43 protein-coding genes (2 of these 43 cut by a window edge) are annotated in these 57,671 nt (G+C 65.0%); 12 read left to right on the plus strand and 31 right to left on the minus strand.

What is annotated here, in order from left to right:
• From IFT60_RS06810 to IFT60_RS06845, 8 genes are all read right to left on the minus strand, one after another.
• Positions 1 to 329, minus strand: partial view of a motility hub landmark protein FimV gene (locus tag IFT60_RS06810; protein ID WP_524537862.1) — the 5' end (the start) only. The gene continues 2,725 nt to the left of window position 1, outside the view; only the first 329 of its 3,054 coding nucleotides appear in the window; it begins with the start codon at positions 327 to 329; the stop codon falls past the left edge of the window.
• 496 nt (positions 330 to 825) lie between these two features.
• Positions 826 to 1,953, minus strand: a complete 1,128-nt coding sequence (gene asd / locus IFT60_RS06815; RefSeq protein WP_192050893.1) for an aspartate-semialdehyde dehydrogenase — start codon at positions 1,951 to 1,953, stop codon at positions 826 to 828.
• A 26-nt stretch (positions 1,954 to 1,979) separates the two neighbouring features.
• A complete protein-coding gene (gene leuB, locus IFT60_RS06820; RefSeq protein ID WP_192050895.1) occupies positions 1,980 to 3,050 on the minus strand; it encodes a 3-isopropylmalate dehydrogenase in 1,071 nt (356 codons plus the stop codon).
• Between the two features lie 12 nt (positions 3,051 to 3,062).
• Complete coding sequence (gene leuD / locus IFT60_RS06825; RefSeq protein ID WP_192050897.1) at positions 3,063 to 3,710, minus strand: 3-isopropylmalate dehydratase small subunit; 648 nt, start codon at positions 3,708 to 3,710, stop codon at positions 3,063 to 3,065.
• Positions 3,711 to 3,737: 27 nt separating this feature from the next.
• A complete protein-coding gene (locus tag IFT60_RS06830; protein ID WP_136219803.1) occupies positions 3,738 to 3,860 on the minus strand; it encodes a lipoprotein in 123 nt (40 codons plus the stop codon).
• A 32-nt stretch (positions 3,861 to 3,892) separates the two neighbouring features.
• A complete protein-coding gene (gene leuC / locus IFT60_RS06835; RefSeq protein WP_192050900.1) occupies positions 3,893 to 5,293 on the minus strand; it encodes a 3-isopropylmalate dehydratase large subunit in 1,401 nt (466 codons plus the stop codon).
• A gap of 240 nt (positions 5,294 to 5,533) precedes the next feature.
• The gene (locus IFT60_RS06840; RefSeq protein ID WP_192050902.1) at positions 5,534 to 7,429 is read right to left on the minus strand and encodes a chemotaxis protein CheA; all 1,896 of its coding nucleotides are present in this window, start codon (positions 7,427 to 7,429) and stop codon (positions 5,534 to 5,536) included.
• Complete coding sequence (locus IFT60_RS06845) at positions 7,429 to 8,286, minus strand: protein phosphatase CheZ (RefSeq protein ID WP_192050904.1); 858 nt, start codon at positions 8,284 to 8,286, stop codon at positions 7,429 to 7,431. The genes IFT60_RS06840 and IFT60_RS06845 overlap by 1 nt, the downstream gene beginning before the upstream one ends.
• Positions 8,287 to 8,666: 380 nt before the next feature.
• Here IFT60_RS06845 and IFT60_RS06850 point away from each other — a divergent pair, with 380 nt between their 5' ends.
• From IFT60_RS06850 to IFT60_RS06860, 3 genes are all read left to right on the plus strand, one after another.
• The gene (locus IFT60_RS06850) at positions 8,667 to 9,134 is read left to right on the plus strand and encodes a universal stress protein (RefSeq protein WP_192050906.1); all 468 of its coding nucleotides are present in this window, start codon (positions 8,667 to 8,669) and stop codon (positions 9,132 to 9,134) included.
• Between the two features lie 73 nt (positions 9,135 to 9,207).
• Positions 9,208 to 9,852, plus strand: a complete 645-nt coding sequence (locus IFT60_RS06855; protein ID WP_056332929.1) for a response regulator — start codon at positions 9,208 to 9,210, stop codon at positions 9,850 to 9,852.
• 410 nt (positions 9,853 to 10,262) lie between these two features.
• Positions 10,263 to 11,060, plus strand: a complete 798-nt coding sequence (locus tag IFT60_RS06860) for a Crp/Fnr family transcriptional regulator (RefSeq protein WP_192051134.1) — start codon at positions 10,263 to 10,265, stop codon at positions 11,058 to 11,060.
• A gap of 315 nt (positions 11,061 to 11,375) precedes the next feature.
• Here IFT60_RS06860 and IFT60_RS26915 read toward each other — a convergent pair whose 3' ends face one another.
• The 6 genes from IFT60_RS26915 to IFT60_RS06890 form a co-directional block, all read right to left on the minus strand.
• Complete coding sequence (locus IFT60_RS26915; RefSeq protein WP_307729669.1) at positions 11,376 to 12,488, minus strand: glycine zipper 2TM domain-containing protein; 1,113 nt, start codon at positions 12,486 to 12,488, stop codon at positions 11,376 to 11,378.
• 73 nt (positions 12,489 to 12,561) lie between these two features.
• Positions 12,562 to 13,212, minus strand: coding sequence for a ligase-associated DNA damage response endonuclease PdeM (pdeM, locus tag IFT60_RS06870; RefSeq protein ID WP_192050909.1), 651 nt, complete (start codon positions 13,210 to 13,212; stop codon positions 12,562 to 12,564).
• Positions 13,209 to 15,677 carry a ligase-associated DNA damage response DEXH box helicase gene (locus IFT60_RS06875; protein WP_192050912.1) on the minus strand — a complete coding sequence of 823 codons (2,469 nt, stop codon included), beginning with the start codon at positions 15,675 to 15,677 and terminating at the stop codon, positions 13,209 to 13,211. Before IFT60_RS06875 ends, pdeM begins: the two co-directional genes overlap by 4 nt.
• Positions 15,674 to 17,311 carry an ATP-dependent DNA ligase gene (locus IFT60_RS06880; RefSeq protein WP_192050915.1) on the minus strand — a complete coding sequence of 546 codons (1,638 nt, stop codon included), beginning with the start codon at positions 17,309 to 17,311 and terminating at the stop codon, positions 15,674 to 15,676. Before IFT60_RS06880 ends, IFT60_RS06875 begins: the two co-directional genes overlap by 4 nt.
• Positions 17,304 to 18,350 carry a ligase-associated DNA damage response exonuclease gene (locus IFT60_RS06885; RefSeq protein WP_192050917.1) on the minus strand — a complete coding sequence of 349 codons (1,047 nt, stop codon included), beginning with the start codon at positions 18,348 to 18,350 and terminating at the stop codon, positions 17,304 to 17,306. Before IFT60_RS06885 ends, IFT60_RS06880 begins: the two co-directional genes overlap by 8 nt.
• 17 nt (positions 18,351 to 18,367) lie before the next feature.
• Positions 18,368 to 20,074, minus strand: coding sequence for a RecQ family ATP-dependent DNA helicase (locus IFT60_RS06890; protein ID WP_192050920.1), 1,707 nt, complete (start codon positions 20,072 to 20,074; stop codon positions 18,368 to 18,370).
• Positions 20,075 to 20,839: 765 nt separating this feature from the next.
• On the opposite strand from IFT60_RS06890, the gene IFT60_RS06895 reads away from it, so the two are divergent.
• Positions 20,840 to 21,793 carry a 3'-5' exonuclease gene (locus IFT60_RS06895; protein ID WP_192050922.1) on the plus strand — a complete coding sequence of 318 codons (954 nt, stop codon included), beginning with the start codon at positions 20,840 to 20,842 and terminating at the stop codon, positions 21,791 to 21,793.
• A 400-nt stretch (positions 21,794 to 22,193) separates the two neighbouring features.
• Here IFT60_RS06895 and ahpF read toward each other — a convergent pair whose 3' ends face one another.
• The 7 genes from ahpF to uvrA form a co-directional block, all read right to left on the minus strand.
• The gene (gene ahpF / locus IFT60_RS06900; RefSeq protein WP_192050924.1) at positions 22,194 to 23,786 is read right to left on the minus strand and encodes an alkyl hydroperoxide reductase subunit F; all 1,593 of its coding nucleotides are present in this window, start codon (positions 23,784 to 23,786) and stop codon (positions 22,194 to 22,196) included.
• 94 nt (positions 23,787 to 23,880) lie between these two features.
• Positions 23,881 to 24,444: an alkyl hydroperoxide reductase subunit C gene (ahpC, locus tag IFT60_RS06905; protein ID WP_192050927.1), complete on the minus strand. Its 564-nt coding sequence runs from the start codon at positions 24,442 to 24,444 to the stop codon at positions 23,881 to 23,883.
• 231 nt (positions 24,445 to 24,675) lie between these two features.
• Positions 24,676 to 25,896 (minus strand): hybrid sensor histidine kinase/response regulator, encoded by a 1,221-nt coding sequence (locus tag IFT60_RS06910; RefSeq protein ID WP_192050929.1) that lies wholly within the window; start codon positions 25,894 to 25,896, stop codon positions 24,676 to 24,678.
• A complete protein-coding gene (locus IFT60_RS06915; protein WP_229510720.1) occupies positions 25,893 to 26,528 on the minus strand; it encodes a chemotaxis protein CheB in 636 nt (211 codons plus the stop codon). Before IFT60_RS06915 ends, IFT60_RS06910 begins: the two co-directional genes overlap by 4 nt.
• Positions 26,525 to 27,355 (minus strand): CheR family methyltransferase, encoded by an 831-nt coding sequence (locus IFT60_RS06920; protein WP_192050931.1) that lies wholly within the window; start codon positions 27,353 to 27,355, stop codon positions 26,525 to 26,527. Before IFT60_RS06920 ends, IFT60_RS06915 begins: the two co-directional genes overlap by 4 nt.
• 7 nt (positions 27,356 to 27,362) lie before the next feature.
• The gene (locus IFT60_RS06925; RefSeq protein ID WP_192050933.1) at positions 27,363 to 30,842 is read right to left on the minus strand and encodes a response regulator; all 3,480 of its coding nucleotides are present in this window, start codon (positions 30,840 to 30,842) and stop codon (positions 27,363 to 27,365) included.
• 111 nt (positions 30,843 to 30,953) lie between these two features.
• Positions 30,954 to 33,521, minus strand: a complete 2,568-nt coding sequence (uvrA, locus tag IFT60_RS06930; RefSeq protein ID WP_192050935.1) for an excinuclease ABC subunit UvrA — start codon at positions 33,519 to 33,521, stop codon at positions 30,954 to 30,956.
• Positions 33,522 to 33,776: 255 nt separating this feature from the next.
• Here uvrA and IFT60_RS06935 point away from each other — a divergent pair, with 255 nt between their 5' ends.
• Both IFT60_RS06935 and IFT60_RS06940 read left to right on the plus strand, forming a co-directional pair.
• Complete coding sequence (locus tag IFT60_RS06935; RefSeq protein ID WP_192050937.1) at positions 33,777 to 34,262, plus strand: MarR family winged helix-turn-helix transcriptional regulator; 486 nt, start codon at positions 33,777 to 33,779, stop codon at positions 34,260 to 34,262.
• Positions 34,259 to 35,098, plus strand: a complete 840-nt coding sequence (locus IFT60_RS06940) for a CPBP family intramembrane glutamic endopeptidase (protein ID WP_192050939.1) — start codon at positions 34,259 to 34,261, stop codon at positions 35,096 to 35,098. The genes IFT60_RS06935 and IFT60_RS06940 overlap by 4 nt, the downstream gene beginning before the upstream one ends.
• 5 nt (positions 35,099 to 35,103) lie before the next feature.
• On the opposite strand, the gene IFT60_RS06945 is transcribed toward IFT60_RS06940, so the two are convergent.
• From IFT60_RS06945 to IFT60_RS06975, 7 genes are all read right to left on the minus strand, one after another.
• Complete coding sequence (locus IFT60_RS06945) at positions 35,104 to 36,402, minus strand: glycosyltransferase (RefSeq protein ID WP_192050941.1); 1,299 nt, start codon at positions 36,400 to 36,402, stop codon at positions 35,104 to 35,106.
• A 25-nt stretch (positions 36,403 to 36,427) separates the two neighbouring features.
• Positions 36,428 to 37,495, minus strand: a complete 1,068-nt coding sequence (locus IFT60_RS06950; protein WP_192050944.1) for an SDR family oxidoreductase — start codon at positions 37,493 to 37,495, stop codon at positions 36,428 to 36,430.
• 75 nt (positions 37,496 to 37,570) lie between these two features.
• On the minus strand, positions 37,571 to 37,963 hold the full coding sequence (locus IFT60_RS06955; RefSeq protein WP_192050947.1) for a VOC family protein: 393 nt from the start codon (positions 37,961 to 37,963) through the stop codon (positions 37,571 to 37,573).
• A 22-nt stretch (positions 37,964 to 37,985) separates the two neighbouring features.
• The gene (locus IFT60_RS06960; protein ID WP_192050949.1) at positions 37,986 to 38,522 is read right to left on the minus strand and encodes a pyridoxamine 5'-phosphate oxidase family protein; all 537 of its coding nucleotides are present in this window, start codon (positions 38,520 to 38,522) and stop codon (positions 37,986 to 37,988) included.
• Between the two features lie 117 nt (positions 38,523 to 38,639).
• A complete protein-coding gene (locus IFT60_RS06965) occupies positions 38,640 to 39,044 on the minus strand; it encodes a GFA family protein (protein WP_192050951.1) in 405 nt (134 codons plus the stop codon).
• A gap of 299 nt (positions 39,045 to 39,343) precedes the next feature.
• Positions 39,344 to 39,808 (minus strand): cyanophycin metabolism-associated DUF1854 family protein, encoded by a 465-nt coding sequence (locus IFT60_RS06970; RefSeq protein WP_192050953.1) that lies wholly within the window; start codon positions 39,806 to 39,808, stop codon positions 39,344 to 39,346.
• Between the two features lies 1 nt (position 39,809).
• Positions 39,810 to 42,089 carry a cyanophycin metabolism-associated ABC transporter gene (locus IFT60_RS06975; protein ID WP_192050955.1) on the minus strand — a complete coding sequence of 760 codons (2,280 nt, stop codon included), beginning with the start codon at positions 42,087 to 42,089 and terminating at the stop codon, positions 39,810 to 39,812.
• Positions 42,090 to 42,389: 300 nt separating this feature from the next.
• Between IFT60_RS06975 and IFT60_RS06980 the strand changes: the two genes are divergently transcribed.
• The 3 genes from IFT60_RS06980 (at position 42,390) to IFT60_RS06990 (ending at position 47,977) form a co-directional block, all read left to right on the plus strand.
• Positions 42,390 to 44,558, plus strand: coding sequence for a cyanophycin synthetase (locus IFT60_RS06980; protein ID WP_192050958.1), 2,169 nt, complete (start codon positions 42,390 to 42,392; stop codon positions 44,556 to 44,558).
• A gap of 80 nt (positions 44,559 to 44,638) precedes the next feature.
• Entirely contained in the window at positions 44,639 to 47,224 is a 2,586-nt protein-coding gene (gene cphA / locus IFT60_RS06985; protein WP_192050961.1) for a cyanophycin synthetase, read from the plus strand.
• 129 nt (positions 47,225 to 47,353) lie between these two features.
• Positions 47,354 to 47,977, plus strand: coding sequence for a LysE family translocator (locus IFT60_RS06990; RefSeq protein ID WP_192050963.1), 624 nt, complete (start codon positions 47,354 to 47,356; stop codon positions 47,975 to 47,977).
• Positions 47,978 to 47,992: 15 nt separating this feature from the next.
• Here IFT60_RS06990 and IFT60_RS06995 read toward each other — a convergent pair whose 3' ends face one another.
• Complete coding sequence (locus IFT60_RS06995; RefSeq protein ID WP_229510721.1) at positions 47,993 to 52,123, minus strand: CheR family methyltransferase; 4,131 nt, start codon at positions 52,121 to 52,123, stop codon at positions 47,993 to 47,995.
• 159 nt (positions 52,124 to 52,282) lie between these two features.
• Positions 52,283 to 52,663, minus strand: coding sequence for a DNA-binding transcriptional response regulator (locus IFT60_RS07000; RefSeq protein ID WP_192050968.1), 381 nt, complete (start codon positions 52,661 to 52,663; stop codon positions 52,283 to 52,285).
• A 158-nt stretch (positions 52,664 to 52,821) separates the two neighbouring features.
• Here IFT60_RS07000 and IFT60_RS07005 point away from each other — a divergent pair, with 158 nt between their 5' ends.
• The 3 genes from IFT60_RS07005 (at position 52,822) to IFT60_RS07015 (ending at position 56,981) form a co-directional block, all read left to right on the plus strand.
• Positions 52,822 to 53,274: a response regulator gene (locus IFT60_RS07005; RefSeq protein ID WP_374000826.1), complete on the plus strand. Its 453-nt coding sequence runs from the start codon at positions 52,822 to 52,824 to the stop codon at positions 53,272 to 53,274.
• 69 nt (positions 53,275 to 53,343) lie between these two features.
• Positions 53,344 to 56,013 carry a DNA mismatch repair protein MutS gene (gene mutS, locus IFT60_RS07010; RefSeq protein ID WP_192050971.1) on the plus strand — a complete coding sequence of 890 codons (2,670 nt, stop codon included), beginning with the start codon at positions 53,344 to 53,346 and terminating at the stop codon, positions 56,011 to 56,013.
• Complete coding sequence (locus tag IFT60_RS07015; RefSeq protein WP_192050973.1) at positions 56,013 to 56,981, plus strand: hypothetical protein; 969 nt, start codon at positions 56,013 to 56,015, stop codon at positions 56,979 to 56,981. The genes mutS and IFT60_RS07015 overlap by 1 nt, the downstream gene beginning before the upstream one ends.
• Before the next feature lie 227 nt (positions 56,982 to 57,208).
• Here IFT60_RS07015 and IFT60_RS07020 read toward each other — a convergent pair whose 3' ends face one another.
• Positions 57,209 to 57,671 carry the 3' portion of an FKBP-type peptidyl-prolyl cis-trans isomerase gene (locus IFT60_RS07020; RefSeq protein WP_192050976.1) on the minus strand. 80 nt of this gene lie beyond the right edge of the window, so the window shows 463 of its 543 coding nt (coding positions 81-543); the start codon falls outside the window, past its right edge; it ends in the stop codon at positions 57,209 to 57,211.

Below are 57,671 nucleotides of genomic sequence, written 5' to 3' on the forward strand. Positions count from 1 at the left end.
GTGTATTCGCGCACCAGGCGGCCGCCGTCCCAGGACAGCTCCAGCAGCAGGTCGACGAAGGGTTCGTTCAGGGGCTGCGGCGAGGTGATGCGCACGAACTGGCGCCCGCCGCGCTGCTCGACCGCGAAGCGCAGCGACAGCAGGGCCGGATTGAAGTCGACGTTGGCGGCACGGTAGGCTTCGGGACTGGCCAGTTTCGCGACCAGGTTCGACGCTTCGTCGCTCGAGACGGCGGTCAGTTCGATCTCGGCGCGCAGCGGCTGGCCGAGGGCCGAGAGGACGGTGAGTTTACCCAGCCCCGCCGCGTTTGCCACCGAAGTCAACAACACTGCACTGGCGACCGCTGCGGTAAGCGTTTTCAACGCGGACGACATGATCTGAGGGCGGCGGTTCAGTGGCATAGGGTGGTGTTGGTGTCGAGAGGGTTGGCAGGAGGGAAAGGACGGTTTCCCGGAAGTCTCAACATATCATCATGCACTGGAGCATGCAAGCGCTGCGGGGCGTAGGCTTGTGATTCTGTGGGATGGATGAGCTATCGATAATGTTTCGATATCGTATCCGAGCGCGGAAATTATCGGCGTGCTAATGGGTGTGATTGGATCGATAAGAGATGCGTCGGGGTGGCGGTTTGCGTTGGTCGCGCACGTGATACGCTGCGATACGTAGGGGGGGCCGGGCCACGAGAGGCTTCGCCCACGCGGTGATACGTAACCGCAAGATCAGCGCGCACGAAAGCGGAGCCGGCGCGTATCACCGCGTGGACGGAGCGGTTCGCCGCCCGGCCGACCCTACAAATGCGAAACGCCCGCATTCGCGGGCGTTGTTTTACTTCTCCAAGACGATCCGCAACATGCGCCGCAGCGGCTCGGCCGCGCCCCACAGCAGCTGGTCGCCCACCGTGAACGCCGACAGATACGCCGGCCCCATCGACATCTTGCGCAGGCGGCCGACAGGAATAGTCAGGCTGCCGGTGACGGCGGCCGGCGACAGGTCACGCATCGACGCTTCGCGCGTGTTCGGCACCACCTTCACCCACTGGTTGTGCGAGGCGATGATGTCGTTGATCTCATCGAGCGGCACGTCCCTGGTCATCTTGATGGTCAGCGCCTGCGAGTGGCAGCGCATGGCGCCGATGCGCACGCACAGGCCATCCACTGGAATGGCGCTGGTACCAAAACCTTCGCCGCGGCCCAGGATCTTGTTGGTTTCGGCGCCGGCCTTCCACTCTTCCTTCGACTGGCCGTTGCCCAGGTCCTTGTCGATCCACGGAATCAGGTTGCCGGCCAGCGGCACGCCGAACTGCTTGGTCTCGTCGGCGGACAAGCCATGCTGGGTCGCCAGCACCGTGCGGTCGATCTCGAGGATGGCCGAGGCCGGGTTGTCGAGCAGCGGCTTGATGGCGCTGTTGATGGTGCCGAACTGGGTCAGCAGCTCGCGCATGTGCTGGGCGCCGCCGCCGGACGCGGCCTGGTAGGTCATGGAGGTCATCCACTCGACCAGGCCCTGTTCGAACAGGCCGCCCAGGCCCATCAGCATGCAGGACACGGTGCAGTTGCCGCCGACGTAGTTCTTCACGCCGCGCGACAGCGCGTTCTTGATGACGTCGAGGTTGACCGGGTCGAGCACGATGACGGCGTCGTCGTTCATGCGCAGGGTCGAGGCGGCGTCGATCCAGTAGCCGTCCCAGCCGCTGGCGCGCAGCTGCGGGAAGACCTCGCTCGTGTAGTCGCCGCCCTGGCAGGAGATGATGATCTCGCATTTCGACAGTTCGGCGATGTCGTGCGCACTCTTGAGGGTGGTTTCGTTCTTCGCCATGCTCGGGGCGGCGCCGCCCGCATTCGAAGTGGTGAAGAACACCGGCTCGATGTGGTCGAAATCGCCCTCGTCCTGCATGCGCTGCATCAGGACCGAACCTACCATGCCGCGCCAACCTACCAGGCCTACCAATTTCATTTTATTTCCCGTTTGTTTTTTAAAAATTACCCGAGCGCCCGCACGACCGCGTCGCCCATCTGTTCCGTGCTCACGCGCTGCGTGCCATCCTCGAATATATCCGCTGTGCGCAAACCTTGCTGGAGGACGCGCTTGACGGCGGCTTCGATGCGCTCGGCCTGCTCGGCCTTGTTCAGCGAAAAGCGCAGCATCATCGCGGCGGACAGGATCGTCGCCAATGGATTGGCGATACCCTTGCCGGCGATGTCCGGCGCCGAACCGTGCGACGGCTCGTACAAGCCCTTGTTGCTGGCGTCGAGCGAGGCCGAGGGCAGCATGCCGATCGAGCCGGTCAGCATCGCGGCCGCGTCAGACAGGATGTCGCCGAACATGTTGCCGGTGACGATGACGTCGAATTTCTTCGGCGCGCGCACCAGCTGCATGGCCGCGTTATCGACGTACATGTGCTCGAGTGCGACGTCCGGATACTCCTGGTGCACGTCGGTGACGATATCGCGCCAGAACTGGAAGGTCTCCAGCACGTTGGCCTTGTCGACGCTGGTCACGCGCTTGTCGCGTTTGCGCGCAGCCTGGAAGGCCACGTGCGCGATGCGGCGGATCTCGCCTTCGGCATAGCGCATCGTGTCGAAGCCTTCGCGCTGGCCTTTGAACGGGCCGTCGGGGCATTCGCGCACGCCGCGCGGCTTGCCGAAATAGATGTCGCCGGTCAGTTCGCGGATGATCAGGATGTCCAGGCCCGACACCACTTCGGCTTTTAGCGTCGAGGCGCCGGCCAGCTCCGGGTACAGGATGGCCGGGCGCAGGTTGGCGAACAAACCCAGCTCCTTGCGCAGGCCGAGGATCGCCTGCTCCGGCCGCAGCGCGCGCTCGAGCGTGTCGTATTGATAATCGCCGACGGCGCCGAACAGCACCGCGTCCGCTTCCTTCGCCAGCTTCAGCGTCGATGCGGGCAGCGGATGGCCATGCGCCGCATAGCCGGCGCCGCCGACGTCGGCATGCTCCATCTCGAAGGATTCGCCCAGCGCTTCCAATACACGCACCGCTTGCGCCGTGATTTCGGGACCGATGCCGTCGCCCGGCAGGATTGCAATCTTCATGGTCGCTTTCTTTTAAATCGTGTTGGCCAGCCAAGGCTGGCGCGCCAGGTGGCGTTCCTCGAAGGCGCGGATCTCGTCGGCGTGGCGCAGCGTCAGGCCGATGTCGTCGAGGCCATTCAGCAGGCAGTACTTGCGGAAGTCGTCGATCGCGAACTCGAAACCGATGCGCCCATCGGCGCTGCGCAGCACCTGGTTTTCCAGGTCGACAATCAGCTTGAAGCCGCTGCCAGCCTTGACTTCATTGAACAGCTGCTCGACCTGCGCTTCCGTCAACACGATCGGCAGCAGTCCGCTCTTGTAGCAGTTGTTGAAGAAGATGTCGGCGAAGCTTGGCGCGACGATGGCGCGGAAGCCGTACTGCTGCAGCGCCCACGGCGCGTGCTCGCGCGAGGAGCCGCAACCGAAGTTCTTGCGGGTCAGCAGGATCGACGCCCCCTGGTAGCGCGGCTGGTTCAGCACGAAGTCCGGATTGAGCGGACGGTTGCTGTTGTCCTGGCCCGGTTCGCCATGGTCGAGGTAACGCCACTCGTCGAACAGGTTGGGGCCGAAGCCGGTCTTGCGGATCGACTTCAGGAACTGCTTCGGGATGATGGCGTCGGTGTCGACGTTGGCGCGATCCAGCGGCGCCACCAGGCCTTCGTGTACGGTGAATTTATCCATGTCCTCTACCCGGTTCGCTCAATGGTTTTACTTGCCGCCGGCGCCGGTGACGACCTGGCCGACCTTTTGCACGTCGCGGCCGATGCCGGAAATCGTGTTGCAGCCTGCGAGGACAAGGGCAACCAGCGAGAGGGCGAATACTTTTTTCATGATGGTCCTGTGAATCTGTTTATATTATTTGTTCAGAGTGCGCGCACGTCGACGAAGTGGCCCGCGATCCCGGCCGCGGCGGCCATCGCCGGCGACACCAGGTGGGTGCGTCCGCCCTGTCCTTGGCGTCCTTCGAAATTGCGGTTCGAGGTCGAGGCGCAGCGCTCGCCCGGCTCCAGGCGGTCGGCGTTCATCGCCAGGCACATCGAGCAGCCCGGCTCGCGCCATTCGAAGCCGGCGGCCTTGAAAATCTGGTCGAGCCCTTCGCGCTCGGCCTGTTCCTTCACCAGGCCCGAACCCGGCACCACCATCGCCAGTTTGACGTTGGAAGCGCGCTGGCGCCCGCGCACGACGGCGGCGGCCTCGCGCAAATCCTCGATGCGTGAATTCGTGCACGAACCGATGAAGACCTTGTCGATACGGATGTTCTCGATCGGGGTGTTCGGCGTCAAGGCCATGTAGGTCAGCGCCTTTTCCATGGCGTCGCGGCGCACGGCATCCTTTTCCTGGTCGGGATCGGGCACGCGGCCGTCGATCGAGGTCACCATTTCCGGCGAGGTGCCCCAGGTGACTTGCGGACGGATCTGCGTCGCGTCGAGGGTAACGACCATGTCGAACCTGGCGCCCGAGTCGGTGTGCAGGGTACGCCAGTACGACACGGCCTGCTCCCACTGCGGACCGCTTGGCGAGAAAGGACGGCCCTTCACGTAGTCGATCGTGGTCTGGTCGACGGCGACCATGCCGGCGCGCGCGCCCGCTTCGATCGCCATGTTACAGACCGTCATGCGCCCTTCCATCGACAGCGCGCGGATGGTCGAGCCGCCGAATTCGATGGCGTAACCGGTGCCGCCGGCGGTGCCGATGCGGCCGATCACGGCCAGCACGATGTCCTTGGCGGTCACGCCCGGCGGCAGCGCGCCGTCGACCTGCACCAGCATCGACTTCGATTTTTTCGCCAGCAGCGTCTGCGTCGCCAGCACGTGCTCGACTTCCGAGGTGCCGATGCCGTGCGCCAGGCAGCCGAAGGCGCCGTGGGTGGACGTGTGCGAGTCGCCACAGACCACCGTCATGCCCGGCAGGGTCGCGCCCTGCTCCGGCCCGATCACGTGGACGATGCCCTGGCGCTTGTCGTTCATGTTGAAGTAGGTGAGCCCGAAGCTCTTCGCGTTGGCGTCGAGCGTCTCGACCTGCAGGCGCGAGGTCGGGTCGGCGATGCCTTCGCGGCGGTCGGTGGTCGGCACGTTGTGGTCGGCCACGGCCAGGTTGGCGGCGTTGCGCCACAGGCCCCGGTTGGCTTCGCGCAGGCCCTCAAAGGCTTGCGGGCTGGTGACTTCGTGCACCAGGTGGCGGTCGATATACAGCACCGTGGTGCCGTCGGCATCGGCACGCACGACGTGCGATTCCCAGAGTTTGTCGTAGAGCGTTTTTAACATGCTGTGTCCCGTGCTGTGTTCTGTCCGCGGCCACTGTCGATAGTGGGATTTTGATTATGCCATAATTGTGCACTGCGGCAGAAGCGGGGCTGTTTTGCACGATCCTGCCAATGGGAGGCTCAACAGGCAAACAAGATTTGCACAGCTGGCTTGAAGTGCAAATAAAAAAAGCCTGCGCACCAGATGCACAGGCTTTTATTGCAAGGGCATATGTCGCCCTTTTTCACTCGATTAGTGCATTTATGCAGCCATGCGCACCGTGCTGCGGCAGCCATCCATCAGGAAGGACAGGCCCACGACCAGCACCAGTTCGCCCTCGGCCGAACGCGCGGTGCCGGTGATGCCTTCCACCGTCAGCGCCGTCATCGGCTTGATGACCAGGTCGGCGGTGCCGTCGACCGCTTCCACCGCCAGGATGTACGGCTGCGGCGCATTGATGACGATACCGACGCGTTCCACCGCTTCCTCGTAGCCGAGCGAACCGGCCAGCGAGCGCACCGGCAGCGGACGGCCCTGGTCTTTCAGCACCGGGGCGCCGCCGACCATCGAGAAGGTTTCCGGCAGTTCGACCACGCGCTCGACCACCGCCATCGGCAGCGCCAGCGAGGCGCCGGACGTCGAGACCAGCATGGTCGGCACGATCGACAGTTCGATCGGCAGGCGGATCGCGAACTTGGTGCCGTGGCCGAGCGAGGAATCGATGCGGATCGCGCCGCGGTTCTTTTCCACCGCCGTTTTCACGACATCCATGCCGACGCCGCGGCCCGAGACCGACGACGCCACTTCCTTGGTCGAGAAGCCCGGCAGGAACACCAGCTGGTAGGCGTCTTCGTCGCTCTGGGCGCCGTTTTCGCCGATCAGCCCCTTGTCGATGGCTTTGCGGCGCAGCTTGATCGGGTCCATGCCCTTGCCGTCGTCCTGCAGCACGATCATGACGCTGTTGGCTTCCTGCCAGGCTTTCAGCAGGATGAAGGCTTTCGCAGGCTTGCCGGCGGCGACACGCTCCTGCGGCGATTCGACGCCATGGTCGAGCGCGTTGCGCAGCATGTGCACCAGCGGATCGTAGAGACTGTCCACGACGACGCGGTCGACTTCGGTCTCGGCGCCTTCGATGGTCAGCTCGACATCCTTGCCGAGGTCTTTCGCCAGCTCGCGCACCAGGCGCGGGAATTTCTGGAACAGGCGGCCCACCGGCTGCATGCGCGTGGCCAGCGTGGCGCGCTGCAGTTCGGCCGAATAGCGCGAGGCGCGTTCTAGCGTTTCGGTCAGCGTCGCCATCAGGGTGGCGGCCTGCCCTTCGAACTTGAACTGCGACAGGCGCTCCAGCAGCACGGCGGCCTGGTTGGCGGCCTGCACCGATTCGCCGGCCACTTCCAGCAGCGCATCGAGTTTGACGGCATCGATGCGGATGCTTTCGTCCTTGGCCGGCGCCGCTGCGACAGGCTTGGCTTCGTTGCGGCGGTCGACGCCGTCCCAGCCGGGACGGGCCGCCGGTGCGGCTTCGTGCTGGACAGCCGGTGCGGCGGCAGGCGCTTGTGGCGCGGCCACGGCTGCGGTCACTGGCATCGGCACCGTGGCCGGGGCAGCCGCGGCAGTCGCGATCGCGGCGCTGGCCGGCACCACGGCGTTGTACATCGCGGGCCAGTCGAGTCCGTCATCACCGAGGGCGACAGGCGCAGCCACCGGAGCGGCGGCAACTGCTGGCGCCGCCACAAGCGCGGGCGCGGGTGCAGCAACCGGAGCCGCCTGCGCCTTGCCTTCGATCGCATCCGTCAGGATGCGTTCGAGGTCGGCCGGCATCGGCGCCAGCTGTTCCGGCGTGGCGCCGTTGTTCAGGTCGTTCAACTGGTCGGCGACGAAGCCCGAGGCTTGCAGCGCCGCCTCGATCGACAGCGGCGTGACCGGCGCGGCGCCCGTGCGCAGGGCGTCGAACAGATTCTCCGTCAGGTGGCACGCCGCGACCAGCGCCGGCAGGCCCATGAAGCCGGCACCGCCCTTGATCGTGTGGAACGAACGAAACACCGCGTTCAGCGTTTCCTTGTTCTCCGGATCGCGTTCGAGGCGCAGGAGGTGCTCTTCAACATTGACTGCCAGATCCATCGCCTCGACGACGAAGTCCTTGAGCATATCGTCCATTAGAATCCCAGATCGGCAAGTAGGTCGTCGACGTTATCCTGGTCCAGCGCCGCTTCCGGCACGGACGGGCCCGACATCAGTTGCACAGGTGCAGCTTCTTTTTCGGCCAGCTTGGCGCGCGTTTCCGGTGGCGCATTGTCGCGCAGCAGCTGGGCCAGTTCGTTCTCGACAGTCTTGGTGATCGCGACCACTTTCTTGATCAGCTGGCCGGTGATGTCCTGGAAGTCCTGGGCCATCATGATTTCCAGCAGGCGCGCCTTTTCCGCTTCGGTCGCTTCCGACACGGATTGCGAGAACTGGCGCGAATCGCCGGCCAGGGCCTTGAACTCGTCCAGGCTCAGCTTGCCCGCGAACAGCGCGTCCCAGCGGCCCGACATGTCCTGCGCCTGCTTGGACAGCTTGTCCTGCGCCGGCATGCCGTCGTCCAGGGTGTTGAGCACCTTGTTGGCGGCCTGCTCGGTCAGGGTGGCGACGTATTCCAGGCGGTCCTGGGCGTCGTTGATCTGCGACGACGCCTCGGACAGCGCGCGGTCATAGCCCAGTTCGCGGAGCGAATCGTGCAGCAGGCGCACGATCCCGCCCAGGCGTTCGTACATGTTCTTGTCGCCCTCGGCGCCGTCGTCGGCAGTGATCGCAGCTACGGGGGCAGCGGGAGCGGCGGCGGCCGTGGCCGGCACGGGCGCAGCCGCGGCGGCCGGCTTGTTTGAAGCGATCTGGTCGAACAGCGCGTCCAGGTCATCTTCATCGGCGGCAGAGGTAGCGGCGGGCGCGGCTGCTGCAGCCGGGGCCGGCGCACTGGCGCGCTGGGCTGCCACTTCCTCGAATAAGGCGTCGAAATCGTCGGCGGCGTCGGTCATAGTCCCTGCTTCTCCATAATATGAATATGTCGCAATCTTGCGTGCTTCGGTCCGGTGGATGCGGACTTCCACGCGCGTCATGCCGCCGCCGGAAGCCCAAAAATCGTTAGCGAGTGTAGCAGTGCAGTTGCCGTAGGTAAATATCGGAAAAAGCAATACGCTGAAATGGACAAGGAAACTTAATTCCGGGACAATAAAACCGTGCCGTTCCTGACTATTTTCGCAAGTCAGGTGTTGTTTTGTGGTCGCGTCGATTGTGCACTGTTTTCGGACGCCTTCTTGCAAAGCGAGCTCATCATTGAGCGAAGTCAACAGGTTGCGCTATCGCAAGCCTGGCACACTTAGCAGCAGCCACAATACGTAGCGTATGGAGGCTCACCATGTACCGGAAAATCCTGATCACCACCGACGGCTCGGCCGTCTCCCAGCACACGGCCTGCGCCGGGGTCAAGTTCGCGCACCAGATGGGGGCCGAAGTGCTGGCCCTGTTCGTCGCACCGGACTACCAGTATCCGGTGTACGTCGAGATCATTCCGCCCTCGTATCCCAGCGAAGACGACTACACCAGCCAGATGCGGCGCACCGGCGAGGACTACATGGGCCGCATCATGCGCTCCTGCGAGCAGGCCGGGCTGCAACACAGCTGCATGACCGCGTTTTCCGACGCCACGGCCCAGAAGATCGTCGACGTCGCCGAGCAGGAAGGGTGCGACCTGATTTTCATGGGTTCGCACGGGCGCAGCGGCTGGGGCCAGCTCCTGCTGGGCAGCGTGACCAATAAAGTGTTGTCGCATACGACCCGGCCGGTCCTGGTGCACCGGCTGATCAACGAGCCAGCCTCGACCTGATGGCGGCGCCGGCACGCCGCGCCGCGGCGTGCCCACTATACAGCCGCGGACCACGTGGCGAGGGGATGCATTCATGATAAGAATCGTCATTGCAGATGATCATACGATCATGCGCGAAGGGCTGAAACGGATCCTCGACGGCGCGCTCGACGTCGAGATTGTCGGCGAAGCGACCAATGGCTTCGAAGTGCTCTCGCTGGTGCGCCAGGGCGGCTTCGACCTGCTGCTGCTCGATTTGTCGATGCCCGGGCGCAGCGGCGTCGACCTGATCCGCCAGGTGCGCAGCGAGGCGCCCAAGCTGGCCATCCTGATCCTCACCATGCACGAAGAGGAACAGTATGCGGTGCGCGCCATCCGCGCCGGCGCCCAGGGCTATCTCACCAAGGAAAGCGCGGGTACCCAGTTGGTCGGTGCGATCCGCAAGGTGGCCTCGGGCCGGCCCTACATCAGCACCGAAGTGGCCGAGCAGCTGGCACTGAACATCATGGCGCCCAACGAGCAGCTGTTGCACAAACAACTCTCGGACCGCGAATTCGAGGTGTTTTCGCTGCTCGTCGGCGGCAAATCGATCACCGAAATCGCCAACAACCTGCACTTGTCGGTGAAGACCGTGAGTACGCACAAGACGCGCATCATGCAAAAGATGGGGATGACCTCGCTGTCGGAAATGGTCCAATACGCTGTTGCGCACCGCTTGCTCGCCCCATTGAAAGCCTGAACCCCGATAACAACGTTTGACAGCGGCGGGCGGGCATTTGTGCCTTGCCCGCCACGCTTTCACCACACTTCCCTCGCTCTGCCAGCAACTCGCCGCACCGTTTCCTGCCCCGCGACGCCCCGCTTCAGTAAGAATATTCCTACAGTACTAGTTCCTCTCCTACCTACACATTCAGCCATTGCTGATACCCATGCCGAACTCGTGTTGGCATACTGAATTCAGCGTATCGACTTGCTTGCGATCTAATTTCTCTCCGTAAGCCAAGCCTCCCGCTTGATGAATCCTATTGAAGCACCCGGTAGCGGCCCCGTCCCATGCCCTGCCAGAAGATTTCTTCACCGGAGATGAGCATGCAGTCCCAGCCAACGCCAGAACAACGCAACGCCTCGTCGACCATGCATTCCACCCCCATGGAAGCAGGCCGCCAACGCCAGGGCCGCCTGTGGTCCAACCTGAAAGAAGTCTGCGACCTGCTGCACATCCCGGCCGCCGTCTCCATCAATTCCGAAGAACTGCTGTTCCAGCACGTACAGTTCAAGACCGGCCAGCGCGTCCACACCATCGGCCAGGCCTTCGACACCCTGTACATCGTCAACTCCGGCTTCCTGAAAACGGTGCTGATCGACGAGTTCGGCAACGAACAGGTGCTGAGCTTCCCGATGAAGGGCGACATGCTCGGCGTCGACGGCATCCACACCCGCCACTACGCCTCCGAGGCCGTGGCCCTGTCCGACTGCGACCTGATCCTGCTGCCGTTCAAGAAGCTGACCGCCCTCGGCCGCGTGCACATGGAGCTGGAAAACCTGATGTACGGCGTCATGAGCCGCGAGCTGGTGCGCGAACAGGCCATGATCGGCATGCTCGGCGCCCTCTCCGCCGAGGCGCGCGTGGCCCGCTTCCTGGTCTCGCTGGCCGACCGCTTCGCCGCCATGGGCTACTCGAGCAAGCTGTTCAACCTGCGCATGACGCGCCACGAGATCGGCAGCTACCTGGGCCTGACGCTGGAAACGGTGAGCCGCACCTTGTCTGCCTTCAATGAGATCGGGCTCATTACCGTCGACCAGCGCACCATCGGCATCAAGGATCCGGAAGCCCTGAAAACCCTGCGCCGCCTGCCACCGTCGCGCTCGCGTACCAAGGCGGCCGGCACCAAGCAAAAAGCCGAGCTCGATGCAGCCGGCGACGATCAGGTGCTGGCCACGGCCTGATTGACTGCCTCCTTGCCGGTTGCTGCGGCAAAGGCAAAAACAGCTCCGACATGGTGGTTTCTTCGCGAGACCAGAATGTCGGAGTTGTTTTATTTTGTGGGATGGCTGTAAGAGGTTGCGCAGCCGAATCTTAGAACGTAGGGATGTAGGGTGGGCGGGTCCCCCGCCCACGCGTTCAGCGGACAGGTGCAAACCACCCTGCGTTTTCACTGCCGCTGGTTGAACGCGTGGGCGGATTCAGTCCCCCGGACTAAATCCCGCCCACCCTACATCCTGCCAAACTCGTTCCGTGTACGTCCAGTAAGCACCAGCGCGTCATTGATCTCGCGACAAGACCCCATTATTCACACGCACCGGATCGCCGACGCGGAAACCCGGATCGTTGTCATACTGCAGCGTCTGCGTGGCCCCGTTCCCCGCATAGCGCACCACGACTTCGTAGCGCTGGGCCTGGCGTTGGTTGCGCTGGATGGCGTTGCCCGCGACTGCGCCGCCGATGGCGCCAGCGGCAGTGGCCGCCTTGCGACCACTGCCGCTGCCGACCTGGTTGCCCAGCAGGCCACCGACCACCGCACCGGCCGCCGTGCCGAGGTAATTGCCTTGCCCATTCACTTCGACCACGTTGACCGCTTCCACGGTCGCGCAGTTGGTGCAGTAGCGCGCTGTCCGCGGCGCGCTCGTTGCCACGGCGGGTCCTGCGACCGGGCGCGGCCCGCCGGCCAGCAATGGACGGCCCAGCACCTGCTCCGTGTAGCGGCCGTTGGCGCGGATCGTCGCCGTCACCCGGCTGTTGGGGGCGATGCGGTCGTCGCGGCGGATCGTGTAGTCGGCCGCGTATTCGCCCGGGCGCACTTCCGGCAGGAAGAACACGCCGCGCGCGCCGGCCATGGTCAACTCGACGCGGGCGCCGGGTGTGCCGAAGACGGTAAAGCCGAGGTCGTTGCCGGGCGCCAGTTCGTCGCTGGCGCGCACTTCGAAGCGCTCGATGCGCGGCACCGACGCCAGGTCGCCGCGGCGGTTCGGACGCGGGGCGCCGTCGCGCACCACCGATTCGCTCAGCACGTCGGTCGCCACGCGGTTGCCCACACGCAGGTTGGCGGTGACGGCGCTGGTATTCACGATGCGGTCGCGCGCACCGATGACGTAGGTGCCGACATACTGGCCAGGTTCGGTTTCGGTCATGTGCACGTTGCGCGTGGCGCCGTCGATGCGCAGCGTGGCATTGCCGCCGGGCGTGCCGTACAGGTCGAAATGCAACTCGACGCCGGGCGCCAGGCGCCGCACTTCCTCGACATTGAAGCCACGGATCGACGGTCCGCGGCTGTCGCGTTCATATTGCTGGGCATGCGCGGCGGCCGGCGCCAGCGTCATGGAGCACAACGGCAATAGCGCGACCAATGTTGTACTCAGGGTATGGCGAAGCTTCATGGCATGTCTCCTTTTCGATGGGCCGACTTAGCGTACATACACGGTACGCCAATGCCCAAAAGAAAACAGTGCGCTAACGTACGCTGTGCACGGCCTCGCCTGACGTGACGAAAATGGCGTCGCCCGCCTCGCGTGCGACCACGTGGCCGCCGGTGAACGCGCCGAACGACGGCAGGATCATGCGCTCGCTGCCGACGACGAAGCACGGCAGGCGCAGTGAATCGAAACGCGTGGCCAGCACCCAGGCCGGATGCACGTGCCCGGCCAGCGCATAGCCTCCCGTGTCGACGTCGGGATGATGGCAAAACGCAAACGGCCCGACCATGTGCGGCTCGTCCACCAGTTCGATGCCGAGGGTCGCCGCCGGATCGCCGGCATGCTTGTCGTGGTTGCCGCGCACCAGGGTCAGGCGCAGGTCGCGGCGCCGCTCGCGCCAGGCCAGCATCGCCTGCTGGGTGCTGGACGCGTGCGCGGCGCGCGCGTGCAGGAAGTCGCCCAGGAAGACGACGTGGCGCGCGCCGTGGGCGTCGATCAGGGCGTCGAGCCCGAGCAGGTTTTCGCTGGTGGTACCGCGCGGCACGGGAATGCCCTGCGCGCGGAACGAGGCCGCCTTGCCGAAGTGGATGTCGGCAATGATCAGCATCGATTGCGCCGGCCAGAACACGGCTTTTTCAGGCAAAAGCAACAACTTTTCACCAGCAACTTCAACTTCAGACACCGTCATACTGCAGCAGCCTTCTCCAGTTCGCGCACCATGCGCGCCACGCGGTCATTCAGTTTTTCGGTACTGACTTTCTCGCGGAAGCGCTCGACCATCAGCGCGAAGCCGAAGGGCGTCGCGCGTTTCACGACACGATACGCCACTTTGCGTGCATGGAGTTCGGCCAGCGTGTCACGCAGGCGGGTCAATTCCAGTTCCTGCTCCAGCACTTCGCGCTGGGCTTGCGTGAGCAGCAGGTTGCCGGCGTCGTGCTTGCGGAAGACTTCGAAAAACAGAGACGATGACGCCTGCACCTGGCGGTTCGATTTCGGCTGGCCCGGATAACCCTGGAACACGAGGCCCGCAATGCGTGCCACTTCGCGGAAACGCTGCTGCGACAGCTGGGTCGCGTTCAGGCTGTCGAGCACGTCCTCGAGCAGGTGCTCGGTATCGAACAGGCCGACGTCCGCCCCGGTGGCGCCGGCGAATTCGCGCTCCCAGTCGACCGGGTCCGGCGCCATCAGTTCGAAACCGTAATCGTTGATTGCAATCGAAAACGTGATCGGCTGGCGCCGCCCGATGCGGTAGGCGAACAGCGAAGCGAGCCCCATGTGCACCGAACGCCCGGCGAACGGATACACGAACAGGTGATAACCCTCGCGGCTCTTCATCGATTCCAGCACCAGCGTATCGATGGTCGGCAGCGCCGACCATTTGGCCTGGATGTCGAGCAGCGGCCGGATCGCCTGCATTTCCGGTCCCTCGAAGCGCCCCTCGGCCGCCTGGCGCAGCTGCTCGAGCGCGGCGTGCGCCAGTTCCGAAGACATCGGCATCTTGGTCCCCTGCCAGCGCGCGATCGCGCCGCGGCTTCCCGTGGCGCGTTTCACGAAGGCCGTCATTTCATGCACGCGGATGAATTCGAGGATGCGTCCGCCGAACAGGAAATGGTCGCCCGGTTTCAGGCGCCCGATAAAGGACTCTTCCATGCTGCCGATGCGCCCGCCGCTGACGTATTTCACCTGGATGGTGGCATCGGAAACGATGGTGCCGATGCCCATCCGGTGGCGCCGGCCGATGGCGGTGTCGGGCACGCGATACACGCCCTCCTCGTCCGGCAGCACGCGCCGGTATTCCGGGTACACGGTCAGGCTCTGGCCGCCGCGCGCGACGAAATCGAGCGCCCACTGCCACTCTTCCTCGCTCAGGTGGCGGTACGACCAGGCACGGCGCACCTCGTTGTAAAACGCTTCCGAGCGAAAGCCGCCGCCCAGCGCCACCGTCACCATGTGCTGCACCAGCACGTCGAAGGGTTTATTGGGCACATAACGGCCCTCGATGCGGCGCGCGGCCACCGCCACCTTGGCGCCGGCCGCTTCCAGGATTTCCATGCTGTTGGTCGGCACCAGGGTCACGCGCGACACCCGTCCCGGCGCGTGGCCGCTGCGCCCGGCCCGTTGCAGCAGGCGTGCGATGCCCTTGGCGCTGCCGACCTGCAGCACGCGCTCGACCGGCAGGAAATCCACGCCGAGGTCGAGGCTGGCGGTGCAGATTACCGCCTTGAGTTCGCCTTTTTTCAGGCCCATCTCGACCCAGTCGCGCACCTCGCGCGCCAGCGAGCCGTGGTGCAGCGCGATCACGCCGGCCCAGTCGGGACGCGCTTCCAGGATGTTCTGGTACCAGATCTCCGACTGCGAGCGGGTATTCGTAAACACCAGCGTGGCGTCGTAATGCTCGATCTCGTCGATCACGGGTTTCAGCATCTGCAGGCCGAGATGCCCGCCCCAGGGAAAGCGCGCGACGTCCTTCGGGATCAGCGAATCGACCACGATCTGCTTCTTGGTATCGCCTTCGACCAGCACGCCGGGCGAGTCTTGCTCAACTTCGCCTAACAACACCTGCCGTGCCAGGTCCAGGTCGCCCATCGTCGCCGACACGCCCCAGATCACGAGGCCTGGCCGCCAGTGGCGCAGCCGCGCCAGCGCCAGCTGCACCTGCACGCCGCGCTTGCTGCCCATCAGCTCGTGCCACTCGTCGATGATGATCATGTCGAGGTGCTTGAACTGCTCTTCGGCAGCCGCATGGCTGAGCAGCAGCGAGAGGCTTTCGGGCGTCGTGATCAGCGACGATGGCCACTTGCGCGCCTGGCGGGCACGCTCGGCCGACCCGGTGTCGCCGGTACGCGCACCCACCGTCCACTCGGGCGCCAGCGCCGACGCCGATTCTTCCAGCGCGCGCTGGGTGTCGGCGGCGAGCGCGCGCATCGGCGTGATCCACAACACGCGCAGGCCGCTCATCTTTCCTTTGGTGAGCGCCCCGCGCTGCAGCGCCGCCAGCCACACGGCATAAGTCTTACCCGCGCCCGTGTTCGCATGCAGCAGCCCGGACTGGCCCGCCAGCGCCGCCTTCCACACCTCCTTTTGAAACGGGAAGGCCTTCCAGCCGCGCGCGGCGAACCACTCTTTTACTTTTGTCGGCGTCGGCCCGCTCATGCAGCGGCGGCGGCCAGCAGGCCCTTCAATGTGTCGAGCGTGTCAGCATCGTCGACCGTCTTGTCGTCGCGCCGGCGCAGGATGCGCGGGAAGCGCACCGCAATCCCCGCCTTGTGGCGCGAGGACAGCGCAATGCCTTCGAAGCCGATCTCGAACACCATCGTCGGCTTCACCGAGCGCACCGGCCCGAATTTTTCGACCGTCGTCTTGCGGATCGCATTGTCGACCTGGGCGATCTCGGCGTCCGTCAAACCGGAATAGGCTTTCGCGAACGGCACCAGCTTGCGCTCGCCATGGCCCTCGTCGTCCCACACCGCGAAGGTATAGTCGGTGTAGAGCGAGGCACGGCGCCCATGACCGGCCTGGGCATAGATCAGCACCGCGTCGACCGAATACGGATCGACCTTCCACTTCCACCAGGTGCCGACGTCCTTGGTGCGGCCGACGCCGTACTGGGCGCTTTTCGCCTTGACCATCATGCCTTCGACGCCGCGGTTGCGCGATTCCGTACGCAAGGCGGACAGCGCTTCCCAGCCGTCGGCGTGAATCAGCGGCGAAATCTTCAGCTGCGGCTGGTCGATCGCGGCCACCTGCGTTTCCAGCAGCGCGCGCCGCTCGTGCTGGGGCAGCGCGCGCAGGTCGACGCCGTCGAGTTCGAGCAGGTCGTAGCAGACCAGCACCGCCGGCAGTTCGGCCAGCAATTTGGCCGACAGGGTTTTCCGTCCGATCCTGCGCTGCAGTTCGGCGAAGGGCGCCGGCACATCGTTGGCATGGTCCCAGACCAGCACTTCGCCATCGACGACAGTCCCCTCGGGCAGGCGCACGCTGCACAGTTCCGGGAAGCGCTCGCTGATCAAATCCTCGCCGCGCGACCACAGGTAGTTTTGGGCGCCGCGGCGCACCAGCTGGGCGCGGATGCCGTCGTACTTCCACTCCACTTGCCAGTCACCTAGCTCGCCCAGCGCCGCCGGATCGCCCTGCAGCTGGTGCGCCAGGAAGAAGGGATACGGCTGGCCACCGCGCAGCTTGTGCTCTTCGTCCGACTGCGCCGCGATCAGCTGCAGGAACTTGGTCGCGGTCGGGCGCACGCTGCCGTCGGTCCAGCCCATCAGGCGCTGGGCGACCAGCTTGCTGTCGACCGCGGCAATCGCCGCCAGCGCGCGCGTGACCAGCAACTTCGAGACGCCGACCCGGAAGCCCCCGCCGATCAGTTTGCAGAACAGGAAGCGCTCGGGCGTGGTCAGCTCGTTCCAGTAGCTGAACAGGGCTTCGCGGATGACGGCGGGGTCGGCGCCCCGCAAGGGGCCGATGCGCTCCGTCATCCATTCGGCCAGGCCGACGTCGCTCTTCTTTTCCGGCGGCGGCAGGATGTGGGCGATGGTTTCGGCCATGTCGCCGACTGCGTTGTACGACTCGTCGAACAGCCACTCGTCGAGCACCGCGTATTCGATCGCGTACTGGCGCAAGAGTTTGGTGGGAACGGCCTGGCGTGGCTTGCCGCCGGCGAGGAAGTAGACGGCCCAGGCGGCATTCTCGGGTGCGGCCGTGGAAAAGTACTGCTGCAGGGCTTCGAGCTTGCGGTTGGTGGCGGTGGTTTCGTCGAGTTCGGCGAACAGGCGGGCAAATTCACGCATTGCCGGACTCCTCCACTTGCGCGGCCTCCGCCGGTTGCGGCGCGATGCCGACGTCGTCATCGTCGTCGCCGTATTCCGTGTCGAAGCCGGCCGCGTCCAGCCCCTGCTGGCAAAGCCAGCGCACCAGCACCGGAATCGAGCCGTGGGTGACGATGACGCGCTGCGCCCCGGTGGCGCTAATTGCCGACATCAGCCCGGGCCAGTCGGCGTGGTCGGACAACACGAAGCCGCGGTCGACGCCGCGCCGCCGGCGTGCGCCGCGCAGCTGCATCCAGCCGCTGGCAAAGGCGTCGCTGTAGTCGCCGAAGCGCTTCATCCAGGGTGAGCCCGAGGCGGACGGCGGCGCGACGATGATCGATTGTTTCAGCGCCGCCTTGTCGACGTCGCTCACCATCAGCGTCGGCGGCAACGCAATGCCGCCTTCCCGATACACGCGATTCAAAGGCTCGACCGCGCCATGGCAGACGATCGGTCCGATCGCCGGATCGAGCCCGGACAGGATGCGCTGCGCCTTGCCGAACGAGTAGCCGAAGATCACGCTCGGACGGCCCTCGGCGGCATTCTTCTGCCACCAGCGGTTGATGTCGTCGAAGATCGACTGTTCCGGGTCCCAGCGGTAGATCGGCAGGCCGAAAGTCGATTCGGTAATAAAGGTGTCGCAGCGCACCGGTTCGAATGGCGCGCAGGTTTTATCCGGCTCGATCTTGTAGTCGCCGGACGCGACCCAGACTTCGCCCCCGTACTCCATGCGTACCTGGGCCGAGCCGAGCACGTGGCCGGCCGGGTGCAGCGAGATGGTGACGCCGTTGTGGACCACGGTCTGGCCATAGTCGAGGCCATCGACATTGATCTCGCCGAGGCGCGAACGCAGCACGTGCACGCCGCTGGCGGCGGTGAGGTATTTGCCGTGGCCGTAGCGCGCATGGTCGCCGTGGGCGTGCGTGATCACGGCGCGCTCGACCGGGCGCCATGGGTCGATATAAAACCCGCCAGGGACGCAGTACAGCCCCTCCTTGCGCACTACCACCATATCTGCCATGCGGTCCTTTCCCGGCGTTAGGCCGGCTTGACGAAGTCTGCCATAAAGGAGCGGTGCTCGCCGTCCGGGAAGTCGATGCCGATCTGGTCGCCCGCCACCGAGACGACGATGCCCTGTCCATACTTTGGCACCGTCACCTGCATGCCCACCTCGAAATGCGGCCCGGCCGGTTCCGGCTCCGGCGCATGGTCGAACTCGTCGTCGCGGATCTCGATGTCGTCCAGGTTCATCGACGGCGGGTTCTTGCAGTTGTCGCACTTGCAGCACTTCTCGAAGCCTTCGACTTCGTCGCCGAAGTAATCGAGCATCAGCTTCCAGCGGCAAAAACCGCTGACCGCGTAACCCACCATCTTTTCGAGCGATTCGCGATCGTGCTCCTGCTTCTGCACGTAGACAGCGGCCAGCGCTTCGAAGGTGGCGGCCCTGGGTTCGGCCTTGGTCACGACGAATTCGAGCTTGCGGTTCTGGCGCACCAGCTTGCCGTCTTTCAGCAGCTTGAGGCAGACCTTGATCTTCGCCTCGTTGAGGTCGACCAGTTTTTCTTCGATGCGCTCGGTCGTCACCGCGCCGTCTTCAGCCAGTTCGCAGGCGGCGTCGTAGACCGAGCGGATCTCGGCGGCGTCCGGGTAGTGTTTGACCAGGAAGAACTGCTGCAGACGCTTGTCGTCTTGCAGGAACAGCAGTGTGCAGCTGGCATCCTCCCCGTCGCGCCCCGCCCGCCCGGACTCCTGGTAATACGATTCGAGGTTGGCGGGAATCTGCAGGTGGATCACGAAGCGGGTGTCGCTCTTGTCGATGCCCATGCCGAAGGCATTGGTCGCGACCATGATGCGCCGCTCGTCGTTCATGAACAGGTCCTGGTTCGCCTTGCGCTCGGCGCTGGGCAGCTTGCCGTGGTAGATCGTGACCGACTCGCCCACTTCTTCCAGGATGCGGTGCATTTCCTCGGCCGCCTTGACGGTGGCCGCGTAGACGATGCCGACACCCTCGTTCTCCGCCACCAGGCGCCGCGCTTCCTGGAATTTCTCGGCCAGGTTGGTCACCTGGCGCACGCTGTAGTGCAGGTTCGGGCGATAGATGCCGGTGTTGATGACGTTCATGCGCGGCCGGTTCAACTGGCGGCCGATGTCGTCGATCACCTCGTCGGTGGCGGTGGCGGTGAGCGCCAGCACCGGCGGCTGGCCGAGCGCGGCAATCGCCGCCGCCATTTCGATATAGGCCGGGCGGAAATCGTGGCCCCACTGCGAAATGCAGTGCGCTTCGTCGATCGCGACCAGCACGATATTCGTTTGCTTGAGCACGTCGAGGAATTCGGGCGAGGTCAGGCGCTCGGGCGTGCAGAACACGATCTCGCACTCGCCGGCGGCGATGCCGGCTAGCGCCCCATGTTCTTCCTCGGCATTCAGGCTGCTGTTGACCTGGCAGGCGCGGATGCCCAACTCGTCGAGCTTCCCGAGCTGGTCCTTCATCAGCGAGATCAGGGGCGAGACGACGACCGTCGTGCCCTTCAGGATATGCGCCGGAATCTGGTAGCACAGCGACTTGCCGCCGCCGGTGGGCATGATCGCCAGCGTATCTTTACCGTCGAGGACGCTGTCGATGACGCGCTGCTGTCCATCGCGCAGGCGTTCGATGCCGAACACTGAACGCAGCAGCTTGTTGATGGAATGGCGGCGCACTGCGAGCAGGCCATTGTGGAGGAGTTGGGGGTCGTGTCGGGTCATGCAATTACTGTAATTCGCGCGCGCGAACCCGGCTATAGGACGCCAACCAAAGGCCGCGTAGGAGCGGCTCTCTGAGCCCCTTCCTGCGGCTGAGACAGCACCACAAGGTCTTTTCCTACAGAACGGCGGAGTGCCCGCCGATGCCGCGCAATGCGGCCCGGCCTCAGAATGGCACCATACCAAACGGAAACACACACCCAAAAGCAGGAGAACCCACCATGATGCGCTCGATCCCCACCACCCTGACCGCACTCCAACTTGCCCTCGCCGGCGCCGCAGCCTGGCTGGTGTATGAAACGAACGCGCTGCAGGGCGCAGCGGTGTTGATGTTTCACTAAACAAATTCCGCCACAGGCGTGGCCGGTTGTCGTGAACATGATGATGTCTTGACGTAATCATTGTCGCAAAACATCTGGCTAACCGGCGCACGATAACGCCAAGCAACAGTTTCAGACCGGTGCACCGGATGCACCGGCAATTAACAAGTAGACAACAGCGCCATCCGCTCAGACCGGATGGCGCTTTTTATTTGCGCGCCTGGTTCACTGGCTTGCTTACCGGAGCGACCCGAGTGAAAGAAATGAGACAGGAGATATAAGCAGCGGAAACTTGGGAAGATTGGAGATGCGACGACAATTGGTGAGATTCCTTCCGTTGTCATGAGAATATACTTGCTGTGGTGAACAGGACTTCTTATCGACACTTGATCCGTACCCGCCATGCTGGCCTGGATAGATTGGTCGACCATACCCCACAGGATTTCCGATGCGAGACTCCCACTACCCAACATCTGGCGACCCAATTGTTTTCTTTGACTTTGAAACCACCGGCCTTTGTTCCAAGAACGATTCAATCATCGAAATTGCAGCAGTTAAGTATGTTCCTGGTGCAGCCTCGCATCCGCATATGCAACAACTTATCGCCATTGATCGGCCGCTGCCCAGGTTCATCACGAAACTAACCGGAATAACTGACGATATGCTTCGGACCGATGGTCGACGCATGGATGAGGTGCTGGACGAGTTCATCGAATTCATCGGAGATCATACAGTCGTCGCATTCAATATTAACTTTGATACGCGCTTTCTGAATGCGGCGATTGAACGCCATCGCCGTCGCCCACTCAACAACGTCGGACATTGTGCGCTCGCCCGTGCCAGGTTGGCATGGCCTGACCTGCCAAGTCATAAGCTCGTTCACTTGGCGAAACACTTGGACTTGGACGTTGGAGTAGCTCATCGCGCGCTGAATGACAGCCTATTGGCACTAGAGGTGTACTTTCGCTCGTTCGAAGTCGAGCGCTCGCGTGGTTCGGAAAGGGCCGTGAGCAAGACGATCTCTACGGGCGCACCATCGATTATTCCAACCATTGCAGGACCACGTCAGTTCAGGATTGAGGTCTTGGGCACGCGTCGCAATCAGGAACCCTTTGAGGCCCTGTGCGGACCTCGGACGGATAAGGGAACGGTGCTCGACATTCAAGTTCAATTGCGCGTGGAGACCAATTCGAACGCGGTAAAGGTGCTATTACAGGAAGAAGTAGTAGGAAACTTAGCCACACGCGTGGCACAAGACTTTCGCCGCGCGATCATCGACGGCGATTTGGCTGAGTTCAGACATTTTGAATGCTCAGCAAAGATCCGAGGTGGAAAAATTAGCGATTCGTCGACCGATGGCCACTATGTCATGTGGTTGGACATACCGCAAGATGATGACTAGGACCGCGCTGTTTCGAAATTAGGCTCGTAGTTCGACCGTTTTGGAACCGTGTACGGCTGACGGTCCATGTCCGTTATACCCATGCGTCCGCGTGGGCTCGGGGCGCCCACCCTACTTTTTATTTATACCGACCGCTTATGCAGCAGGCCGTAGGGTGGTCGGCTCCACCCGGGTACTCGATTATTGTTGACGCCTGCGCCGCCCACGCGTTCAGCCGGCCCCGGAAACCTCGCGTCGTATCAACGGTGGGTTGAACACGTGGGCGGCGCAGGAGCCGGGTCCGTGCAGATGATCGGATGGAGCCGACCACCCTACGGCCTGCTACGGCCGCGACAGCCAATAAAAAACGCCATCCCGGCTTGCACCGGGATGGCGTTTCCATTTACTGCACTACTGAAGATCAGGCAGCCGCTTGCGCAGGCATGTCGATCGCGTCGGTCTCTTCGGTCGGCAGGCGCATCATGTAGTCGAAGGCTGCCAGCGAGGCCTTGGCGCCCTCGCCCACCGCGATCACGATCTGCTTGAACGGCACCGTGGTGACGTCGCCGGCCGCGAACACGCCAGGAATCGAGGTTTCGCCTCGAGCGTCGACTTCGATCTCGCCATGCGGCGTCAGGTCGAGCGTGCCCTTGAGCCATTCGGCGTTCGGGAGCAGACCGATCTGGACGAAGACACCCGCCAGTTCCACCGTATGCAACTCGCCGCTGGCGCGGTCCTTGTAGACCAGGCCGGTGACTTTCTTGCCGTCGCCCAGGACTTCCGTCGTCTGCGCACCCTTGATCACGTCCACGTTATTCAGGCTGTAGAGCTTGCGCTGCAAGACCGCGTCGGCACGCAGTTCATTGCCGAACTCGATCAGGGTGACGTGCTCGACGATGCCGGCCAGGTCGATGGCCGCTTCGACGCCCGAGTTACCGCCGCCGATCACCGACACGCGCTTGCCCTTGAACAGCGGACCGTCGCAGTGCGGGCAATACGCCACGCCGTGGTTTTTGTACTCTTTTTCGCCCGGCACGTTGATTTCGCGCCAGCGGGCGCCGGTCGAGATGATGACCGACTTCGATTTCAGGACGGCGCCGTCTTCGGTCGTGACTTCGAACAGCTTGTCGTTCTTCTCCAGCTTGGCGGCGCGCTGCAGGTTCATGATGTCGACGTCGTAGTGCTTGACGTGCTCTTCCAGCGAGACGGCGAACTTCGGCCCTTCGGTTTCCTTCACCGAGACGAAGTTTTCGATCGCCAGCGTGTCGAGCACCTGGCCGCCGAAACGGTCGGCGACGACGCCGGTACGGATGCCTTTGCGGGCGGCGTAGATCGCCGCGGCCGCGCCGGCAGGACCGCCGCCGACGATCAGCACGTCGAAGGCTTCTTTCTTGGATAGTTCGGCGGCTTTTCTCTTGCCGGCGCCGGTATCGAGCTTGGCGAGGATTTCCTCGGCGCTCATGCGGCCCTGGCCGAAGTGCTCGCCGTTCAGGAACATCATCGGCACGGCCAGGATCTGGCGCGACTCGACTTCATCCTTGAACAGGCCGCCGTCGATGGTCGTGACCTTGATGCGCGGGTTGATGATCGACATCGAGTTCAGCGACTGCACTACTTCCGGGCAGTTATGACAGGACAGCGAGATGAAGGCTTCGAAGACGTAGTCGCCGTCGAGGTTCTTGATCTGCTCGATCACTGCCTGGTCGAACTTGATCGGGTGGCCGCCCACCTGCAGCAGGGCCAGCACCAGAGAGGTGAATTCGTGGCCAAGCGGAATCGCGGCGAATTCGATGCCGATGTCGGTACCGACACGGTTGATGGCGAAGGATGGCTTGCGCGTACCCTTGCCGTCTTCACGGTAAGTAATCTTTGCGCTCAGGGAAGTGATTTCCTTGAGCAGTTCTTCCATTTCTCGCGCCTTGGGCGAGTTATCGAGCGATGCAACGATCTCAATCGGCTGCACCACTTTTTCCAAATAGGCTTGTAACTGCTTTTTGAGATTTGCATCCAGCATGGTTTTTCCTTGTATTCGGTGAGTGTCGGACACTGGCCGGCTAAGGCGGGCCAGTGTCCGGTACAACTGGTATAACTAACTAGCTACTGACTGCTTAAATCTTGCCGACCAGATCCAGCGACGGGGTCAGGGTTTCCGCGCCTTCGGTCCACTTGGCTGGGCAGACTTCGCCTGGGTGGGCAGCGACGTACTGGGCAGCCTTGACCTTGCGCATCAGTTCCGATGCGTCGCGGCCGATGCCGTTGTCGTGCACTTCCATGACCTTGATCTGGCCTTCAGGATTGATGACGAAGGTGCCGCGCAGCGCCATGCCTTCTTCTTCGATCATGACCTGGAAGTTACGGGCCAGGATGCCGGTCGGGTCGCCGATCAGCGGGTAGTTGACTTTCTTGATCGCATCCGAAGTGTCATGCCATGCCTTGTGGGCGAAGTGGCTGTCGGTCGACACGCCGTAGACTTTGACGCCCATCTGTTCGAACTGCGGCTGGAAGTCAGCCAGGTCTTCCAGTTCGGTCGGGCAGACGAAGGTGAAGTCGGCCGGGTAGAACATCAGGATGGACCAGGTGCCTTTGAATTGTTCTTCGGTCAGGTCGATGAACTTGCCAGCGTGGTAAGCGGTTGCTTTGAATGGCTTGATTTCGGTGTTGATAAGGGACATGGAAGCTCCTGTTTGTGTGTTGAATCAAAGTTGATGAATGCAAGTGTAAAGCGCTTGCGGTCGCTTGTAAAATTAATTGATGGGATACTTTCGATTAATTTCTACTATCGCGAGGAGACAACAAGCCCGGCCGTGGCTGGCAGGGCTGTCAATCTCGCAAGAGACTTGTCAGTTTGCGGGAAACGCGCGGTCTTTGCAACCGCGCGCTAATTGAATGCGGGCTGGTTCGACTCAGGCGGAGACCGGGGTGCAGGCCACCGCCACGTCGCACGGCAGCGCCAGGCTGAAGGTCGAACCCTGCCCCGGCGTGCTCGTCACCGTCAATTCGCCGCCATGGGCCGTGGCCAGCTGGCGCGAAATGTAGAGGCCCAGGCCCAGGCCTTTCGGCTCGCCATTGCGCGCGCCGCGTTCGAACGGCTGGAAGATGCGTTCGACGTCTTCCGGCGAAATGCCCTTGCCCTGGTCGATGACGTCGATGCGGGCGCACTTGCCCTCCACCACGACGCGCACCTCGACATTGCAGCCGCCGCCGTAGCGCAGCGCATTGGTCAGCAGGTTGACCACCACCTGCTCGATGCGGAACTCGTCCCAATAGCCGCTGACGGGCGCGTGCGGCGCCAGCGAAATGGCGCAGCCGCTGGCGGCAGCCTGCAGCGACAGGTCGCTCACTACGCGTTCGAGCATGCCGATCAGTTCGACCTGGGCCGGACGCACCGACAGCGTGCCGTTGCGCATGCGGGTGACGTCGAGCATGTCGTCGATCAGGCGGATCATGGCCTTGATCTGGCGCTCGTCGCGCTTGATCATCGCCCCCATCTGTTCGCCGGCAAAGGCTTGCAGATTGCCGCGCTTGAGGTGCAGGGTGCGCATCTGCGTCTCCAGGAACAGCGTGTTCAGCGGCGTACGCAGCTCGTGCGCGACCAGCGACATGAACTCGTCGCGCATGCGCAGGGACCGCTGGAGTTCGGCCTGGGTCGCGTTCAATTCCTGCAGCAGGACTTCCTGTTCGCGCCGGCTCTTTTCCAGCGCTTCCATCTGGCGCCGCGTCTCGCGCCGCTGCTGGTCGAGCGCGACGAACACGTTGACCTTGCCGCGCACCGCGTCCGGGTCGAGCGGCTTGTACAGGAAGTCGACCGCACCGGTCTCGTAGCCCTTGAAGGCGTAGTTCAGCTCGCGTCCGGCGGCCGAGACGAACACGATCGGGATGTGGCGGGTGCGCTCGGTGCCGCGCATCAGTTCGGCCAGTTCGAAGCCGTCCATGCCCGGCATCTGGACGTCGAGGATGGCCAGGGCGAACTCGTGCTCGAGCAGCAGCGCCAGCGCCTCGTCGCCCGAATGGGCGTGGAAGACCAGGCGCTGTTCGTCGCGGATCAGGGCGTCGAGGGCGCGCAGGTTGTCGGGAAGATCGTCGACGATGAGGAGTTTGCTTTTGCTTTGGTTTTGGACGTTCATATTCTTGTCTCCAGCTGGGGCAGCAGCGCGCGGATGGCGGCCAGCGGCAGGACCAGGTGCGGGGCGCATTTGCGGATCGCTCCGTCGGGCATGGCGCTCGCCTGCGCTTCGCGTGGGTCCTGCACCACCGTCAGGCCGCCGCGGCGCCGGATGCGTTGCATGCCGTTGGCGCCGTCGGTATTCGCGCCGGTCAGCAAAATGCCGGCCAACCCGTCGCCGTAGGCGTCGGCGGCCGATTCCATCAGCACGTCGATGGCCGGACGCGCATAGTGTACGGGCGGCTCGCAGCTGATGGAAAAAACACGGTCCTGTTCGATCGACAGGTGGTAGCCGGCGCCGGCGAAATATACGGTGCCGCCTTCCACCGGTGCCTTGTCGACCGCTTCGCGCACCGGCAGCGACAGGCGCGCGCCGAACAGCTCGGCCAGGCGGCTTTCGCGGTCGGCGGGCAGGTGCAGGATGCACACCGTGGCCGGTTTGAAGTCGGGCGGCAGCGCCGGCAACAGCTCGACCAGCGCATCGACGCCGCCGGCCGAAGCGCCGATCACGATCGCCTCGATGCTACGGCCCGCCAGGGCAGCCTCGATCGACTGCATGTCAGACTGCACGCGCACCCCGGCCGCCGCGCTCATACCCCCGCCTTGCGGAAGATGCGTTCGCGCCGGGCGACCGACTCGAAACGATCGGCATGGTTCGAAAAGTCGATGCTTTCCTTGCTGCCCAGCGCCAGGAAACCGCGGTGGCAGAGCGACTCGTGGAACAGGCCCAGCACCCGGTTCTGCAGGCGCCGGTTAAAGTAGATCATCACGTTGCGGCAGCTGATGAAATGGGTTTCCGAGAACACGCTGTCGGTGGCCAGGCTATGATCGGCGAAGGTCACGTTTTCGACCAGGTGGCGCTCGAACAGGGCGCCGCCGTAGGCCGCCGTGTAGTAATCGGAAAACGCACGCTTGCCGCCCGCCTTCTGGTAGTTCTCGGTGTAGAGGCGCATGCGGTCGAGCGGGAATACGCCACGCCGCGCCGCGTCCAGCGATTGCGGGTTGATGTCGGTCGCGTAGATCAGGCTGCGCTCGAGCAGGCCTTCCTCGTGCAGCAGGATCGCCAGCGACCAGACTTCCTCGCCGGTGCTGCAGCCGGCTACCCAGAATTTCAGCGACGGATAGGTGCGCAGGTGCGGCACCACCTGGGTGCGCAGCGCCTCGTGGTACTCAGGGTCGCGGAACATCTCGGTGACGGGAATGGTGAGGAATTGCAGCAGCCGCGCGAACGCTTCCGGCTGGTGCAACACTTTGGCCTGCAGCTCGGAGACGGTCGCGCATTCCATCTCGCGCAGGGCCACCAGCACGCGCCGCTTTTGCGACGCGCCCGTGTAGTCGCGGAAGTCGTAGTTGTACTTGAGGTAGACCGCCTCGACCAGCATGCGCAGCTCGATGTCGACGTCGTCGATCGGATGTTTCATAGGATGATTACACCCGTTCCATGGTCGGCATCCACACCCGCAGCAGCGAATACAGGCGTGCCAGGTCGATCGGCTTGGCCAGGTAATCGTTGGCGCCGGCGGCCAGGCACTGTTCCTGGTCATCCTTCATCGCCTTGGCGGTAATCGCGATGATCGGCAGGCGGTTGAAGCGGCCATCGGCGCGGATGCGGCGCGTCGCTTCCAGGCCGTCCATGCCCGGCATCATCACGTCCATCAGCACCAGGTCGATGCCCGGCACTTCGTCGAGCTTGGCGATCGCCTCGAAGCCATTCCTGCCCACTTCGACGTTGGCGCCGCGCTGCTCGAGCGCGGCGGTGAGGGCGAACACGTTACGCACGTCGTCGTCGACCAGCAAGATGGTGCGGCCTTCGAACACGCGGTCGCGCCCGCGCACGGTTTTCAGCATGTGCTGGCGCTCGCTCGAGAGTTGCGATTCCACCTTGTGCAGGAACAGCGTCACTTCGTCGAGCAGGCGCTCGGGCGAGCGCGCGCCCTTGATGATGATCGAGCGCGAATATTTCATGAGCTCGGCCTCCTCGTCGCGCGTCAGGTTGCGCCCAGTGTAGACGATGACCGGCGGGAAGGAGAACAGGTCTTCATGCGACATCTGTTCCAGCAATTCCTTGCCCTGCATGTCCGGCAGCTTGAGGTCGATGATCATGCAGTCGAAGATCTCGGTGCGCAGCAGCGCCAGCGCTTCCTCGCCCGAGCCGACGGCGTCGATTTTGACGTCTTCGTCGGCGATGAGCCTGACCACGCTGTCGCGCTGGCGTTCGTCGTCTTCGACCAGCAGCACGCGCTTGATCTGCTGCGAACTCTTTTGCTGGAGTTTACGGAACACGTCTTCCAGTTCTTCGCGGCTGGTCGGCTTCAGGGCGTAGCCGATCGCGCCCAGGTGCAGCGCTTCGCCGGCATTGTCCATGCTCGAGACCACGTGCACCGGGATGTGGCGCGTGGCCGGATTGTCCTTCAATTGCTGCAGCACCGACAGGCCCGAGCTGTCCGGCAGGCGGATGTCGAGCAGGATCGCATCCGGGCTTTCGCTGGCGGCCAGTTCCAGGCCTTCGCCCGCCGTCAGGCCGACCAGGCAGCGGTAGTCGAGGTCGTGCGCGAGGTCGAACAGGATGCGCGCGAAGTCGGGTTCGTCCTCGATCACGAGCACGGTGCGCACGCCGTCGGCCGGGCGCGCGCGGTCGTCCGGGAACGAGACCGTCGCCGCGGCTTGTTCCTTCAGTGCGGCTGGCGCCGGTGCAGATACAGGCGCAGGTGCCGGACGGGCCGGACGTGGCTGCGGCGCGGCCGCACGCGGCGCCGGCGGTGCCGCCGACACCATGCCGTTCCTCGGCATGCTCAAAGTAAAGGTACTGCCCTCGCCCGGCGTACTCGACACCACCAGGGTGCCGCCCAGCAGGCTGGTCAGGTCGCGCGAAATCGACAGCCCCAGGCCGGTACCGCCGAAGCGGCGGTTGGTCGTACCATCGGCCTGGTGGAAGGCTTCGAAGATGCGTTCCTGCTCTTCGGGCGCGATGCCGATGCCCGAATCGACCACCGTGAACTGGACCCAGCCTTCGTCCGTGCCGCTCACCGTCAGGCTGACCTCGCCCTGCTCGGTGAATTTGACGGCGTTCGACAGCAGGTTCTTCAGCACCTGTTCCAGGCGCTGGCGGTCGGTGTGCAGCGTGGCCGGTACGTTCGGCTCGACGGTGAGCGTGAAGCGCAAATCTTTTTGCTTGGCCAGCGGCTCGAAGGTGCGTCCCATGCCCTCGACGGTGCGGCGGATCGGCAAGTCTTCCGGCATCAGTTCCAGCTTGCCGGCTTCGACCTTCGAGATGTCGAGGATGTCGTTGATCAGGTGCAGCAAGTCATTGCCGGCCGAATAAATCGTCTGGGCAAAGCGAACTTGCTCTTCGTTCAGGTTGCCCGGCACATTATCGGACAGCAGCTTGGCCAGGATGAGCGAACTGTTCAATGGCGTGCGCAGTTCGTGCGACATGTTCGCCAGGAATTCCGACTTGTAGCGGCTGGCGCGTTCCAGGTCGAGCGCGCGTGCGCGCAACTGTTCCTGGGCTTCGGTCAGGGCCGCGTTCTTCATGTCCAGGTTCAGGGCTTGCTCGGCCAGCTGGTCGTTGGTTACCTCGAGTTCGGCCTGCTGGTTTTCCAGGCTGCTCTGCGATTCTTCCAGCGCACGCGATTGTTCTTCGAGTTCCTCGTTGGCAGTACGCAGTTCTTCCTGCTGTACCTGCAGCTCCTCGTTCAGGGCCTGGCTTTCCGACAGCGCATCCTGCAGGCGCTGGCGGTACACCACCGCGCCGACCGAGGCCCCGACGGCGTCGCCGACCAGTTTCAGGAATTCGATGTCGCGCTCGCGCACCGGGTGCAGGAAGCCGATCTCCATCACGCCCTTGACCTTGCCGAAATTGTTGAACGGCGCGATCACGATTTCGCGTGGTGCCGTCTCGCCCAGGCCGGACATCACCTTGATGTAATCTTCGGGCAGTTCCTTCACGCGGATCAGGCGGTTTTCGTTGGCGGCCTGGCTGGCCAGCGAGGCGCCCGGCTGGATGACCTTGGCGCGTTCCTCGTCGTTCGAGAAGCCGTAGGCGCCGATGCGGCGCAGCACGCCCTCTTCATTACGGAAATACATCGCCGCCACCGAACCGCCGAGGTAGCGCACCACGTGGTCGAGCACGGCCTCAGCCAGGCTTTCCAGGGAATTGAGGCCGATGCTCTTTGCCGCCAGTTCGGTCTGGCCGCTGCGCAGCCAGCTCAGGTGGCGCAGTTCGGCATTGTGCTGGTTTTCGTGCTGGAGGATCTCGTCGTAGTTCGACGACAGGCGCACCAGTTCGCGCCGGCCAAAGGCGGCCAGCAAGCCGCCCACCACCAGCGTGAACAGCAGGAACGACCCGACCGACCAGGCGATCACCGAGCGCGCCTCTTCGCCGCGCTCGACCAGCAGTGCGTTTTCGCTGTTGCCGAAGGCGGCGAACTGGGCGCGCATGTCGTCGGTCAGGCTCTTGCCGCGCCCGCTGAGGATCGTCTGCAGCACGTCCTGCTTGTTGCGGCGGCGGTCGATGACTTCGTTGGTGAACTTGAGCCACTCGCCATAGGCCCCGCGCACCCGGTTCAGGCGGTCGGCCTGGGCCTGGTTGTCCTCGACCATGCGCAGCAGGGAATCCAGCTCGACGTCGACCTTCGGCTTGGCCACCGTATACGGCGCGAGGAAACTCTCGTCGCCCGAAATCACGTAGCCGCGCATGCCGGCCTCCATGTCGGCCACGAGCTTGCTGGCTTCGTTGGCCTTGCCGATGACTTCCTGCGAATGCTCGACCCAGTTCAGCACGCTGACCAGGTAGGCGATGACCGCCACGAAGACGGCCGCGCTGAGCACCGAGAGGCCGAGCGGCAGGGCCACGTTGCGTGTCAGGATGCGGCGGAACTGGGAATTGTCGAGCGAGGTGCCGGTCATGAATTGCGATAATCTTAAGAAAAAAGTTCTTAAGTGTAACGCAATTGTCACCTTGCCGGGCGCTTCAACCGTGCGCTGCCCAGCCAGCGCAGCAGCGTCGCGACAACATATTTACGCGGGCAGATAAGGACGTAAATACGGCGCTGTCCGGCTCTTCGCCGCGCGCGCCACCGTTTCCGGCGGACCGGCCACGACCACGGTGCCGCCCTCGTCGCCGGCGCCCGGCCCGATGTCGATCGCCCAGTCGCAGGCGGCGACTACGCGCATGGTGTGCTCGACCACGACCACCGTGTTGCCGGCGTCGACCAGGCGCTCCAGTTGCAGGATCAGGCGATCCACGTCGGACGGGTGCAGTCCGGTGGTCGGCTCGTCCAGTATGTACAAGGTGTTGCCGCGTCCGGTGCGCTGCAGTTCGGTCGCCAGCTTGATGCGCTGCGCCTCGCCGCCGGACAATTCGGTGGCCGGCTGGCCCAGGCGCAGGTAACCGAGGCCCACCTCGCGCAGCACTTCCAGCGAACGTTCGACCAGCGCTTCGCCCGCGAAGAACTCGGCGGCGGCGTCGACCGTCATGCCCAGTACCTCGGCGATGTTTTTATCTTTATAGGTCACTTCCAGCGTCTTGGCGTTGTAGCGCGCGCCGGCGCAGACCGGACAGGGCGCGTACACGCTCGGCAGGAACAGCAGCTCGACCATGACCGAACCCTCGCCGGCGCAGTTCTCGCAGCGGCCCTTGGCGACGTTGAACGAAAAACGGCCGGCATCGTAGCGGCGCGACTTGGCCATCTTGGTCGCGGCGAAAAGTTTGCGTACCTGGTCGAACAGGCCGGTGTAGGTGGCCAGATTCGAGCGCGGCGTGCGCCCGATCGGTTTCTGGTCGACCCGCACCATGCGCCGGATCGCCTCCATGCCGGACACGATGCGCCCTTCCAGCGGCATGGCCGCTTCCTGTTCCAGGTCGTCGGTTTCTTCCATCTCGAGCGCCGTGGTTCCCTGCCCCAGTTCACGCGCGACCAGGTCGACCAGCACCTGGCTCACCAGGCTCGACTTGCCGGAACCGGACACGCCGCAGACGGCGCTCAAGACGCCGAGCGGGAATTCGACCTTCAGCTTGTCCAGGTTGTTGCGGGTGACGCCTTCCAGGCGCAGCCAGCCGGCCGGTTCGCGCCGCGTGCGCCGTTGAACCGGCGCCTCGTCGAACAGGTAGCGCCGCGTCTGCGACGCTTCGATCTTTTTCAGTCCTTCCGGTTCGCCGCTGTAGAGCACCTCGCCGCCCTTCTCGCCGGCGGCCGGCCCGACGTCGACGATCCAGTCGGCACGCCGGATCACGTCGAGCGCGTGTTCGACCACGAACAGCGAATTGCCCGAGGCTTTCAATTGATCGAGCGCGCTCAAGAGCGCCTCGGTATCGGCCGGGTGCAGGCCGGCCGAGGGTTCGTCGAGCACGTAGACGACGCCGAACAGGTTCGAGCGCACCTGCGTCGCCAGGCGCAGGCGCTGCAGTTCGCCGGGACTAAGCGTCGGCGTGCTGCGCTCGAGCGCCAGGTAACCGAGGCCCAGCGCCAGCAGCACGTCCAGGCGCGCGACCAGGTCTTCGGCGATGCGCTGGGTGACGATCAGCTGTTCCGGATGCAGCTTGGCGCGCGCCTTGTCTTCGACCGCCTTGCCGGTCGCATACGGGGCGAGCATGTCGTGCAGGCGCGCCAGCGGCATGCGCGAAATGTCGGCGATGTCGACCCCGCCGAAAGTGACCGACAGCGCTTCCTGGCGCAGGCGCTTGCCGCGGCAGAGCGGACACTCGGTGCTGACCATGTAGCGCGCCACGCGCTTCTTCATCGAAGCGCTTTCTGTGGTGGCGAAGGTCTGCAGCACGTAGCGGCGCGCGCCGGTGAAGGTGCCCTGGTAGCTCGGCGTATCCTTGCGCTTCAGGGCTTTTTGGGTTTCCTCGGGCGTGAGGCCGGCATAGACCGGCACGGTCGGGGTCTCGTCGGTATAGAGGATCCAGTCGCGGTCCTTTTTCGGCAGCTCGCGCCAGGGCGTGTCGACGTCGTAGCCCATCGTCACCAGGATGTCGCGCAGGTTCTGGCCATGCCAGGCCGGCGGCCAGGCCGCCACCGCGCGCTCGCGGATGGTCAGCGAATCGTCCGGCACCAGCGATTGTTCGGTCACTTCATACACGCGGCCCAGGCCCGAACATTCGGGACAGGCGCCTTCCGGTGTATTCGGCGAAAACGATTCGGCATATAGGAGCTCCTGCCCGGCCGGATAGTCGCCGGCGCGCGAATACAGCATGCGCAGCGAATTCGACAGGGTGCTGACGCTGCCGACCGACGAACGCGTGGTGGGCGAACCGCGCTGCTGCTGCAGGGCCACCGCCGGCGGCAAGCCGTCGATCTCGTCGACTTCCGGCACCGGCATCTGGTGGAACAGGCGGCGCGCGTAGGGCGAGACCGATTCCAGGTAACGCCGCTGCGCTTCCGCGTACAGGGTGCCGAAAGCAAGCGAGGATTTGCCCGAGCCCGACACGCCGGTGAACACCACCAGCGCATCGCGCGGGATGTCGAGGCTGACGTCCTTGAGGTTGTGCTCGCGCGCGCCGCGTACGCGTACGTAGCCGGGGCGTCCCTGCCCGCTGTTCGTTTGTCCGCCTGGCACGTGGTTGTCTTCCGCTTTCCGTCGCATTGCCTGCCCTGCCTTGTGCTATCGATGGAAGTATTAAATCGTGCTGGCGGAAAGTTGACGGTGCGTTGACACACGAAGAGGGCCCCACACCGCATCCGGAGGTAGGGTGGTGGGCTCCACCGTGACGTGTGAACAGCGTCACCGCTGGTGTCGCCCACGCGTTCAACCAGCAGCAGAAACCTCGCGCTGCTTACAACCAGACATATGCATCAAAAAAACATATAAGCACTTATGTATTCGCGTTATTATTTCTCCATGAAACAAGGACTCGGAACCCAGTTGCGCCACCTGATCGAATTGCTCGACGGCGCCGTCGCCGCCTCATATGAAGAGGAAGGCATCGACTACCGCCCGCGCTACACGCCGGTGATGCGCGCGCTCGCGAACGGCGCGGCGCTGACGGTCGGCGACATCGCGGCAGCTGCGGGCATCACCCAGCCGGCGGCGACGCAGACGGTAGCGCTGATGCGCAAGCACGACCTGGTCGCCATCGCGCCCTCGCCTGCCGATGCACGCCAGAAGATCGTGCGCTTGTCGAAACGCGGCCAGGCCCTGCTGCCGCGCCTCCAGCGCTGCTGGAGCGCCACTAGTGCCGCTGCCGCCAGCCTCGACGCGGATTTGCCGCACCCGCTCTCCGACACCCTGGCGCAAGCCATCGCCGCACTCGAACAACGTCCGTTCGGCGCACGCATCCGCGCCGCCCGGGCTTCGCTTTTCCCTGACGACAAGGAGCAATCATGATGACCACATCGATGTCCACCCCCTCCCCGCGTTTCAGCGAGCGTCTGCTGGCGCGGCCCTCGGTGCGCGCCGTGCTGGCCCTGCTGTGCGTGCTGATCCCGTTTGCATTGGCCATGGTGCTGACGAACGCAGTCCCCAAGCAGTGGCGCGCCACCTGGCCGCTGCTGCTGGCAGCCGCCGGCGTGGTCGCGGGCTATGCGTTCTACGTGCGCAAGGTCGAACGGCGTGCGCTCACGGAATTATCGACAGCGGGCGCGTGGCGCGAACTGGGCAGCGGGATCGGGATCGGCGCACTGCTGGCGGTGTCCTGCAGCGTCATCCTGCTGGCCAGCGGCGCCTGGTCGGTCACCGGACTGGCTGCGCCCGGCGTGATGCTCAAGCCGCTGCCGGAGCAAATCATGGTGGCCCTGTTCGAGGAAATCCTGTTTCGCGCGGTGATCTTCCGGCTGCTCGAGCAATCGTGGGGCATGAAGACCGCGCTGGTCGGGTCGACGCTGCTGTTCGTGCTGGCGCACATGCCGAACGACGGCTTCAGCCTGCTCGCCGCGACGATGACCGGCGTGGCCTCGCTGGTGTTCACCTTCGCCTGGCTCGTTACGCGGCGCCTGTGGCTGCCGGTCGGGCTGCACTTCGGGTGGAACTATCTGCTGGACGCAGGCATTGCCGTGCCGGTATCGGGCCATGCGGCGCGGGGCTGGGTGCAGGTCGCCGCGAGCGGGCCGGAGTGGCTGACTGGCGGGGCGTATGGGATCGAGGCGTCGGTGGTGACGCTGGTGGCGTGGAGCGTTGTGGGGGTGGTGTTGGCCGTGGTTGCACGGCGGCGGAATGCGCGGTGAGCCAGTTACGCACGCATCCCCCGGCCCGGTGCGGCAACCAATCCCGCCACCGCCTTTACTACTTCCTCGAATCCATCATCCCCCGCGAAATTCCCGGCCACCGCGCGACAGCGCGCCTGCAATCCCTCGTCATCGAACAGCGACGCCAGGCACGCTACCAGCCGCCGCGTGCTCAGGCGCGTGGCCGGTAGCGAGCGCCCCACCCCGAGCGCCTCGACCCGCGCGCCGTTATCGAACTGGTCGTGCGCCAGCGGCACCACCAGCTGCGCGGTGCCGGCATGCAGCGCTTCGGCGGTGGTGCCGATGCCGCCGTGGTGTACCAGCACTGCCACCTGCGGCAGCAAGGCGCGCAGCGGCACGTAGTCCTGCCACAGCACGTGGCGCGGCAGCTCGGCGGGCAGCTGGTCGCGGTGCGGCGTGAGGAAAATCGCACGTTCGCCCAGCAGGCGCACCGCCTCGAGCGCGTGCTGGAAGTAGGCCCGCGCCTGGCGGTTGCCGGTGCCGGGCGTGAACACGAGCGGTGGGCTACCCTGCGCCAGGAACTGCTGCAATTCGCCGGACAAGGCCGCGTGCGGGTCGGGGTCGAACAGGGGAAAGCTGCTGCGCACCAGCGGCTGCGGCCAGTCCGGCTGGGTCGGCGCGAACCAGGGCGGGAACAGGCCGATCGACAGGTCGGCGATCGAGACGATGGCGTCCAATAGCGAATCGACCGGCGCCAGCCCGGCCGTGCGCCGTGCCGCGTTCACGCCAGGCAGCGCGACCGGGTCGACAAAGCGGCCGGCCAGGGTGCGCCACAGCCAGCGGCGCGCGCCGTGCGGCACCCAGCGCGGCACGCGCCAGGGTCCGAGCAGCAACGGGTCGTGCACGGTGGGCAGGTTCGACGGCGCCAGGTAGGCCGCGGCGATGGCCAGTCCGGGACGCGCGGCGCGGCACAGGGCCGCTTCCGGCAATGCCAGCGGATGCACCAACATGGTGCATTTTTCGTCGGGCGGCAGCGTGGCCATGAAGGCGGGAACCTCGGCCATGGCCGGCCGCGTCGCTTCCCAGACGATGCCGAAGCCGCGCGTCGGGTGCCACAGGTCGGGATGGTCAAGCACCGCCGGGTCGGCCGGCAGCCCGTGAAACGGCAGGCCGGCCGCATGCACGAAAGGTTCGTGCTGCACCGGGCCGAGAAAGCTGATCCGGTGCCCGGCCGCGTGCAAGGCCAGCGCCAGGCGCAGGAAGGGAAACAGGTCGCCGGCCGAGCCGATCGTGACCAGCACGACGTGAGGCAGTCGGGAACTGCCTTGCGTGCGCGTGTCCATGGCAGTCAGGCCGCGGCCGGCAACATCAGGGAATCAGGCGTTCGGCGCGCAGGCGGTCGAACAGCTCGAAGAACGAGGCGTCGGTGGCCTGGTAGGCGGCAAAGCCGAGGCGGCGGCTGTTGGCCATGTCGGTCATGACTTCCAGCGGCCGACCCAGGTCGAGGTCGGTGTGCCAGGCCGAAGCCAGGCGGTCGAGCTCGGGTTCGGCCAGGTTGTGGCGCGTCGCGATCTCGCGCCACAGCGGGCCGTCGTTCGCCATCGCCGGTTCCAGGGCCTGGATCTCGCCGCTGTAGCCGGCGGCCTCGACGCCGAAATAAGCCGCCAGTTTCGGCCACAGCCAGCTCCAGCGGAACACGTCGCCGTTGACGATATTAAAAGCTTCGTTCTTCGCCGCGTCGGTATCGGCGGCCCAGACCAGCTGCCTGGCCAGCATGCGTGCATCGGTGACGTCGGTCAGGCCGTTCCACTGCGCGGCCGAGCCGGGGAACTGGAATAGACGGCCGGTTTCCTTGCAGATGGTCGCGTACACGGCGAGCGTGGTACCCATGTTCATGGCATTGCCGACTGCCTGGCCGATGATCGAGTGCGGGCGGTGGATGCTCCAGGTGAAGCGGTCGCGCTCGGCCGCGGCATAGACTTCGTCTTCCTGCGCATAGTAAAAATTATCAAGCGGCAGGCGCGGCTGGCTTTCGCGCAGCGGCGTGTCGGGCAGCGTGCCCGAGCTGGCATAGGCTTCGAATGGGCCGAGGTAATGCTTCAAGCCGGTGACCAGCGCCACGTGGCGCACGCTCTTTTTTGGCGACAGGGCGTCGAGCAGGTTGCGCACCAGGGCGGCGTTGACGCGGATGTTTTCCTGCTCGGTATCCTGGCGCATCCAGGTGGTAATAAAAACGTGGGTCGGGGCGACGTCCGCGAGTGCGGTGGACAGTGCGGCCGGGTCGAGCAGGTCGGCGGCGACGTGGCGGACCTGCGGCAAATCCTTTGGTGCGCGGCGCGACAGGCCGACCACGTTCCAGCCGTTGGCCAGCAATTCACGTGCGACGTGGTTGCCGCCGATTCCCGTGATACCCACTACCAAAGCCGTTCGTTGCATGTGATTCCCCTGCGTTTTCGATGGAACCCATTTTAACTGCGGGTCGCAAACGGGGTGCGCAGGGTTGAAAAACGGTCAATTGCGCGCGGGCCGGCGCGCGTAGCTGTGGGTGAGGATTTCCCAGCGGTGCTTATCGGGCGCGTCCCAATAGACGTTGCGTCCGCCGTGGGCGGTGCCGATGCCGTTGTCGTTCTGCCCGCGCACGTCGGCGCGCCAGCCGATGCCGGCCAGGCGCAGCCGCGCCAGGATGGCGTCGAACTCGGCATCGCCCACCCGGAAGCAGAAGTGCTCGACGGGGAAGGCTTCATCGGTGCTGATGAAGTCGAGCGTGAGCCCGGGGTTGACGTACACGGCCGAAAAGATGCCGAGCGCGGTTTCGTCCCAGGGCACGTCGAGCAAGGAGGCGAGCAGCCGCGCCGACGCCACCCGGTCGCGTGCTGAAACGATCACATGGTCGAGCTCGATCATCCAGCCTCCCCATCGAATAGCGTTAAGGCGTCAGCATGCCCTCGATCGAATCGTCGAGCGTCTTGCCGATGGCCGCGCCGATCAGCATCTTGGCGCCGGCCACCACCTGGCCATGCTTGTTGTCCCAGTAATAGCCTTCACGCGGTACGACCTGGATGACGGTGATGCGCGGGTCGTCCTCGCCTTCGGTGAACCAGGTTTTCAGGATCGGGTCCCACAATTCCTTGATCTTGGCGCGGTCGGTCGACACGGTGGCGATGCCGTCCAGTTCCAGAAAGCCGGCATGGGCGCTGCGCTGGAAAAACAGTTTGACGGCCGGGTCGTGCGCCAATTCGGCATTCGTGTGGCTGTCGCTGGCGCTCAGGAACCACAGGTGGCCGTTGTCGTCGGCTTGCTGCACGCTCATCGGACGCACGCCGCGGCTCTGCCCAGTGCCGCCCGTCGTGCAGAAAAAGCAGGTTTCAATTTCCTTGGCCATGTCGCGGATCAGCTCGCGCGCTTCGGCGCCGGCGAGGTCGCGGTGGTTTTGTTCTGGCTGGTTACGGTTGATCGAATCCATGGTTGGCTTCCATTCAGGTTGGTAATGGCACCAGACTAAGCACGCAGCGCTCGCCGGTCTGTGGGCGGTTTCACCTTGATCCTGTTGAACGCGGGTCAAAGGCAGGTCAAGCAAGAATCACCCCCCGCCCTCCGAACGCGTGCGCGGGTAGGCCGGCAAACCATCGCCGCTATGCATCCAGCTCAGCCGCTCGCCGGCAAAGGTATGGTCGCGCGGCGCTGCGGCTTCCGGGTCGTCGAGACTGGCGGTGGCGATGTCGATTTCGTCGGGCTGGCGGCCATCCTGGTAGCTCAGGGTGGTGCCGCAGGCGGCGCAAAAGCCACGCAGCACCTGCTCGCTCGATCGATAGGTGGCGGGATTGCCTTTGGTAAAACGCACCTGCTCCATGCGTGCGCTGAACCAGGCCACCGCCGGCGCTCCGGCGCTGCGCCGGCAATCGCTGCAATGGCAGAGCGTACTATTGAAGGGTTCGCCGTCGACGACATAGCGCACCGCGCCGCAAAAACAGCCACCTTGCAACATGCTTGCCTCCCGATGTCCGTGAATGGGACCAGCATAAGCCAGGCTGCGGCGGCGTTCAAGCGCAGCACGAATTAGGAATTGTCTGGTTGGGGCGCGGCCCGATGAGACGCAATATGTAGGGTGGAGTCCTGACTCCACGCGGTACAACGCGTGAGGCGCCGATATTCAGGCAATATCGCGCGGCGCATGCATCTCAGGGCGTGGAGAAGACTCGATATGCCGGCCTTGCACCGCGTGGAGTCAGGAGCGGTGCGCCGCCCGCTCCACCCTACGTGTATGCCAGTGCCGGCACAGGTGATTTAAAGGAACCGGTCCAGGATCTTGCGGCTATGCTTGTCGATCTTGAACATGTCCCGTACCAGGAAGTTGATGCCGTGGCTGTCCGCGATCAGCAGCGAGGCCTCGCCCACGCGGCGGATGTCTTCGTCGACTTTCAGCACGAAAGCGGTCTCGCCGCGGTCGGTTTTGACGGTCCAGGTGCAGGGCGTGGCGAAGCTCGACACTTCGCGGATGTGCTCGATTTCGGGAATGAATTCGCGGCCTTCGAGTTCTTCCGTGACGAGATCCCGCACCTGAGCAGGCGCAGTCGCCAGGTCGTCGATCCAGGCCACTTCCTTGCCGCCGTCGCGCACCAGCGAGATGCCGCGCGTGGGCGCCTGGATCGGGAAAGCGCGCACCGGAATCACGCCGACGACGTCGACGCCGTCTTCGCCGGTGAACACCAGTTTGCCGAAGCTGTCGCGGCGCAGTGCAAAAGTGCTCATCTCAATCGTCCTTGTCGTCCATGTCCTGGTCCACGTTGCGCGCCTGCGCTTCGTAGAGGCGGTGGTAGGCGCCTTCGCGCGCCATCAGTTCGTCGTGGCTGCCCTCTTCCACCACCACGCCGCGGTCGAGCACGACCAGGCGGTCGGCGCGGTGCAGCGTGGAGAGCCTGTGCGCGATCGCGATCGTGGTGCGGCCCTGCACCAGGTTGTCGAGCGCCTTCTGGATTTCCTTTTCGGTTTCCGAGTCGACCGAGGACGTCGCTTCGTCCATGATCAGGATCGGCGGGTCGATCAGCAGCGCGCGCGCAATCGAGATGCGCTGGCGCTCGCCGCCCGACAAGCCCTGGCCGCGCTCGCCCACCATCGAATCGTAACCCTGCGGCAGGCGCAGGATGAATTCGTGGGCGTGGGCGGCGCGGGCGGCGGCGATGATCTCTTCGCGCGTCGCGTCCGGCTTGCCGTAGGCGATGTTTTCGGCGATGGTGCCGAAGAACAGGAACGGTTCCTGCAGCACCAGGCCGATGTTGCGGCGGTAGTCGGCCACGGCAAAGCTGCGGATGTCGACGCCGTCCAGCAAAATCGCACCTTCGGCCACGTCGTAGAAACGGCAGATCAGGTTGACCAGCGTGCTTTTACCGGAGCCGCTGTGGCCCACCAGGCCGACCATTTCGCCGGCCTTGATGTTGAGCGAAATGCCGCGGTTGACGGCCCGGTTACCGTAGCGGAAACCCACTTCGCGCAGTTCGATATTGCCCTGCACTTTCGGTACGTTCACCGGATTGACCGGGTCCGGCACGCTCGACACGTGGTCGAGGATGTCGAAGATGCGCTTCGCCGCCGAGGCCGATTTTTGCGTGACCGAGACGATGCGGCTCATCGAATCGAGCTTCACGTAGAAACGGCCGCTGTAGGCGATAAAGGCGGTCAGCGTGCCGACCGTGATGTCGCCCTGCGACACCTGCCAGATACCGAAGATCCAGATCACCAGCAGGCCCAGTTCGGTCAGCAGCGACACGGTGGGCGAGAACAGCGACCAGACCCGGTTCAGCTTGTCGTTGACGGCCAGGTTGTGCTTGTTCGCTTCGCGGAAGCGTGCGGCTTCGCGCTTTTCCTGGGCGAAGGCCTTGACCACGCGGATGCCGGGAATGGTATCGGCCAGCACGTTGGTGACCTCGCCCCAGACGCGGTCGATCTTTTCGAAGCCGGTGCGCAGCCTGTCGCGCACGACGTGGATCATCCAGGCAATGAAAGGCAGCGGCACCAGCGTCACCAGCGCCAGCCACGGGTTCATGCTGAACAGGATCACGCCGGTCATGATGATCAACAACACGTCCGACAGGAAGTCGAGCAGGTGCAGTGACAGGAAGACACTGATCCGGTCCGAGCCGCTGCCGATACGGCTCATCAGGTCGCCGGTGCGCTTGCCGCCGAAATATTCCAGCGACAGCCGCAGCAGGTGTTCATAGGTCGTCGAGCGCAGGTCGGCGCTGATGCGCTCGGACGCGAGCGCCAGCACATAGGTCTTGCCCCAGCCCAGTGCCCAGGCCAGCATCGATGCGCCGAACAGGCCACCCATGTATAGCCAGACGAGCGAGTCGTCGATGGTCTGGCCGTTCTGGTACGGAATCAGCACGTTGTCCATCAGCGGCTTGGTCAGGTAGGGCGGAATCATGTGCGCTGCCGTCGACCCCAGCATCAGCAGGAAACCCACCAGCAGCTGCACCTTGTACGGCCGGGCGAAACGCCACAAGCGGAACAGGGTCCAGGTGGACGGCGGCGTATGCACGACCTTGGCGCAGATCGGGCATTCTTCCTGGTTCGGCTCGAGCGGCGCCTTGCAGCTCGGGCAGGTGTGCTGTTCGGGCGCCAGCACCGGGTTGCCGGTCTCGACGCCTTTGATCTGGTCAGTAAACGCGTCGGCGACGCGGATCGCGTGCAGGTTCTGCCCCAGCGTGAAGCGCCAGGACGCCAGCAAGCCGTGCGGGTCGACCAGTTCGAGGTGGCCGACGCCGGCGTGGTCGTGGTGGCGCAGGACCAGGCCCGGCTTGAACGCCCAGTCGCGCCAGGCGGTTTCCCCGGGTGCGCGCGCCAGCAGGCGGCGGCTGGTGACCACCAGGATGCCCTTCGTGAAACGTAATTTCGTGTCGAGGTCAACCTCCACGCCAGTGAGAACGTTTTCCCCTGGCGCAAGCTGTTTCCGAACGTCATTGTCCCAACCGTCAGGCAGGAAGCCGGCGGCAGCCGCCAGCGAGGTCGGAAGAGCGAGTTGTTGAGTTGTCATTGATGGTGCCGCCCGTGACAGGCAAGTTCTGGATAAGGGAGGTAACGCGGTGACCGGCTCGGCGGTTTACATGGATCAGAGGAAAAGTTCCGCTGCGGGACCGGAGCGGCGCCATTCAGTGCCAATCGGTTGCTCTCAGTTCCTATTTGGCAGAAATCGGCACGGGGCTGTAAGCTTCGGCCCGCAAGTATACAACAAGTGCGCCGCTTCACCCGGATTGGGTGCGGTAACGCACAGGCAGGCAAACATAGGCAACGCCATCATGGTGAACCAGCGGACACTGTGGGCAAGAATCATTACATGACAAAGAAGAATGACATCAAGTTTCTCCGTGTAACTCACCTGCGCGGCCCGAATATCTGGACCTACCGTCCGGTACTCGAGGTCTGGCTCGACATTGGCGAGCTGGAAGACTTCCCTTCGAACACACTGCCCGGCTTTAACGAGCGTCTGACTAGCATGCTGCCCGGCCTGGTCGAGCACCGCTGCGGCATCGGCGAGCGCGGCGGCTTCCTCGAACGCCTGGAAGGCGGCACCTGGGCCGGCCACATCCTCGAACACGTCGTGCTCGAGTTGCAGAACATGGCCGGCATGAAGACCGGTTTCGGCAAGACCCGCTCGACCGGCCAGCACGGCGTCTACAAGATGGCCTTCCGCACGCGCGACGCCATCGTCGGCCGCGCCGCCCTCGAGGCCGGCCACCGCCTGATGATGGCCGCCATCAACGCTGAAGCCTTCGACATGGCAGGCACCGTGTCCGCCCTGACCGAACTGGTCGACCGCTACTGCCTGGGCCCGTCCACCGCCAACATCGTCGACGCCGCCACCGACCGCCGCATTCCCTCGATCCGCCTGACCGAAGGCAACCTGGTCCAGCTCGGCCACGGCGCCGCCCAGCGCCGCATCTGGACCGCCGAAACCGACCGCACCAGCGCCATCGGCGAATCGATCGCCAGCGACAAGGATCTGACCAAGACCCTGCTCGCCTCGTGTGGCGTGCCGGTGCCGGAAGGCGCCCTGGTGCGCAGTGCCGCAGCCGCATGGGAAGAAGCCCAGGACATCGGCCTGCCGGTGGTCGTGAAACCGGTCGACGGCAACCATGGCCGCGGCGTCACGCTCAACCTCATGACCGAGTCCGACGTCCACACCGCCTACGCCATCGCCTCGGAAGCCGGCGACAGCACTGCCGTGCTGGTCGAGCGCTTCATTCCCGGCAACGAGCACCGCGTGCTGGTGGTCGGCAAGCAGGTCGTGGCGGTGGCGCGCGGCGAATCGCTGTGGGTGACGGGCGACGGCGCCGCCAACGTGAGCGCACTCGTGGCCAGCCAGATCAACACCGACCCGCGCCGCGGCGAGACCGAGGAACATCCGCTCGGCACCGTCAACGTGCACGACAACGAGATCCTGCTCGACCTGAAGCGCCAGGGCCTGACGCCCGACTCGGTGCCGCAGGATGGCCAGAAGGTACTGATCCAGCCGAACGGCAACGTCTCCGACGACGTCACCGACCTGATCCACCCGGAAGTGGCGCACATGGCCGCCCTGGCCGCGCGCGTCGTCGGCCTCGACATCGCCGGCATCGACCTGGTCTGCGACGACATCTCGAAGCCGCTGGCCGAGCAGCGCGGCGCCATCATCGAAGTCAATGCCAGCCCGGGGCTGCTGGCCCACCTGAAACCGGGCAGCGGCCAGCCGCGCAACGTCGGCAAGGCGATCGTCGCGCACCTGTTTGCCGACGGCGAGAGCGGCCGCATTCCGGTGGTCGGCGTCACCGGCACCCTCGGCACCAGCCTGATCACGCGCCTGCTCGGCTGCCTGCTGAACGCCGCCGGCAAGCACGCGGGCGTGGCCAACGGCGAAGGCCTGTACCTCGACGGCCGCCAGGTCCACAAGGGCGACTGCACCGGCTTCGCCGCCGGCGAGCGCCTGCTCATCAACCGCAACGTCGAAGCGGCAGTGTTCGAATCGAACGCGCGCAGCATCCTGGCCGGCGGCCTGCCCTACGACCGCTGTTCGGTGGGCGTGGTGACCGACATGGGCAAGCTGGCCGACGTGGGCGAATTCCACATCAACGACGACGAGGCGCTGGCCAACGTGGTGCGCAGCCAGGTCGACGTGATCCTGTCGAACGGCGCCGCCGTGCTGAACGCGGCCGATCCGGAAGTAGTGAAACTGGCCGAATTGTCGGACGGACGCGTGATCTTCTACGCGATGGACGAATCGCATCCGGTCATGGCGCAGCACCGCGCCGGCGGCGAGCGGGTCGTGTTCGCGCGCGACAACCGCATCGTGCTGGCCGAAGGCGCCAACGAGACGGTCCTGCTCGACCTTGGCAAGATCAAGCCGGCCACCGTCAAGCATCCGGCCAGCGTGCTGGCGGCGACTGCCGCGGCCTGGGCGCTGGGTCTGGAGCACGACCTGATCTGCGGCGGCCTGCGCGCTTTCGACGCAACCAAGAAATCGACGTAACCGAGCAGCTTATTAATTGATTGGCAGTGCCGGTTCGCCGGACCGGGGACAGTCTCCCCACATTAAAGGAATCACGGTTTATGGAAGTATCTCGCGTACGGGCCTTGCGCGGCCCTAACCTCTGGAGCCACCACACCTCGGTCGAGGCGATCGTCGCCTGCACCCCGGAGGAAGAATCGATCGCCAGCCTGCCTGGCTTCGAGTCGCGCCTGCGTTCGCGCTTTCCCCAACTCGGGCCATTGCAGCCTTCCGGCCACGAAGAAGATGCGCTCGACCCGGTGCCGATGGCCGAAGTACTGGAAATCGTGGCCCTGGCCCTGCAGGCCGCGGCCGGCTGCCCGGTCACCTTCAGCCGCACCACTGCCACCCTCGAAACCGGCATCTACCAGGTCGTGGTCGAATACTCGGAAGAAGACGTCGGCCGCCTGGCGCTGGACCTGGCGCAGCAACTGATCGAGGCCGCGCGCCTGGACGCGCCTTTTGAGCTCGAAGCGGCGCTGACCCGGCTGCGCGACCTCGACGAAGACGTGCGCCTCGGCCCGTCCACCGGCTCGATCGTGCAGGCCGCTGTCGAACGCAACATCCCGTTCCGGCGCCTGACCGAGGGCAGCCTGGTGATGTTCGGCTGGGGCAGCAAGCAGCGCCGCATCCAGGCCGCCGAGATCGACGCCACCGGGGCGATCGCCGAAACCATCGCCCAGGACAAGGAATTGACCAAGCGCCTGCTCGACGCCGCCGGCGTGCCGGTGCCGCTCGGACGCACGGTGGTCGATCCCGACGATGCCTGGCTTGCAGCCCAGGAGATCGGCCTGCCGGTCGTCGTCAAGCCAAAGGATGGCAACCAGGGCAAGGGCGTGACGGTCAACATCACCACCAAGGAACAGATTGCGGCCGCCTTCCACTCGGCGTCCGAATTCCGCGACGACATCCTGGTCGAACGCTACCTGCCGGGCCACGACTACCGCCTGCTCGTCATCGGCGACAAGCTGGTCGCCGCCGCGCGGCGCGATCCGCCGATCGTGGTCGGCGACGGCGTGCACACTGTGCGCCAGCTGGTCGACGAGGTGAATCTCGATCCGCGCCGCGGCAACGGGCATTCGACCTCGCTCACCAAGATCCGCTTCGACGACATCGCGCTCGGCAGCCTGGCCAAGCAAGGCATGAACGCCGAATCGGTGCCCGCCAAGGGCCAGCGCGTGGTCTTGCGCAATAACGCCAACCTGTCGACCGGCGGCAGCGCCACCGACGTCACCGACGACGTCCATCCGGAAGTGGCCGAGCGCGCGATCGCCGCGGCGCACATGGTGGGCCTCGACATCTGCGGCGTCGACCTGGTCTGCGACAGCGTGCTCAAGCCCATTGAGGAACAAGGCGGCGGCATCGTCGAAGTCAATGCCGCGCCTGGCCTGCGCATGCACCTGTCGCCTTCCTTCGGCAAGGGCCGCGACGTCGGCGGCGCCATCATGGACACGCTGTTCAAGGATGGCGACGACGGCCGCATCCCGGTCGTCGCCGTCACCGGCACGAATGGCAAAACGACGACGGTGCGCCTGATCGCGCACTTGCTGGGCGCCTCGGGCCTGCGCACCGGCATGACCAATACCGACGGCGTCTACATCGAAGGGCGCCGCATCGACAGCGGCGACTGCAGCGGCCCGCGCAGCGCGCGCAACGTGCTGCTGCACCCGGACGTCGACGCCGCCGTGTTCGAAACCGCGCGCGGCGGCCTGCTGCGCGAAGGCCTCGCTTTCGACCGCTGCGAAGTGGCGGTGGTGACCAACATCGGCGCCGGCGACCACCTCGGGCTGAACTACATCACCACGCTGGAAGATCTCGCCGTGCTGAAACGCGTGATCGTCCAGAACGTCAAGGCCGGCGGCATGGCCGTGCTGAACGCGGCCGATCCGGTGGTGGCCGAGATGGCCGAACACACCCGCGGCGACGTCACCTTCTTCGCCCAGGACGGCGGCCACCCGTTGATGGCGATGCACCGCGCCCAGGGCCGGCGCGTCGTCTACGTCGAAGATGCGCACCTCGTCTGCGCCCAGGGCAAGCTTGAAACGAAGATCGACCTCAAGGACGTGCCGATCACCCGCGGCGGCGTCATCGGCTTCCAGGTCGAGAACGTGATGGCGTCCGTCGCCGCCGCCTGGGCGGTCGGGCTGGACTGGGACAAGATCCGCCTCGGCCTGAAGACCTTCGTCGGCGAGAGCGACAATGCGCCAGGCCGCTTCAATGTCTTCGACTACAAAGGCGCGACCCTGATCGCCGACTACGGCCACAACCCGGACGCGATCGCGGCGCTGGTGTCGGCGGTCGAGAACATGCCGGCCAAACGCCGCTCGGTCGTCATCAGCGGCGCCGGCGACCGGCGCGACCAGGACATCACCCAGCAGACCGAAATCCTCGGCCAGGCCTTCGACGACGTGCTGCTGTACCAGGACCAGTGCCAGCGCGGCCGGCCGGACGGCGAAGTCGTCGCCCTGCTGCGCCAGGGCCTGACTGGCGCCACCCGGACCAGCCACGTCGAGGAAATCAATGGCGAGTTCATCGCGATCGACCGCGCGCTGGCGCGGCTGAACGAGGGCGACTTGTGCCTGATCCTGATCGACCAGGTCGATGAGGCGCTGGCGCATATTGCGAAACGCGTGGCAGAATCCAAATAACCCGTAGGGTGGGCGCCCCGTGCCCACGCGTGACGCTTGCATGGTGTTGGCGCGGTTTTCCAACCCTGCCAACACGGTGCTTACTTCACGCGTGGGCACGGGGCGCCCACCCTACTGACATAAAATTCCATGCTCGCACCCGAACAATTTTTCGGCTTCCTGCTCGCCGCCCTCCTCCTCACCGCCTCCCCCGGCCCCGACAACCTGATGGTCCTGGGCCTGGGCATGTCGAAAGGCCGCAAGCAAGGCATGGTCTTCGGCCTGGGCTGCGCGCTCGGCTGCCTAAGCCACACTTTTCTCGCCGTGATCGGCGTCAGCGCGGTCATTGCCGCCTCCCCCACCGCGTTCACGCTGCTGCGCATCGGCGGCGGGCTGTACCTGGTCTACCTGGGGATCGGGGCGCTGCGCAGCCAGGGCGGCCAGGCAGCGAGCAAGGACACAGGCACGCAGTCGCTGCGCAGCCTGTTCATGAAGGGTTTATTGGCGAACGCCATCAACCCGAAAGTGGTGCTGTTCTTTCTCTCCCTGCTGCCGCAGTTCGTGATCGCGGCCAACGGCAACGTGCCCGGCCAGATGCTGGCGCTAGGCCTGACTTTCACGCTGCAGGCGGCGGTGCTGTTCGGGCTGCTGGGTTATTTCGCCGGCGCCGTGGGCGCCTGGCTCGAGCGCAAGCCCGGCGCCGGCAAATGGCTCGACCGCCTGGCCGGGACCGTGTTCGTCGCGCTCGGCGTCAAGCTGATCGTGTCGCGTTGAGGGGACATATCCCGGTCAGGATGCGTCCGGCGCCGGCCGCCGCGGCAGCAGTTCGGCCACGATCGCATGCAGGCGGTCGATCGATACCGGCTTGCCGAGATGGGCCGAGAAACCCGCGCCGCGCGTCCGTGCGACATCGTTGTCGCGCCGTACGCCGCTGACCGCGATCGCCGGCAAGGCGGCCAGCTTCGGATTGGCGCGGATGCGCTCGATGAACGCATAACCATCCATCCCGGGCATCGAGATATCCGAAATCAGCAGGTCAACCTGCTCGCACTCCAGGAAAGCGAGCCCTTGCTCGGCACTGGTGGCGCCGAACACGGTCGCCCCGCTCATCTCCAGCAGCGACTGGAACGCGCTCACCATCTCTTCCATGTCATCGACCACCAGCACGCGCAGGCCCGCCATGCAGTCTTCGGCGTTGCCCCCGCCGCCCGCCGCCAGGGCGCCGCCGCCGTGGAGCAGCGGCAGCCAGAAGCTGAAGCGGGCGCCCTTGCCGACGCCTTCCGAGAAGGCTTCCACACGCCCTCCGTGGAGCGTGACAATCTCGCGCACCAGCGCCAGGCCGATGCCCAGGCCGCCTGTCGAACGCGTGGTCACGGAGACGCTCTGGCCGTACATGTCGAATACGTGCGGCAGGAAACTCGGCGCGATGCCCTGGCCGGTGTCGGCCACGTCGACGCGCGCCAGGTCGGCATCGCGTTCGAGCCGTACTTCGATACGCCCGCCCCCCGGGGTGAACTTGACGGCATTGCTCAGCAGGTTCATGAGCACCTGTTCGATGCGCACCAGGTCGGCCTGCACGTACAGTCCCTCGGCCTGGTTGACGAGTTCGATCTGGATCTCGCGCGCGGCCGGGTCGGCACGCTGGACGTCGACGATCCCCTGCAGCATCGGCCCCAGCGCCACCGGCGCCATCGCCAGCGACAGCTTGCCGGTACGTATGCGCGACATGTCCATCAGGTCGTCGATGATCTTGGCCTGGCTGAGCACCGCGTTGCGGATGATGGTGGCGGCGCGCATGAACGGCGCCGACTTGCGGATTTCCGGCATGCGCGAGAGCAGCTCGACGTTAATGTTGATCATGTTCAGCGGATGGCGCAGTTCATGCGACATCACCGACAGGAACTCGTCCTTCATGGCCGCCGCGTTCTGCGCTTCCTCGCGCGCCGCCCGCTCGCGTTCCAGGCGCCCGGTGGTGGGGTGCTCATCGTTGAATTCGCGCTCGGTGACGTCGCGCGCAATCTTCACGTAGCCGTGGAAGCCGCCATTGCGCAGCGGGGTCGTCACGCCGCTGCAGAAGAAGCGGCTGCCATCCTTGCGCAGGTGCCAGCGTTCGTCCTCGGCGCGCCCGTCGTCGCGCGCACGCGCGAGTTCCCCGGCCGGCATGCCGGCGGCCACATCCTCTGGCACGAACAGGCGCGTCGTGTGGTGGCCTTCCATTTCCTCCAGCGTCCAGCCGAACAGGTGGGTCGCGCCGCTGTTCCAGCTGGTGACGCGGCCCTCTTCGTCCATCGTGATGATGGCGTAGTCGGCGGCGCTTTCGGCCACCATGCGCATGCGCGCCTCGCTGGCGCGCGCCTTTTCCTCGGCTTCGCGCCGGGCGGTGATGTCGAAGAAGGTCATCACGGCGCCTTCGATGCGGTCCTCGTTGGTGCGGTAGGGCAGCATGCGCACGATGTAATGGCGGCCGTCGATGCTGCGCACTTCGCGCTCGACCAGGCGCAGCGTGTCGAAGCTGGTATTGACGTCCTCGGCCAGCTGGTCGTAGTCGAGGCGGTGGGTCAGGTCGAGCAGCGAACGGCCGATGTCGGACCCGATGATCGAGAACAGCTCGGCCGCGCGCGGCGTGAAGCGCTTGATGCGCAAACCGCTGTCCACGAAGATCGTCGCGATGTCGGTCGAGGCGATCAGGTTGTTCAGGTCGTCGTTAGCCTTGCCGGTCTCCTCGACCTTCACCTTCAGCTCGTAGTTGACGGTGACGAGTTCCTCGTTCACAGACTGTAGCTCTTCCTTGCTGGTTTCCAGCTCTTCGGTGGCCGAGCGCAACTCTTCGTTGATGGCTTGCAGCTCCTCGTTCGAGGCGCGCAGCTCTTCGGTGGAGACTTCCGCGTTCTCGATCGTTTCCTGCAGCTGGATGCGCTTGCGCTGCAGTTCGGCCTCGAGCTGGGACAGCACGACGTCCTGGCTGCCGTTCGGCAGCAGCCCCGCCGCCTGGTCGGCCGTCTGCTCGACATGCTTGAACAGCACCAGCAGGAAATCGGTTTCGGCCTCCTCGTCGCGGAACGGGCGCACCGTCATGGCGACGGTACCGAGCTCCTTCCTGTCCGGCAGCTCGATCGGGCGGCATTCGACGCTGGCCACGTTCTGCGTCGCCTGGTAGATCCCCGAGCGCAATTCGAGCCGCAATTCCGGCAGCACCAGGGCCAGCAGGTTGCGCGAGGGCTCGCCGCCGCCCATGCGCAGGTAACGGCCGACCTCTTCCGACATGTGCACGATATTGCCCTCGCCGTCGATAACGGCCGAAGGCGGTGCGAACTGGGCCAGCGCGCGCTGGTGCAGCTCGGTGTACGAAAAGCGGCGCTTGCCCGGCAACTTCACGCGCATCGGGTCGACCAGGCGCGTAGTGGCCGCCGCCCCATGGTGGGGCTGGTACTGCAGGGTACGGGTACCGCCGCGGGCGCGGTAGATGCGGTTCTTCTTGTCGACCGGGATGAAGAATTCCGCGACCGACTCGGCCGACTCCGAGCTGCCCAGGAACAGGTAGCCGCCCGGCTTCAGCGCGAAGTGGAAGGTCTGCAGCACGCGGATCTGCACCTCGCGGTTCAGGTAGATCAGCAGGTTGCGGCACGAAATCAGGTCGAGGCGCGAGAACGGCGGATCGCGCAGCAGGTTGTGGGCGGCGAACAGGACCCGGTCGCGCAGCGTCTTGCGGATCCGGTAGCGGTCGTCTTCCTTGGTGAAATACTGGCGCAGGCGCGAGGGCGTTACGTCGGTGATGATCGATGCCGGGTAATTGCCCGCGCGCGCAGTGGTGATGGCGCGCTCGTCGATGTCCGAGGCGAACACCTGGAAAACGGGGGGATGTTCCGACAGCGCCGCCTGGTCGGCCAGCAGCATGGCCATCGAATACGCTTCCTCGCCGGTGGCGCAGGCCGCCACCCAGGCCCGCACCTCGTCGGTCGGCCCCTTGTCCTTGAACAGGTCGGGAAGGATCTCGCGTTCGAGCGACTCGAAGGCTTCGCGGTCGCGGAAGAAATTGGTCACCCCGATCAGCATGTCGGCCAGCAGCGACTTGTACTCGGCGCTGTTGGAGGCGAGCACGTCGCGGTATTCGGGCAGGGTGCGGACCCCGCATACCTGCAGGCGCCGTTCGATGCGGCGCAGTACGGTCGCGCGCTTGTAATGGCGGAAATCGTGGCCGGAGTGGTTCAGGAGCATGCCGATGATTTCCTGCAGCGCGCTTTCGGCGGCCACGGTATCGACCGGCTCGCTCACATGGGCGACCGGCTGCTCGCCGTCGCCCGCCGGCGGCAACTCGATGGCGCGCGCATTGTTCCACAGCTCAATCAGCTTTTGCGGCATCTCGACCACGGGCAGCACGAAGTCGACCGCGCCGGTCAGGATCGCCGCCGCCGGCATGCCGTCGTGCTCGGCATCCTCGGGCAATTGCACCAGGGTCACGCCGCCCTGCTCCTTGACCCGCGCCAGGCCGACGGCCCCATCGGCCCCGGTGCCCGACAACACGATCGCGATCGCGCGTTCGCGGTGGGTTTCGGCCAGGGTACGGAAGAACATGTCGATCGCGATGTGGCGGCCGCGCGGACGTTCGAGCTCGTCGACCAGCAGCAGGCCGTCCCGCATCGCCATCTGCTGGTTGGGCGCGATCACGTACACATGGCCGGATTCGATACGTACGCGCGAACTGACCTGGATGACGGGCATGCGCGTGGCGCGCTGCAGGATCGCGGCGGCGGAACTGGGGTGCTTGGGCGACAGGTGCAGGACGACCACGAAGGCCATTTCATGCACGGCCGGCATGTTCTCGAACAGCTGCAACAGCGCCGGCAGGCCGCCAGCCGAAGCGCCGATGCCGACCACGGGAAACGCGAGCGTACTGCGCACAGTGCCGGCGGACATGGGCATGCTGGGCGCGTTGGCGGATTCGGACATGTTTTCGGAGCAAAAGATGAAATGCCAAGTTTAGACTATCCGTTATGTATTTTGGCTGGAATGTGAAAAAGTTTATATCTTTTTCTGGCGCTGGCTACTGAAATCGGCCCCGTGCTCGCCCCGGCTACCGGCTCAGCTCCCGAAATACCGCAGTTCGAAGTCGAGCGCCCACTGCAGCTTCGAGGACGACAGCGGCGCCCGGATGATGGCGTCGCATTCGCCCATCCAGGCTTCGTTGGCGGCCTCGGGCGCCTGTTCGTTGAAGCCGACCACGGCGCTCCCGGGTGCGACCGCGCGCAGCTCCTGTACGAAACTGCGCTCACCCCCCGGCTGTATGGCGCCGATACTCGTGAGAATGACGTCGAAGCGCACCGTGCCAAGCGCCTTGAGCGCCGCGCGCCGGCCGGACGCGGTAACGGCCATGTGGCCCATGGCGCCGAGCAGACGGCGGATGTCGGCCGGATCGCGCGCCGAAGGGTGGATGACGAGGATGGTTTTGCGTTGGGTAGCCATACACATGGGTTTATGGCTGTTTTGCCGATATCAAGAGCGCATGCCCCCTTTATTTTGCCGAGGTGCCATCAGGCATGACCGTGCGGCAGCAAAACGTGTCGGAACGGCACGCCCGCTGGTCTATAATCGTTAGTCTGTTGATACATCATGGAGTCGCCGTGTACGGTACGCCGCATGTCCGCTGGTTGTCGAATGCCGTCCCACCCGGGACCATGGGTGCGCGGGCCGATGAAAAAGATGCCGGCGCCGGCGCCGGCGCAGGCCTGGTACGCAAGGTACTGGTCGTCGACGACGAAGCGGACCTGGCCGACTTGGCCGACGCGCTGCTCACCAGCCGCGGCCTCGACGTCGTGGTCGCCAACTCGGCCATGGAAGCGCTGCGCATCCTGGAAGGGGACAGCGATATCGACGCCGTCTTTTCCGACATCATGATGCCTGGCATGAACGGCCTGCAGCTGGCCGACGCCGTCAGCGAGTTCTTCCCGCGCATCAAGATCGTGCTGACCTCCGGCTTCACGGTGCCGGGCATGCTGGCCGACCGCGAGCGCAGCTACCTGTTCACCACCAAGCCCTACCGGATCGAGACCATCATGAAGCTGCTGCGCAGCTGAGCAGCCGAAGGTTGTAGAATGGCGGTCCTGGTACGGCGATCCGTTCCTGCCTTCCCGAATACAACCCACATGACCACCGTTCCCACCGAAATCAACGCCGCCGCGGCCCGCGCAACCTCCGAAAAAGTCACCCCGATGATGGCCCAGTACCTGGGCATCAAGGCCGATTACCCCACCATGCTGGTGTTCTACCGCATGGGCGACTTCTACGAGCTGTTCCACGACGACGCCGAAAAGGCGGCGCGCATCCTCGGCATCACCCTGACCGCGCGCGGCTCCTCCGGCGGCAACCCGATCAGGATGTGCGGCGTGCCCTTCCACTCGCTCGACGGCTACCTGGCCAAGCTGGTCAAGCTGGGCGAATCGTGCGCAATCTGCGAGCAGATCGGCGATCCGGCCACGAGTAAAGGTCCGGTCGAGCGCAAGGTGGTGCGCGTGGTCACGCCCGGTACCCTGACCGACTCCGACCTGCTGCCCGAAAAGGCCGAGCGCGCGCTGCTGGCGCTGTGCACTGTCTCCCAGCGCAAGTCGAGCACGGTCGGCCTGGCCTGGCTGTCGCTGGCCAGCGGCGCGCTGCGCCTGATGGAATTCAGTGGCGACGAGCGCACGGTGGCGGCGCGCCTGGCGCAGGAACTCGAGCGCATCTCTCCAGCCGAGATCCTGCGCGCCGACGATGGCGACATGTTCGAGGAAAATCCCTTCGCCCATACCCAGCGCGTGCCGGAATGGCATTTCGACGTGGTCAAGGGCCACAAGGCGCTGCTCGAGCAGCTGGGCGTGGCCACCCTCACCGGCTTCGGCGCCGATGGCCTGGGCGCGGCGTTCGGCGCCGCCGGCGCACTGCTGCGCTATGCGCAATCGACCCAGGGCCGCGGCCTGCAGCACGTCAACAGCCTGGCGGTCGAGAGCGAGAACGAGTTCATCGGCCTCGATGCCGCTACCCGCCGCAACCTGGAGCTCACCGAAACCATCCGCGGCCAGGAGTCGCCGACGCTGTTTTCGCTGCTCGACGGCTGCCGCACCCCGATGGGCTCGCGCCTGCTGCGCCACTGGCTGCACCATGCCAAACGCGACCAGGCCGTGGCGCGTTCGCGCCATGAAGCGATCGAGGCACTGGCCCAGGGCGATGCGACGGCCGACTTGTCCGCGACCCTGAACGACGTGCCCGACATCGAGCGCATCACGACGCGCATCGCGCTGCTGACGGTGCGTCCGCGCGACCTGGCCAGCCTGCGCGACGGCTTGAAGCAATTGCCGGCCTTGCGCCAACAGGTGGCGCGCTGCTTCATTCCGGGCGACTCCGGCCTCTTGCGCACGCTGCACGACGCCCTCGACACGCCCCTGCCTTGCCTCGACCTGCTGGCGCGCGCGGTGGCCGAGGAGCCGGCGGCGATGGTGCGCGACGGCGGCGTGTTCGCCAGCGGCTTCGATTCCGAACTGGACGAGTTGCGCGCGCTGTCGCAGAACGCCGGCCAGTTCCTGGTCGACCTCGAAACGCGCGAGCGTGCCCGTACCGGCATCGCCAACCTGCGCGTCGAGTACAACCGCGTGCACGGCTTTTATATCGAGGTCACCAACGGCCAGGCCGACAAGGTGCCGGACGACTACCGCCGCCGCCAGACGCTGAAGAACTGCGAGCGCTACATCACTCCCGAACTGAAAGCCTTCGAGGACAAGGCGCTGTCGGCCCAGGACAAGGCGCTGGTGCGCGAAAAGGCCTTGTACGACGAACTGCTGACCTGCCTGGCGCCGCACATCGGCGACCTGCAGCGTGTCGCCCAGGGCCTGGCCCAGATCGATACGCTGGTGGCGCTAACCAGCCATGCGCTGCCCCACAACTGGTGCGCGCCAGAGCTGGTCGATGCGCCTTGTCTCTCCATCGTCGAGGGCCGCCATCCGGTGGTGGAACGCCAGATCGAACGCTTCATCGCCAACGATTGCAAGCTGTCCAACGACAGGCGCCTGCTGCTCATTACCGGCCCCAACATGGGCGGTAAATCGACCTTCATGCGCCAGACCGCGCTGATCGTGCTGCTGGCCTACGTCGGCAGCTACGTGCCGGCGACGAGCGCGACGATCGGCCCGATCGACCGCATCTTCACCCGCATCGGCGCCAACGACGACCTGGCCGGCGGGCGCTCGACCTTCATGGTCGAGATGACCGAATCGGCCGCGATCCTCAACAGCGCCACCGAGCATTCGCTGGTGCTGATGGACGAAGTCGGGCGCGGCACCTCCACTTTCGACGGCCTGGCGCTGGCCTGGGCGATCGCGCGCCACCTGATCGACAACAGCCGCAGTTTTACCCTGTTTGCGACCCATTATTTCGAGCTGACCCAGCTGCCCGAGAGCCACCCGAGCGCGGCCAACGTGCACCTGTCGGCGGTCGAGCACAAGGACACCATCGTCTTCCTGCACGCGGTGCAGGAGGGCCCGGCCTCGCAGAGCTATGGCTTGCAGGTGGCGCAGCTGGCGGGCGTGCCCCCAAGCGTGATCAAGGCCGCGCGCAAGCACCTGGCGCGCCTCGAATCGCAGGCGGTCGGCACCACGCCGCAGCTCGACCTGTTCGCGCTGCCTTGCGACGAGGCCGAAGAGGAGCCGGCCGTGGCCGAAGCAGCCGTGCCATCCGCGCTGGCCGTCGCCCTGGACGAACTCGACCCGGACGCCCTCACCCCGCGCGAAGCGCTCGAACGGCTCTACGAGCTCAAGCGCCTGGCCGTCATGCGCGACCCGGTCTGATGCCGCGCCCGCGTTCCCTGCTGCTGTTGGCCGCGCTGGCGGCGGTGCTGTCGGCGCCGGCGGCCGGTGCCCAAGGTGGTGAAAATAAGGGCGACCGCAAGGGAAACGATGCGCACCGCTTCGCCGTCATCGGCCATAGCTTCGCGAAGCCGGGCGATGCGCGCTTCAAGGCGGCGCTGGCGGAGACGAGCGAGAAGTCGCTCGCCTTTGTCGTCGTCACCGGCATCAAGGCGGCAAGCGAGCCATGCGGCGACAAGCTGTACCAGGAGCGGCGCGACCTGCTCGACAAGGCGAAGCGTCCTGTCGTCGTGGTCCCCGCCGGCAGCGACTGGACCGAATGCCGCAACTCGGCTGGCCGCACCAACGCCGTCGAGCGCCTGAACCGGCTGCGCGAACTCTTCCACGGCGAATTGAATACCGCGGGCTCGAAGAAGCTGGAACTGACGCGCCTGTCGGCCAGCCCGCGTTTTCGCAGCTATGCCGAGAACGCCCACTGGAGCGTCGACTCGGTGCTGTACGCCACCGTCAACCTCCCGGCCAACAACAACCATTACCTGGCCGCGGCCGGGCGCAACAGCGAATACGAAGACCGGCTGGTGGCGACGCGCTTCTGGCTCAACCGCCTGTTCACGCTGGCGCGGCGCGACAAGGTCGATGCGATCGTGCTGTTCTCGGAAGGCGACATGAAACCCCTGCAGCTCGAGCCGACCGGCCTGCGCGGCCTGCTGCGCCGGGCGCCGGTGGCGCAGGATGGTTTCGCCGCGGTACGCAAGCAGGTGCAATCGCTGGCACAGCGCTTCAAGGGCAAGGTGTTATTGGTGGACAGCGAGGCTTTGCCGAAGAAGGCGACACCGGCGATCGAGTGGCGCGACAATGTCGGGCACGTATCGGTGGGGAACGATGCGGTCGAGATCGACGTGACGCCGGGGGAGAAGGCGTTGTTCAGCGTGAAGGACGCGGCCGAGTGAGGTGAGCCGCGTGGCTAAAACGCGGTCAACGTGACCTTGCGTTCCGCGTGGGCTCGGGGTCCTGCGCGGCCCGGCCCACCCTACGATGCACCGCCGTGTAGGGTGGGGCAATTGAGGCCGGGGGCCTCAATTGCGAGCCCACGCGGACATATGCATCGTGATGGCGTCACCACAAACCACCGCGCCACATGCAAAACCGGGGACACTTGTCCCCGGCTATTCATCTATCAATGCAGCGGCTGGCTACGGAAGTGGTCACCCTCTTCGCCGTCGTCCGCGTCTTCACCGTGGTGGTGGCCGTGGGCGCCGTGCACGTGGCCGTGGGCGATCTCTTCATCGGTGGCGGCGCGCACGTCAACCACCGACAATTCGAAGCGCAGGGCCATGCCCGCCAGCGGGTGGTTACCGTCGAGCACGACCTTGTCGTCGGCGATTTCGGTGACGGTGAAAATCATCGGCTCGTCGTCGGGCGCGCCGTCGGCCATGCCTTCGAACTGCATGCCCACTTCCAGCGGCTCGGGCAGCAGCTTGCGGTCTTCGACCTTGACCAGTTCCGCATCGTAGTCGCCGAAGGCGTCGTCCGGTTCCACTTGCAGGGTCGACGAATAGCCAACTTCCTTGCCGTCGAGTTCTTCTTCGATCTTCGGCAGGGTGTTTTCGTAACCGCCGTGCAGGTAGACCATCGGCTGC

It is taken from the genome of Massilia sp. CFBP 13721 (assembly GCF_014842025.1).
In the GTDB taxonomy this organism is placed as follows: domain Bacteria; phylum Pseudomonadota; class Gammaproteobacteria; order Burkholderiales; family Burkholderiaceae_D; genus Telluria.

Excerpts from the sequence above, each read along its gene's own strand:
- asd (WP_192050893.1), bottom strand. The coding sequence starts at position 1,953 with ATGAAATTGGTAGGCCTGGTAGGTTGGCGCGGCATGGTAGGTTCGGTC.
- leuB (WP_192050895.1), bottom strand. The coding sequence starts at position 3,050 with ATGAAGATTGCAATCCTGCCGGGCGACGGCATCGGTCCCGAAATCACG.
- leuD (WP_192050897.1), bottom strand. The coding sequence starts at position 3,710 with ATGGATAAATTCACCGTACACGAAGGCCTGGTGGCGCCGCTGGATCGC.
- IFT60_RS06830 (WP_136219803.1), bottom strand. The coding sequence starts at position 3,860 with ATGAAAAAAGTATTCGCCCTCTCGCTGGTTGCCCTTGTCCTCGCAGGC.
- leuC (WP_192050900.1), bottom strand. The coding sequence starts at position 5,293 with ATGTTAAAAACGCTCTACGACAAACTCTGGGAATCGCACGTCGTGCGT.
- IFT60_RS06840 (WP_192050902.1), bottom strand. The coding sequence starts at position 7,429 with ATGGACGATATGCTCAAGGACTTCGTCGTCGAGGCGATGGATCTGGCA.
- IFT60_RS06845 (WP_192050904.1), bottom strand. The coding sequence starts at position 8,286 with ATGACCGACGCCGCCGACGATTTCGACGCCTTATTCGAGGAAGTGGCA.
- IFT60_RS06850 (WP_192050906.1), top strand. The coding sequence starts at position 8,667 with ATGTACCGGAAAATCCTGATCACCACCGACGGCTCGGCCGTCTCCCAG.
- IFT60_RS06855 (WP_056332929.1), top strand. The coding sequence starts at position 9,208 with ATGATAAGAATCGTCATTGCAGATGATCATACGATCATGCGCGAAGGG.
- IFT60_RS06860 (WP_192051134.1), top strand. The coding sequence starts at position 10,263 with ATGGAAGCAGGCCGCCAACGCCAGGGCCGCCTGTGGTCCAACCTGAAA.
- IFT60_RS26915 (WP_307729669.1), bottom strand. The coding sequence starts at position 12,488 with ATGAAGCTTCGCCATACCCTGAGTACAACATTGGTCGCGCTATTGCCG.
- pdeM (WP_192050909.1), bottom strand. The coding sequence starts at position 13,212 with ATGACGGTGTCTGAAGTTGAAGTTGCTGGTGAAAAGTTGTTGCTTTTG.
- IFT60_RS06875 (WP_192050912.1), bottom strand. The coding sequence starts at position 15,677 with ATGAGCGGGCCGACGCCGACAAAAGTAAAAGAGTGGTTCGCCGCGCGC.
- IFT60_RS06880 (WP_192050915.1), bottom strand. The coding sequence starts at position 17,311 with ATGCGTGAATTTGCCCGCCTGTTCGCCGAACTCGACGAAACCACCGCC.
- IFT60_RS06885 (WP_192050917.1), bottom strand. The coding sequence starts at position 18,350 with ATGGCAGATATGGTGGTAGTGCGCAAGGAGGGGCTGTACTGCGTCCCT.
- IFT60_RS06890 (WP_192050920.1), bottom strand. The coding sequence starts at position 20,074 with ATGACCCGACACGACCCCCAACTCCTCCACAATGGCCTGCTCGCAGTG.
- IFT60_RS06895 (WP_192050922.1), top strand. The coding sequence starts at position 20,840 with ATGCGAGACTCCCACTACCCAACATCTGGCGACCCAATTGTTTTCTTT.
- ahpF (WP_192050924.1), bottom strand. The coding sequence starts at position 23,786 with ATGCTGGATGCAAATCTCAAAAAGCAGTTACAAGCCTATTTGGAAAAA.
- ahpC (WP_192050927.1), bottom strand. The coding sequence starts at position 24,444 with ATGTCCCTTATCAACACCGAAATCAAGCCATTCAAAGCAACCGCTTAC.
- IFT60_RS06910 (WP_192050929.1), bottom strand. The coding sequence starts at position 25,896 with ATGAACGTCCAAAACCAAAGCAAAAGCAAACTCCTCATCGTCGACGAT.
- IFT60_RS06915 (WP_229510720.1), bottom strand. The coding sequence starts at position 26,528 with ATGAGCGCGGCGGCCGGGGTGCGCGTGCAGTCTGACATGCAGTCGATC.
- IFT60_RS06920 (WP_192050931.1), bottom strand. The coding sequence starts at position 27,355 with ATGAAACATCCGATCGACGACGTCGACATCGAGCTGCGCATGCTGGTC.
- IFT60_RS06925 (WP_192050933.1), bottom strand. The coding sequence starts at position 30,842 with ATGACCGGCACCTCGCTCGACAATTCCCAGTTCCGCCGCATCCTGACA.
- uvrA (WP_192050935.1), bottom strand. The coding sequence starts at position 33,521 with ATGCGACGGAAAGCGGAAGACAACCACGTGCCAGGCGGACAAACGAAC.
- IFT60_RS06935 (WP_192050937.1), top strand. The coding sequence starts at position 33,777 with ATGAAACAAGGACTCGGAACCCAGTTGCGCCACCTGATCGAATTGCTC.
- IFT60_RS06940 (WP_192050939.1), top strand. The coding sequence starts at position 34,259 with ATGATGACCACATCGATGTCCACCCCCTCCCCGCGTTTCAGCGAGCGT.
- IFT60_RS06945 (WP_192050941.1), bottom strand. The coding sequence starts at position 36,402 with ATGGACACGCGCACGCAAGGCAGTTCCCGACTGCCTCACGTCGTGCTG.
- IFT60_RS06950 (WP_192050944.1), bottom strand. The coding sequence starts at position 37,495 with ATGCAACGAACGGCTTTGGTAGTGGGTATCACGGGAATCGGCGGCAAC.
- IFT60_RS06955 (WP_192050947.1), bottom strand. The coding sequence starts at position 37,963 with ATGATCGAGCTCGACCATGTGATCGTTTCAGCACGCGACCGGGTGGCG.
- IFT60_RS06960 (WP_192050949.1), bottom strand. The coding sequence starts at position 38,522 with ATGGATTCGATCAACCGTAACCAGCCAGAACAAAACCACCGCGACCTC.
- IFT60_RS06965 (WP_192050951.1), bottom strand. The coding sequence starts at position 39,044 with ATGTTGCAAGGTGGCTGTTTTTGCGGCGCGGTGCGCTATGTCGTCGAC.
- IFT60_RS06970 (WP_192050953.1), bottom strand. The coding sequence starts at position 39,808 with ATGAGCACTTTTGCACTGCGCCGCGACAGCTTCGGCAAACTGGTGTTC.
- IFT60_RS06975 (WP_192050955.1), bottom strand. The coding sequence starts at position 42,089 with ATGACAACTCAACAACTCGCTCTTCCGACCTCGCTGGCGGCTGCCGCC.
- IFT60_RS06980 (WP_192050958.1), top strand. The coding sequence starts at position 42,390 with ATGACAAAGAAGAATGACATCAAGTTTCTCCGTGTAACTCACCTGCGC.
- cphA (WP_192050961.1), top strand. The coding sequence starts at position 44,639 with ATGGAAGTATCTCGCGTACGGGCCTTGCGCGGCCCTAACCTCTGGAGC.
- IFT60_RS06990 (WP_192050963.1), top strand. The coding sequence starts at position 47,354 with ATGCTCGCACCCGAACAATTTTTCGGCTTCCTGCTCGCCGCCCTCCTC.
- IFT60_RS06995 (WP_229510721.1), bottom strand. The coding sequence starts at position 52,123 with ATGCCCATGTCCGCCGGCACTGTGCGCAGTACGCTCGCGTTTCCCGTG.
- IFT60_RS07000 (WP_192050968.1), bottom strand. The coding sequence starts at position 52,663 with ATGGCTACCCAACGCAAAACCATCCTCGTCATCCACCCTTCGGCGCGC.
- mutS (WP_192050971.1), top strand. The coding sequence starts at position 53,344 with ATGACCACCGTTCCCACCGAAATCAACGCCGCCGCGGCCCGCGCAACC.
- IFT60_RS07015 (WP_192050973.1), top strand. The coding sequence starts at position 56,013 with ATGCCGCGCCCGCGTTCCCTGCTGCTGTTGGCCGCGCTGGCGGCGGTG.